Origin of the sequence: Micromonospora sp. B9E7, from assembly GCF_039871815.1 — a bacterium.
Lineage (GTDB): Bacteria > Actinomycetota > Actinomycetes > Mycobacteriales > Micromonosporaceae > Micromonospora.
This window is the reverse complement of record NZ_JBDPLX010000017.1, coordinates 57,672-113,876: the sequence shown is the minus strand read 5'-3', so window position 1 is coordinate 113,876 and position 56,205 is coordinate 57,672. Positions and strand designations below refer to the sequence as shown.

The following is a 56,205-nucleotide window of genomic DNA, read 5'->3' as shown; positions in this document are numbered from 1 at the left end:
GCGCCGAGTGTCAGCTGGCTGAGCAGTTGGGCGGCGCGCTGGCCCGGGCCGGCTACGCGGTGATCACCGGTGGTGGGCCCGGTGTGATGGAGGCCGCCAACCGTGGTGCCAGCGAGGCGGGCGGGCTCTCCGTCGGGCTCGGCATCGAGCTTCCGTTCGAGCAGGGCATCAATGAGTGGGTCGATCTGGCCATCGACTTCCGCTACTTCTTCGCCCGCAAGACGATGTTCGTCAAGTACGCCCAGGCGTTCGTGGTGCTGCCCGGCGGCTTCGGCACCATGGACGAGCTGTTCGAGGCGCTCACCCTGGTGCAGACCGGCAAGGTCACCCGGTTTCCGGTGGTGCTGATGGGGGCCGCGTACTGGCAGGGGCTGCTGGACTGGCTACGCGACACGATGGCCGCCGACGGCAAGATCGGCCCGGTCGACCTGGAGCTGATCTGTCTCACCGATGACGTCAACGCGGCGGTCCGGCACATCGTCGAGGCGGAGGCCGCACTGTCCGTCGAGCAGGAGGCGGTCCGCGACGAGGTCGTCGCCCGTACCGGCGCGGACCAGCAGGCCGCCGCCGAGCAGGCCGCCGAGCAGCCGCGGGACAACTGATGGCGGCGATCTGCGTCTTCTGCGCCTCGTCCCGCACCCTGGACCAGCGCTGGTTGGACCTGGCCGCCGAGACCGGTGCCGAGCTGGCCCGGCGCGGGCACACGCTGGTCAGCGGCGGTGGCTGCGTCGGCATGATGGGAGCCCTGGCGGACGGCGCGCGATCGGCCGGCGGGCGCACCCTCGGGGTGATCCCACAGTCGCTCGTCGATCTGGAGGTCGCCGACCTGGCCTCGGACGAGCTGCTGGTCACCGATTCGATGGCCAGCCGCAAGACCCTGATGATCGAGAAGTCGGACGCCTTCCTCACCCTGCCCGGCGGGCTGGGCACCCTGGACGAGCTGTTCGAGGTCTGGACCACCGCGACCCTCGCCCTGCACGCCAAGCCGATGGTGCTGATCGACACCGACGGGTTCTTCCGCCCTCTGCTGGACTGGCTCGACAGCCTGGCCGACCAGAACTTCCTGAAGACCGCCGGCCGCGACCTGCTGACGGTGACCACCACCGTCCCCGAAGCCCTGGACGCCCTGGAGTCCCACCTAACCTGACCCCGGACCCCGGCCGCCCGGGCCTCCTTCTGTTGATCATGAAGTTAGCGGTTTCGCCGTCGGCGTGTCGCGCCGCTAACTTCATGATCGACGGAGGTGGATGGGGTGGGGTTGGGGGGTGGGGTGGGTGTCGTACGGGTCTGATGGGATGAGCTGATGCAGGCGTACCGGTTGGTGCGACGGTCCGGAGGGCCGGCGCGGGGGGACGGGGCAGCGCCTTCCGGCGCTTCCGTGCCCGCCGGCAGCAGCGTGCCCACGGGTGGTGTCGGCGAGTCGGGTGGGCCCGGGCGCGGGGCGCCGCCTGAGCCGGTCGCCGGGCCGGGAGGCGTGGCCGGGGCCGCAGGTGTGGCTGGGCCTGAGTCGGCGGCCGGGCGGGAGGTGACGGGCGGCAACGGTTGGCGGGTCGACCCCGCGCAGGCCGAGGTCGTCGGGCACACCGACGGGCCGATGCTCGTGCTCGGCGGTCCGGGCACCGGCAAGACCAGCACCCTGGTCGAGGCCGTCGCCGCCCGGGTGGCCGAGGGGGTCGACCCCGAACGGATCCTGGTGCTGACCTTCGGCCGTCGAGGCGCCACCGCGCTGCGCCAGCGCATCGAGGCCCGGATCGCGCAGGACGGCCACCGGGTGTTGCGCGAGCCGCTGGTGCGCACCTTCCCGGCGTACGCCTTCGGGTTGCTCCGCCGGGCCGCCGCCGAACGGGGTGAGCCTTCGCCCCGGCTGCTCACCGGCCCCGAGCAGGATCTGATCATCCGCGAGCTGCTGGACGTGGTGGGCGAGGAGCCCGAGGACGACCCCGTCGGCTGGCCGACCGACCTGCGCCCCGCCCTGCGTACCCGGGCGTTCGCCGGTCAGCTGCGCGACCTGCTCATGCGTGCCGCCGAGCGGGGCGTGGGCCCGGTCGACCTGGCCCGGCTGGGCGAGAAGCTCGGCCGCGAGGACTGGCCGGCCGCCGCCCGCTTCCTCCGGGAGTACGTGGCCGTGCTCGCGCTGCGGGACGTCAGCAACCGGGGCTCCATCGCGTACGACCCGGCCGAGCTGGTCCGGGCGGCCACCGGGCTGCTGCGCGACGACGAGGAGCTGCTGGCCGCCGAGCGACGCAGGCTCGCCCACGTGTACCTCGACGAGCTGGCCGACACCGACCCCGCCCAGATGGAGCTGCTCTCGGTCATCGCCGGTGGTGGCACGTCACTAGTCGCGTTCGCCGACCCCGATTCCTCCACGTACGCCTTCCGGGGCGCCGACCCGGCCGGGGTGACCACGTTCCCGCACCGCTTCCGGACCGCCTCCGGTGCGCCGGCCGCGCAGGTGCTGCTGACCACGTCGTACCGGGCCGGGCCGGAGCTGCTCTCGGCTGTCGCTCGGCTGGGCCGCCGGCTGCGTGGCCCGGCGGCGCACCGCCGGCTGCACCCGCTGCCGGACGCGCCGCCCGGGACGGTCGAGGTGCACACGTTCCGCTCCGCGACCAGCGAGGCCGCCTGGCTGGCCCACTCGCTGCGCTCCGCCCACCTGCTCGACGGCGTGCCCTGGTCGCGGATGGCGGTGCTGGTGCGGTCCACCGCGTTGCAGCTACCCACCCTGCGGCGGGCGCTGCACGCGGCCGGCGTACCCACCGTGGTGCACGGCGAGGACCTGCCCCTGCACCTGCAACCGGCGGTCGCGCCACTGCTCCTCCTGCTGCGCTGCGCGCTCGAACCGGACCGCCTGGACGAGGAAGCGGCCGTCGCGCTGCTGCACTCGCCGCTGGGCGGCGCCGACCCGTTGGCCGAGCGGCGGCTGCGGCAGGGCCTCCGCGCGCTCGCGCTGGCCGGCGGTGACCGACGCCCGTCCGGGGAGCTGATCGTCGAGGCGCTGCGCGATCCGGCGGAACTGGCCGACATCGACCGGCGCTGGGCCGAGCCGGCGCAGGCGGTGGCCGGGCTGCTGGCCTGCGCACGGGACGCCGCCGCCCGACCCGGGTCGACCGCCGAGGACGTGCTCTGGGCGGTCTGGCACGCCAGCAACCTCGCCGAGCGCTGGGCGGGCGCGATCATCCAGGGTCGGCCCGCTGCCGGTGAGGGTGACCTGGCCCGGCGGCGGCGGGCCGAGGCGGCAGACCGCGACCTGGACGCCGTGCTGGTGCTCTTCGACGCGGCGGCCCGGTTCACCGACCGCCTACCCGGTGCCCGCACCGAGGTCTTCCTCGACCATGTGCTCGCCCAGGACCTGCCGGCCGACACCATCGCGCCGACCGCCGACCGGGGTGCGGCGGTACGCCTGCTCACCGCGCACGCCGCGAAGGGCCTGGAGTGGGACCTGGTCGCGGTGGCCGGCGTGCAGGAGGGCATCTGGCCGGACCTGCGGCTGCGCGGGAGCCTGCTCGGTTCCGAGCGGCTGGTCGACGTGTTGGCCGGGCGGTCCGTCGACGGGGCGACCGCGGCCAACGTGGTGGGTCAGACCTCCGCGTTGCTGGACGAGGAACGCCGGCTCTTCCACGTCGCCATCAGCCGGGCCCGGCACCGGTTGCTGGTCAGCGCCGTCGCCTCGGCCGCCGTCGGCGGCGACGACCACGAGGAACAGCCGAGCCGGTTCCTGCACGAGCTGGTCCCCACCACGCCGCCCCGACCGCCGGACGATGCTGGTCCGGCCGGGCCTACCGGGCCGCCCGGCCCGCGCAGGACCGATGGCGACGGCGGCGGTGGCGTGAATGACGGCGACGGGGGCGAGCCGGACCGTCCCGGTGCGCTGCCGGTGACCCGTCCACCTCGGGCGCTCACCCTGCCGGCTCTGGTCGCGGAGCTGCGTACCGCCATCACCGACCCGGCCGCTCCGGCGGGCCGGCGGCGCGCCGCGGCGGCCGAACTGGCCCGGCTCGCCGCCGCCGGGGTGCCGGGTGCGCATCCCGACGACTGGTGGGGGTTGCGCGCGCTCTCCGACGACCGGCCGCTGGTCGACGAGGGTAGGCCGGTGCGGGTCACCCCGTCGGCGATGGAGAGCGCACTGCGGTGCAGCCTGCGGTGGTTGCTGGAACGGCACGGCGGTAGCGGCCCGACCAGCACGGCGCAGGGGGTGGGCAACCTGGTCCACGCCGCCGCGATGCTCGCCGAGGACGCCAGCGCCGACCGGGGCGCTCTGCTCGACTACGTGGCTGCCCGGTTCGACGCGATCGAGCTGGCGGCCCGGTGGATGGCCGGGCCGGAGCGCGAGCGCGCCGAGGCGATGGTCGACAAGCTGCTGCGGTGGTTGGCCACCAACCCGCGGCGGCTGCTCGCCATCGAGCACGAGTTCGCCGTCCGCCTGGACGACCCGAACCGGCCCGTCGACCTGGCCGGTCGGGTCGACCGGTTGGAGGTCGACGAGGCCGGCCGGCTCGTGGTGATCGACCTGAAGACCGGCAAGTCCACCGCCGTCACCGGCGCCGAACTGGCCGAACACCCGCAGCTCGGTGCCTACCAGGCGGCGGTGGAGGCGGGGGCGTTCGCCGAGTTCGGGGACGAGTCGGGGGGCGCCGCGCTGGTGCAGCTCGGCACCTCCGCCAAGGACGCCCGGGAGCAGAACCAGCCGGCGGCAGGCGAGGGACCGGCGGCCGGCTGGGCGACGGCACTGGTCCGGCGCACCGCCGATACGATGGCAGCCGCCACGTTCGCCGCGGTGGCCAACTCGAAGTGCCGGGTCTGCCCGGTGCGGACCAGTTGCCCGGTCTCCGGGCAGGGACGCCAGGTGGTCGAGCCGCCGACCGTCCGTCCTTCGGAGAATCCGTGAGGGCGAGGAGTGAGCCGGTGTTGCGAGTCCCGCAGTCCCGAACTGAGATGACACAGTGACCCAGCCCACCCTGTTCGGCGCGGGCCCCGCGCCGACGCCCCGGTTGGCGGACTCCGGCCCCCGGTACACCCCGACGGAGCTGGCCAAGCTGCTGCGGTTGCCGGCGCCCACCCGGGAGCAGGCCGCGATCATCGCCGCCCCGGTGGAGCCGCTGCTGGTGGTCGCGGGCGCCGGGTCGGGCAAGACCGAGACGATGGCCGCGCGGGTGGTCTGGTTGGTGGCCAACTCGTACGTGCGTCCGGAGCAGATCCTCGGGCTGACCTTCACCCGGAAGGCGGCCGGCGAACTGGCCCACCGGGTCCGTACCCGCCTCGACCAACTGATCCGCCGAGTCGGTCGGCAGGGCCGGGACCCGCTGGACGATCCGCTCGCCGGCGAGCCCACGGTCTCCACGTACCACTCGTACGCGGGGCGGATCCTCACCGAGCACGGGCTACGGGCCGGTTACGAGCCGTCCACCCGGCTGCTCACCGAGGCCTCCCGTTGGCAGCTGGTCGACCTGCTGGTGCGCAACTACGACGGCGACATGTCCGAGGTGGACCGGATGCCGAGCACCATCACCGACGCGGTGCTGGCGCTCGCCGGTGAGCTGGACGAGCACCTGGTGGCACCGGATCAGCTGGCAGCCTGGACGGGTCGGTTCTTCGCCGAGGTGCAGTCCCGGCCGGGCCGGGTGTACGCCGACGTGCGCAAGGCGCTCACCCTGCAACAGACCCGCCTGCGCCTGCTGCCGCTGGTGCGTGCGTACGCCCGGCGCAAGGAGGACTTCGAGGCGATGGACTTCGCCGACCAGCTCGCCCGGGCGGCGCGGGTTGCCCGGGACCACCCGGCGGTCGGTCAGATCGAGCGGGACCGTTTCCGGGTGGTGCTGCTCGACGAGTACCAGGACACCAGCCATGCCCAGGTGGTGCTGCTCAACGCGCTGTTCGGCGGCGGGCACCCGGTGACCGCGGTCGGCGACCCGTGCCAGTCCATCTACGGCTGGCGGGGAGCCAGCGCCGGCACCCTGGACCGGTTCCCCGCCGAGTTCGCCCGCGCCGACGGTCGACCCGCCCAGGCGCTCGGCCTCACCACGAGTTGGCGCAACCGCCCGGAGATCCTCCGGGTGGCGAACGCGCTGTCCACTCCACTGCGCGCGGCGGGCGCCCAGGTGCCGGAGCTGCGCTCCGCGTTGACCGTGCGGGAGCCGATCCCGCACCGCAGCCCCGGCGGTGCGGCCGGCGGTACGGTGCACTGCGCGATGCTGTCGACGTACGCCGACGAGGCGGACTGGATCGCGGACAGCGTGCTCGCCGCGTGGCGTGGGGCCGCCCGGATGCCGGGCGCGGCTCCCGAGCACATCCCGGTGGCGCAGCGCCCGACGACGGCCGTGCTGGTCCGGGTACGCAGCCAGATCCCGGCGATCGAGTCGGCGCTGCGCGAGCGTGGTCTCCCGGTGGAGGTGGTCGGGCTGGGCGGCCTGCTGGACACTCCAGAGGTTCGCGACGTGGTCTGCACGCTGCGGGTGCTGGCCGATCCGACCGACGGTGCCGCGCTGCTGCGGTTGCTCACCGGCGCCCGTTGGCGGATCGGGCCACGCGACCTGGTGGCGCTGCACCGGCGGGCTCGGGCCATCGCCCACTCCCGCCGGCAGGTTGCCGCCGACGACACCTCCGACATCAGCCCCGACCTGCTGGACGAGGCGACTCTGGTGGAGGCGCTGGCCGATCTCGGCCCGGCGCAGGCGTACTCGGCGGAGGGTTTCGCGCGGCTGCGCGCGTACGGTCTGGAGTTGGCCCTGCTGCGCTACCGGCTGGACCAGGCACTGCCGGACCTGATCGCGGACATCGAGCGGACCATCGGCCTGGACGTGGAGGTCGCGGTGCGGGCCGGCCGGGATGGCGCTGGTGACGCGGGCCTGGCTCGGGGCCACCTGGACGCGCTGGGGGACGTGGCAGCCCGCTTCAGCGGGGAGACCCCGGGCGCGACGCTCTCCGGCTTCCTGTCCTACCTGGCCGCTGCCGAGGACGAGGAGCGTGGTCTGGCGCCGGGCGAGGTCGAGGTGGTGGAGGGCGCGGTGCAGGTGGTCACCGCACACGCCGCCAAGGGCCTGGAGTGGGACGTGGTGGCGGTGGCCGGGCTGAGCCGTGGGCTGTGGCCGGGCCCGGTCCGCAACTCCGACCACTGGCTGGGTGGGCTGGGCGTGCTGCCGTTCCCGCTGCGCGGCGACGCGGACGGGCTGCCCGAGCTGGCGCTCGACGAGGCGGCCGACCAGCGGGCGGTCGCTCGGGCGGTGAACGACTTCACCGACGCGTGGCGGGCCCACGACGAGCGGGAGGAGCGCCGGCTGACGTACGTGGCGGTCACCCGGCCGCGCCGGCTGCTGCTCTGCTCCGGCTACTGGTGGGGGGAGGGCACCAAGCGACCGCGAGGTCCGTCGGTCTTCCTCCGCGAGGTGTACGACGCGTGCCTCGACGGCGGGCCGGGGCACCTGATCGACACGTGGGCGCCGGAGCCGACGCCGGATGCGACGAACCCCACTGCCGAGGTGGTGCTCCGCGCGGAGTGGCCGGCCGACCCGCTGGGTGGCCGCCGGCCGGCACTGGCGGAGGCGGCGGGGCTGGTGCGCCGCCTGATGACCGACGGCCCGAGCGCGGCGGTTGCCGGGCCGGTCGGGGCGGTGCTGGCCGGGCCGGTCGGGGCGGTGCTCGCCGGGCCATTGGCGTCGATCGAGCAGGAGGCAGAGCCGGAGGTGGACCCGGAGGTGGCGCGTTGGCAGCGCGAGGCGGATCTGCTGCTGGCCGAACGGGCCGAGCTGACCAGACTCTCCGGTGCCGTCGAGGTGGCTCTGCCCGGGCAGTTGAGCGTCACCCAGTTGGTGGCGTTGCGGCGTGACCCGGCGGGGCTGGCCCGTACGCTGCGCCGTCCGGTGCCGACCGAGCCCAACCCGTACGCCCGTCGAGGCACCGCCTTCCACGCCTGGTTGGAGCAGCGCTTCGGTGCCGACCGCCTGCTGGATCTGGACGAGTTGCCCGGTGCGGCCGACGCGGATGCCGCGCCCGACGAGGCACTGGTCGAGCTGCAGGAGCGGTTCCTGGCCAGTGAGTGGGCCGATCGGTCGCCGGTGGAGGTGGAGGTGCCGTTCGCCACGGTGATCGCCGGGGTCGTGGTGCGGGGGCGGATGGACGCGGTGTTCGCCCGGCCGGGTGGACGGTTCGACGTGGTCGACTGGAAGACCGGCGCGCAGCCGACGGGGCCGGCGGCGGAGGTGGCCGCCGTGCAGCTGGCCGTGTACAGGCTGGCCTGGGCGGAGTTGGCCGGTGTGCCGGTGGACCAGGTGGGTGCCGCCTTCCACTACGTCCGGCACGGGGTGACGGTCCGGCCCGCCGATCTGCTGGATGTGGCGGGGCTCACCGCCATGATCACTCAGTTGCCCGAAGATTCCGCCCAACATTGACCATGGCGGGGAAATCCGTGGTAGGTTGACCGGGTTGCAGTTTTGGTTACCAGAGACTCTGTGTGCGCCTGGCGGGATTGTGGCCCCAGGCGCTCTTTGTTGTGTCCGGAGTTCTCCGGGCGGGGCGACCAGAAGCGACAGGCGATTCGCGCATCCCCGCGCGGAGCGCTCCTCTTCGGGCACGCAACAAGTGCGAGTCCGACGTTCCGTCAAGGAGACGAAACACATGGCTATTGGCACCGTGAAGTGGTTCAACGCTGACAAGGGCTTCGGCTTCATCACCCCGGACGGCGGCGGCGCTGACGTCTTCGCCCACTTCTCGGCGATCCAGTCCTCCGGCTACCGGAGCCTGGACGAGAACCAGCGGGTCGAGTTCGAGGTGACCCAGGGCCAGAAGGGCCCGCAGGCGGAGAACATCCGCCCGCTCTGATCTTCGGATCGGTCAGCATTACCTGTCGCGCCCTCCGGGCGTGACGGTGACGGGACCGGCCCGCCTCGCCGCCGCCTGCCAACGCAGGCGGCGGCCCGGTGGCGGGCCGGCCCGTACTCCAATCGGTTCGTGCTTGTGAGTCCTGGCTGCCTTCCTGCCGCCGGTGACAGCGCCGACTTCGGCGCCCTCCCTCGACACGTGCCGCGTCGAGGAAGGCTTCCGCATGACCACAGTTATTCCCTCTTTCGCACATACCGGGCTGGCTCCGGCGCTGCTCACCGCGTTGACCGCGCAGGGCATCACCGAGCCGTTCCCGATCCAGTCGGCGACGCTGCCCGACTCGCTCGCCGGCCGGGACGTGCTGGGCCGGGGTCGTACCGGCTCCGGTAAGACCCTCGCCTTCGGGCTTCCGCTGCTGTCCCGCACCGCCGGCCGGAAGGCCCGTCCGGGTCGCCCGCTCGCCCTGGTGCTGGTGCCGACCCGCGAACTGGCCCAGCAGGTCACCACCGCGCTCGCCCCGTACGCCCGCGCCGTCGGGCTGCGCTGCGCCACCGTCGTCGGCGGGCTGTCGTTGCAGCGGCAGGCGGACGCCCTGCGCGCCGGTGCCGAGGTGGTCGTCGCCACCCCCGGCCGGCTGCACGACCTGATCAACCGCGGCGACGCCCGGCTCGACCAGGTCGAGATCACCGTGCTGGACGAGGCCGACCAGATGGCCGACATGGGCTTCCTGCCGCAGGTCACCAAGCTGTTGGAGCAGGTCGCGCCGAAGGGGCAGCGGATGCTCTTCTCGGCCACCCTGGACGGCGGCGTGGACCGGCTGGTCCGCCGCTTCCTGAGCAACCCGGTCACCCACTCGGTCGACCCGGGCACCGCCACCGTGACCGCGATGACCCACCACGTGCTGCACGTCGACGCGCTGGACAAGCCCGACGCGCTGACCCGGATCGCCGCCCGCGAGGGCCGCACCATCCTGTTCATGGGCACCAAGCACCGCGCCGACCGCCTCGCCCGGCAGTTGCTGTCCAAGGGGGTACGCGCGGCCGCGCTGCACGGCGGCAAGTCCCAGCCGCAGCGCACCCGGATCCTGGAGCAGTTCCGCAACGGCCAGGTGACCGCACTCGTCGCCACCGACGTGGCGGCCCGGGGCATCCATGTGGACGGCCTGGACATGGTGGTCAACGTGGACCCGCCGACCGAGGCGAAGGACTACCTGCACCGGGGCGGTCGGACCGCCCGGGCCGGCGAGTCCGGCACCGTGGTCACCCTGGTCCTGCCCGAGCAGCGCCGGGACGTGTCCCGGTTGATGGCCACCGCCGGCATCCGGCCGGAGTCGGTCCAGGTGCGCGCCGATGGTGAGGCGTTGGCCCGGGTGACCGGTGCCCGCGAGCCGTCCGGCGTGCCGGTGACCATCGTCGCCCCGCCGGCGCCCGCCGCCCGGGGACGCGGTGCCGGTGGCCCGGCCACCGATGGCGCGCCCCGTCCGGCGCACCGAGCGTCGGGCCGGTCCCGCCGCCCGCGCCGCCCTCGTACCGTCTGATCTCCCGCGCCTCGACCGACCCGCTCCGCTTCGGCTGGGCGGGTCGGTTGCGTTTGTGGAGACGGCCGCAGCGGCCGACCGCTGGGGCGGGACAAGGTCGTCGCCGCGAGCCGCGGCTCGGGTGTGCGGGGCGATGCGGTGGCCGGTTGGCCGCGCTGCCCGAGCGCTCCTCTGAGTCGGGAATCAGCCTCGGCTCGGTCGGCTGGCCGACTGCGCCCCGGCTGACCGTGGTCGAGGCTGACCACCGGGGGATGCCGGGCGGGGGGCCCGGCACGGGAGGGGTGACCATGGCGGGCGGAGCCGGCTCGGGTGCACTGCGGGAACTGATCCTGGTGGTCGCGGTCGCGCTCGCCGGGTTGCTGCTCGCCATGGTTGCGGCCTTCGCGCCCTGGCATGCCACCCCGGCGGGTAACGCTCCCGCGGGTCTGGTGGAGCTGCGCGGCCCCGGCGACCAGGGCACCGGTCCGGCGGTCGCACACGTGGGTTGACCAGCGACCGGCCGACCGGCGCCAGCGGAGGGGCAGGCCCGGTCAGGATCGGTACGTGATGTGGTCGGGTCGGCGGGGCACCGACCCGACCACATCACCTCGTCGCCCTTTGTCGTGTCCGAGGACGACGCCGCCGCGCGAGATGCCGTTCGGAGCGGCGCAAGATCACGCTCGAGCCAGGAAGTAGGCCCCTCCCAACCCGGACGAGGCCACTACATCAGTGATCGAGCACGATCATGCGGGTGGGAGCGTCGGGGCTCAGGAGGTCGTGGGGGCGTGGGTGAGCAGGTCCGCCAGGCTGGTGCTGTCGACGACCGTGGCGATCGCCCCGTGCACCGCCAGCCAGACGTCGGTCAGACCGGCGGCCACCCCGTGGTAGCCGGCGCGCTCGGCCGGCAGCCCGCGCACCGTGGTGAGCGAACCGCCGACCGCCCGTAACACGTCCCCGACGGTGATCTCGTCGGTTGGACGGGTCAACGCGTACCCGCCGTCGGCGCCGCGATGACTGTGCAGCAGACCGGCCCGGCGCAGGTCGAGCAGGATGCCCTGGAGGAAGCTGAGCGGAATGTCCTGCACCTCGGCCAGGCTGGCGGCCTTCACCAACTCACCGCTCTCGCCGCCGCCACCGCTGGCGGCGACGGCGAGCATCGCCCGGAGCGCGTAGTCGCTGCGCGCGGAGACGTACACGGGTCAGTTGCCCGCCTGGTCGAGCACGCCCCAGCGTCGCCGGATCGCCTTGTCGGCCGCGCCGAAGGCGGCGTCCACGCCGAGGCCGAGCACCAGGATCACGATCATGGTGGAGAGCAGCCAGGGCGCGTCGGACAATTCGCGGGAGTAGGTCAGCTGTGCGCCGAGCGACGTCTGCGAGATGCCGACCACGATCAGTTCACCGGCCATCAGGCTGCGCCAGGAGAACGCCCACCCCTGCTTGAGCCCGGCGACGATCGCCGGTAGGGCGGCCGGCGCGATGACGTACCGGTAGAGGTTGAGCCCTCGCGCGCCGAGGTTGCGACCGGCTCGCAGCAGCAGCGGCGGCACGTAGTCCACACCGGAGATCACCCCGTTGGCGATGGACGGCGCGGCGCCGAGCACCACCACGAAGAAGATCGCCTTCTCGCTCAGCTCGAAGAGCAGGATTGCCAGCGGGAACCAGGCGATCGACGGCATGGTCTGCAACGCGGTGATCATCGAGCCGATGGCGGCCCGGAGCACCCTCGACCGGGCCACCGCCAGGCCCAGCAGCAGGCCGACCGCGACCGAGAAGACATAGCCGACGGCGGCCCGCCGCAGGGTGGTGAGCAGGCCCTCCCAGAGCTGCGGGCCGCGGGCCTGGTTGACCAGCTCGCGGCCGACCTCCAGCGGCCCGGGCAGGGAGTACGGCGGCTTCCAGCCCGACCAGACCACCAACTGCCAGGCCGCGATGGCGATGGCCAGCGCCGCCAGTTTCGGCCAGGTGGCCGCCCAGATCCGGGCACCTCGGGAGACCTCCGTGTCCCGTCCGGCGATCTCCAGCGCGTCCAGGCCGGAGATCTGCGCGTCGGTACGCGCGGCGCTGGTCAGGGTGTCACTGGCCATGGCGGCCCACCTCCGTACGGAGCCGCTCGGTGACCTCGGCGGCGATGGCGGCGACCTCGGGGGAGTCGATCCGTCGGGGGCGCGGGATGTCCACCTCGGTGGAGTAGATGATCCGGCCCGGGCGGCTGGAGAGCAGGATGATCCGGTCGGCCAGTCGCGCGGCCTCGCGGACGTTGTGTGTCACGAAGAGCACCGAGAGCGTGCGCTCGGACCAGATGCGTTCCAACTCGTCGTGCAGGATGTCCCGGGTCATCGCGTCCAACGCGCCGAACGGCTCGTCCATCAGCAGCACCGGGGTGTCCAGGGCCAGCGTGCGGGCCAGCGCGACGCGTTGCCGCATTCCGCCGGAGAGCTCGTGGGGGCGCTTGCGGCCGAATTCGGCCAGGTGCACCGTACGCAGCAGCTCGGCGACCCGCTCGCGCCGCTCGGCCCGGGGCAACCGGCGCAGCTTCAGTGGCACCTCCACGTTGCCGTCGACGGTCAGCCAGGGAAACAGCGCCGGCTCCTGGAACATCAGCCCCGGGTTGGTGTCACCGTCCAGCGTGATCTGCCCACCGCTGGGCCGGTCCAGCCCGGCGACCAGGTTCAGCAGCGTGCTCTTGCCGCAGCCGGAGGCACCGACCAGGCAGACGAACTCGCCGGGTGCGACGTCCAGCGACACACCGTCGAGGGCCAGGACGGCGTTCGCCCCGCGCCCGTACACCTTGGTCACGCCGGAGAGCGCGACCGCGGTGGTCGCGCTCTGCGGCGTCGTCGTGGTCGACGTCATGGCTGGACGACCTCGGGCTTGCCGGCGGCCTTGAGCGCGTTGTTGAGGTACTTCAGGTCGTACAGGCCGTCGAGGTCGACCGGCTCGGTCAGCTTGACCTCGACGGCGTGGTCGAGGCCGGCCTTGAGCGAGGTCGCGATCGGGTCGTTGGTGAACTCCAACGTCGGCCACGCCTGCTTGATGAGCTTCAGGTCCAGCGGCTTTCCGGTGATCTTCCCGATCGCGTCGGAGATGGCCTGCTGGGCCTCCTCGGGCTCGCTGTTGACGAACTCGTTCGCGGCCACCTGGCCGTCGACCAGCTTCTGCACGACGTCCGGGTGCGCCTTGAGGAACTTCGTGCTGACCAGCAGGTTGGTGATGACGAACTTCTTGTCCGGCCACAGGTCGCGCTCGTCGACGAGGACCTTGCCGCCGGCGTTGACCAGACGGGAGACGAACGGCTCGGGCACCCAGGCGCCGTCGATCGCTCCGCTGTTGAACGTCTCGACCGTCTGGGCGTTCTCCTGCGGCACGATCTTGACGTCGCCGCCACCCTCCTTCGTGGTGGTCAGCCCCTGCTGCTTGAGCCAGTAACGGATCGCCACATCCTGGGTGTTGCCCAGCTGCGGGGTGGCGATCTTCTTGCCCTTCAGGTCCTGCACGCCCGTGACGGCGGGCTTGACGACCAGCGCCACGCCGCCGGAGGCCGCGCCGGAGATGACCCGGACGGCCTCACCCTTGGACTTGGAGAAGGCGTTCACGGTCGGGTTCGGACCGATGTAGGTGGCGTCCAGCGCGCCGGAGAAGACGGCCTCGATGGCGGCCGGGCCGGCGTTGAAGGTCTTCGGGTCCAGCTTGACGTTCGCACCGAGCTTCTCGGCGAAGATTCCCTTCTCCACGCCGACGACCGCCGGCGCGTGGGTGATGTTGGGGAAGTAGCCGAGGCGCAGCGTCACCGGGCCGGAGCTCTCGCTGGCGCCCTTGCTGTCGTCGCCGCACGCGGCGGTGCTGCCCAGGGTCGCCGCGCCGACCACGGCGAGGCTGGCCAGAGTGACCATCCGGCGCAGGGGGAACCGTTTCATCGTCCATCCAATCCGCAGTATTCCTACTTAGTTGGTAGGAAGACTGGGTCAGCCTGCGGCCAGCGTCAAGACCCATCCACATGGCGGGATTGCGCGTCTCGGTCATGTCGGTATTTCCTACCAGGTTGCTAGGGCGACCGGCGCTCGGAGATCGACCAGAGAGGCAACTTCACGATGACCCTCCACTGGTTCCTGCCCACCTCCGGCGACAGCGGTCAGGTCGGAGCCGCCGCCGTCGCCTACCTGGCCGAGGGCGGCCGGGCCGCCGCACCGCGAGGAGGCCGTGCGGGTCGGTGCCGAGGTCCTGCCTCTGGTCACCGCCCCGGTCGCGGCGGCTCCGGGAAGGTCGCAGGTGGTGGGGGTGTCGACGCGCTAGGGTCGATCCCGTGGCGCGGAGATCAAGAATTCCAGCGACGAAGTATCCGGTCGAGCGGTTCACCCTCGACAACGGCCTGCGGGTGGTGCTCACCCCCGATCGCAGTGCCCCGGTGATCGGGGTGGCGGTGGTCTACGACGTCGGCATCCGCTCCGAGCCGGAGGGGCGCACCGGCTTCGCCCACCTCTTCGAGCACCTGATGTTCCAGGGCTCGGAGAACCTGGAGAAGCTGGCCCACTTCCGGCACGTGCAGGGAGCGGGCGGCACCTTCAACGGCTCCACCCATCTGGACTACACCGACTACTTCGAGACGCTGCCGAGCAACGCGCTGGAACGCGCGCTGTTCCTGGAGGCGGACCGGATGCGTGGCCCCCGGCTGACCGAGGAGAACCTGCGCAACCAGGTCGACGTGGTCAAGGAGGAGATCCGGGTCAACGTCCTCAACCGGCCGTACGGCGGCTTCCCCTGGCTGACCCTGCCGCCGGTCATGTTCGACACGTTCCCGAACGCGCACGACGGCTACGGCTCCTTCGACGACCTGGAGTCGGCGACCGTCGCCGACGCCGCGGACTTCTTCCGCCGCTACTACGCCAGCGGCAACGCGGTCCTGGCCGTCAGCGGTGACATCGACGTGGCCGAGGCGACCGAGCTGGTCACCCGGCACTTCGGGGACGTGCCGGCCCGGCTGGCGCCGCAACGGCCCGACTTCACCGAGCCCGACCTGACCGCCGAGCGGCGCACCTCGTACACCGATGCCCTGGCCCCGCTGCCGGCGGTGGCCGGCGCCTGGCGCGTGCCCGACCCGATCACCGACTTCGCCGGCTACCTGCCGTACGTGGTGCTCGCCGAGGTGCTCACCGACGGCGACGCCTCGCGGCTTGTCGAACGGCTGGTGCAGCGCGACCGCATGGTGACCAGCCTCGGCGGATACCTCGGTTTCATGGGTGACCCGTTCGACGTCCGTGACCCCACCGCGCTGCTGTTGCAGGCGCACCTACCGCCCGGGGGCGACGTGGACAAGGTGCTGCGCACCATCGACGAGGAGCTGGACCGGCTGGCCACCGACGGGCTGACCGACGGTGAGCTGGACCGCACCCAGGCCCGCATGGCGACCCACCTGTTACGCGACACCGACGCGGTGCTCGGCCGCGCGCTGCGGATGGCCGTGCTGGAGCAGCAGCGCGGCGAACCGGGCCTGCTCAACGAGTTGCCCCGACTCGTCGGCGAGGTCACCGAGGAGCAGGTCCGGGCCGCAGCGGCCACCCTGCGGCCGGAGCGCCGGGCCGCCATCGAGGTCATCGCCGGAGGTGCCCGATGAGCGTCACCACTGCTCCCGCTGGACCGCGTACGCTGCCGCCGCTGGGGCCGACCCGCAAGCTCAAGGTGCCCAAGCAGGCCGAGCGCACGCTGCGCAACGGCCTCACCGTGATCGCCGTACGCCGGCCCGCCGTGCCCCTGGTCGAGCTGCGGCTCTGGGTGCCGTTCGGCCGGGTCCACCTGGCCCGGGGCGCGATGCTCTCGCAGACGATGCTCTCCGGCACCGAGTCGATGACCAGTGTGCAGCTCGCCGCCGAGTTGCAGAAGGTGGGCGGCGGGCTGTCCGCGGGCGTCGACCCGGACCGGCTGATGCTCTCCGGCGCCGGGCTGGTCACCGGTCTGGACCGGATGCTGGAGTTGCTGGCCGAGGTGCTGACCAGCGCCAACTACCCGAGCGACGAGGTCGCCACCGAACGGGACCGACTGGTCGACCGGATCCAGGTGGCGCAGAGCCAGCCGGCGCACCTGGCCCGGGAGGCGCTGCTGAAGCGGATCTACGGCCGTCACCCGTACGCGACGCAGACCCCGGAGCCGGGCCAGATCAGAGCCGTCCGACCGGCGGCGCTGCGTACCCTGCACGCGGAGCGGGTCCACCCGGCCGGCGCGCAGTTGGTGCTGGTCGGCGACGTGCAGCCGGAAAAGGCGCTGGACGCGGCCGAGCGGGCGCTCGGCGGCTGGGCCGGCGCTGGGAAAATCGCCGAACTGCCGGTCACCCCGCCGTTGGAGCCGGGGCCGCTGCTGCTGGTCGACCGGCCCGGCTCGGTGCAGTCCTCGCTGCGGATCGCGCTCCCGGCGGTGTCCCGCACCGACCCCGACCACGCCCCGCTGCAACTGGCCAACCTGATCTTCGGTGGCTACTTCTCCTCCCGGTGGGTGGAGAACATCCGCGAGGACAAGGGATACACGTACGGCCCGCACTCGGGGATCGAGCACTCCGTCGCCGGGTCGGTGCTGGTCGCCTCCGCCGAGGTGGCCACCGAGGTCACCGGTCCGGCCCTGCTGGAGACGACGTACGAGTTGGGTCGGCTGGCGTCGCTGCCACCGAAGCCCGAGGAGTTGGAGCAGGCCCGTCAGTACGCCCTGGGCACCCTCCAGCTCGGCATGTCCACCCAGGCCGGGTTGGCGGCGTTGACCAGCGCGTACGCGGGCAACGGGCTGCGCCTGGACTTCCTCGCCGAGTACGCGGCGAGGTTGGCGAAGGCGAGCATCGACGACGTCGCGCGGGCCGGTGCCCGGTATCTGGCGCCGGCTCGGGCGGCGGTCGTGGTGCTCGGTGACGCGGAGCGGGTGACCCCGGCTCTGGCCGCGCTGACCACGGTCCACACCGAGCCACCAGCGTGAGTGGGGAGGCGGCGCCGCCGTTGGCGCGGTCGACGTTGGATCGGGCGGCACACCGGCGGGGTGACTCGGCGTGGCTGACCGAGGCGTGGCTGCGTGGCCGGGTGTTGCTGCTCGACTCGACCGACGACGGTCGGACGTTGGCCCGTACCGACACCTCGCCTCCGGCGCTGGTGTTGTTCGGTGCGGCCGACGTACCGGCCGGGTCCGAGTCGGTGGCGATGTTCCTCGGTGTCGAGCCGGACGGGGTGGCGGTCTTCGCGGTCGACGCGCCGCTGCCGGCGATACCGGGGACCCGGGCGGTCAACCTGCGCGAGGTGGGTCACCTGCTGGCCGACCGCGAGGCGGGCATCTTCACCACCGCGTTGGCGCTGCTCAACTGGCACACCCGGCACGGCTACTCGACGAGCACCGGGGCACCGACCGCGATGGACGAGGCCGGTTGGTCCCGGGTGGACCGTAACGGTGGGCGGATCTGGCCGCGTACCGACCCGGCGATGATCGTCCTGGTGCACGACGGCGTGGACGGCCCGGACGGGCGTTGTCTGCTCGGCAACAACGCCAGTTGGCCGGGCACCCCCGGCGGCCGGCGCTACTCCTGCCTGGCCGGTTATGTCGAGCCGGGCGAGTCGGCGGAGGCCGCCGTGCTGCGCGAGGTCCGCGAGGAGGTCGGCGTCGAGGTCGAGCGCATCGGGTACGTGGGCAGCCAGGCGTGGCCGTTTCCCGGTTCGCTGATGCTGGGTTTCCTGGCCACCGCCGACCCGGCTGATCCGCTGCAGGTCGACCCGTCCGAGATCGCGTACGCCAGGTGGTTCTCGCGCCGGGAGATCGGCGCTGCGCTGGCCGGGCAGACGGTGGACGTGGGTGACGGCGCGCGGTTGGTCCTGCCCCCACCGTCGTCGATCGCGCTGTTCCTCATCCACCGGTGGCTGGACGGTTGGGTGGACGCCGACCGTTGAGGCACGGTCCCGACCCGTGGCCGCCGTTGCCGCGGCGGTCACGGGCCGGGAACACGGGCCGTCGTGGTCGGGGGTGCGATGAACGCGGCGGGGGAGCCGGTCCGACCACGACGGACGTCTTGTCGAATCAGGTGCCGGTGGGCCCTGGTCTGTGTCGGAAGACGGATCGGGGTTCGGCCAGCGGCAGAACCTTGACCCGTTGCCTGCCGGCGCGGACCGCGCCGACCGTGGCGAGGGCGCGGGCCAGCAGGAGCGCGGCGTCCCGGTCCTCGGCGTGCACGATCTGCCGTCGCGGCTCGGGCGTGGTCGTCTCGTCGCGAAGTCGGTGGCCGTCTGCCCAGGCAGCGGCGATGTCCCCGTCGGCGACGGCGCGGATGTCGGTGCGAACGATCAGGAACCGCATGAGGGTCTCCGGATGAACCGCGACGAATGAGCTTGTGTGGAAGTTCCACGTACCCGAGGGCCATGTTACGCCCCGTGTTCGTCCCAGCAACTGAAACGCGCCTATCGGTTCCGAGCGTCGTCCGATCAGCGGATGCTGCTCAACGGGGTCGGTGGGCCCGTACGACGACGGGGCCGCCGGCAACGCGCCGACGGCCCCGTACCAGTCACCGGATCAGTTCAAGTCGAACTGTCCCTTCTTCGCGCCGCTGATGAAACCGAGCCATCCCGCGCGGTTGAACAGCAGCACCGGACCGCCTCGGTCCTTGCTGTCCCGCAGGGCGACGGCCGACGGGCCGGTGCCGAGCGGGGCGACCTCCACGCAGTTGGAGGTCTGGCTGCGTGTGCTGGTACGCCACGGGGCATCCGCCAACGAGTGGGCGGAGACGGACGGCGTGTTGTGGATGTCGTTCATGGTTCTGCTCCTGATGTGAAGCGATCCGATGGGACGAGTGGTGCCGCACGCCCCGACGGAGGGTCCCCCGTGGATCACCGATCCGTCAGCCGCCCCGAGTCCCGGCGGCGTTGGGTCGGCGCCGTTGCCGGCCCGAACGCCACTGTGGATGGGGGCACCGCCTCGGTCAGCCGTCCCGTCGCCTCGATCAGCCAGGAGAGGGTGTCCGAGGCGTTTAGTGCCGCCGTGCATAGCCACTCGAACACCACTTTATAGCGATTTAGCGCGATTGCCTCGGTCGACATGACATCGGTGAAGCCACCTTCGATCGCGAGCGTCTCCGGATCGAGGGGATCGGCGAACCGGTAGACGGAGAACGCCGTCGGCGGGAGGTACCAGTTGCCGATCTGGGTGTCCCGCAGCAGCACGTGCAGCGTGACGTTGGGCAGCAGGGCCAGCTCGCAGAGCTGGAGCAACTGCTCGTGCAGCACCTCGGGTGGCCCGGCGCGGCGGCCGAGAGCGGCCTCCTCCAGCACTGCGGTGTAACGGGGCGCGTACGGCTCACGGGTCAGCAGCGACTGACGGGCCAGCCGCGCCTGCACCTCGGTCTCCGGCTCGTCGTCGGGCTCCGGTTCGCCCGCGCCCTCGCCCACCTGCCGGGCCGAGACGATCCGGACCTGGGCATAGCCCGGGGTCTGCAACAGGCCGGGCACCAGCGTCGGGTTGTACTCGGAGATCTCCGCGCAGCCCGCCTCCAACTCGGCCCAGCTGCGCTGCTGCTGGGTCATCACCGGGAAGTTCTTCAACCAGCCGCGCATGTCGCCGGCCTCGCTGGTGATGCCGAGCAACTCGTCGTGCACCGCCTGGTCGGCGCCGTAGAGATTCAGCAGGTCGCCGACGTCCTGCGGGTCCGGTCGGCTGCGGCCATTCTCCAGTCGCGACAGTTTGGACGCGGAGGCCCAACCGATACGCTCGATTACCTGGTCACCGGTGAGACCCGCGGCCTCCCGCAGGCGGCGCAACTCGACGCCCAACCGGCGACGACGCAGGATCGGGCTGGGTGCGGCAGGAGGCACAGTGTCCTCTTTCCCGTCGACCGCCGCGGACGCGACGGTAACTGTATGAAATTCGCCCCCCACGGTCAGTATGGACGGCGCGGCCGACGTCGGAGGTTCCCGGCGGGGGCGTGTCTTACGAAAATCGGACCACGGGGATGCCAGACGACGACGGACCCGCGGTCGCGACCCGTCGACCTCGCCCACCTGGGCACGCCATCCCGCCGGAGGGACCCCATGCGCACCGTCCTGCGCCGACCCGACTTCCGCCTGCTCTTCGGCGGCCTGCTGGCCAGCATGACCGCCGAGTCGATCCTGCTGCTCGCGCTCGCCATCTGGGTCAAGGATCTGACTGGTTCGGACGGGCTGGCCGGCGCGACCATCTTCGCCGTCATCGCGCCGATGATGCTGGCACCGCTTGTCGGCTGGTTCGTCGACAGATATCCGCGCCGTCCGTTCTTCGTGGCCGCGAACGTGGTCACCGCCGCCGTGCTCATCCCGCTTTTCACCGTCCGGGACGCGGGCGACGTCTGGGTCGTCTACCTGGTGGCCGCCCTGTACGGACTGTCGTCCATCACGCTCGGCGCGGCGCTCAGCGGGCTCATCCGGGAGTTGGTGCCGGTCGAGCTGCTGGCCGAGGCGAACGGCCTGCTGCAGACCGTACGCCAGGGGATGCGGTTGATCGGCCCGCTGGCCGGCGCGGCGCTCTACGCGGCGCTCGGCGGATGGTCGTTGGCCGGAATCGGGATCGTCGGATTTCTGACCGCCGCGGCGGTGGTCACCGCCCTGCCCGCCCCACAGCAGGTGCCATCGACCGTGCGGCTGCGCTGGCCGGCCGAGCTGGGTGCCGGTCTGCGGCACCTGGCCGGCGAGCCGGCCCTGCGTCGGGCCCTGCTCGGCTACGGGCTGGGATCACTGGTGATGGGTTTCAGCGAGTCGCTCATCTTCGCCTACGTCGACCAGGGGCTGAACCGGGATGCCGCGTTCGTGGGCGTGCTGGTCACCGTGCAGGGCGTCGGCGGGCTGCTCGGCGGGCTCTGCTCACCGGCGCTGATCCGCCGGCTCGGGGAGGTCGGCACCCTGGCCGCCGGGGTCGCCTTCTTCTCCCCGGCCGCGCTGGCGCTCGCGTACCCCGATATCCGGCTCGGGTTCGCGGCCGTGCTGCTGGCCGGCGTCTCGATCCCGCTGACGATGGTCGGGCTGCACACGCTGATCCAGCGTCGGACCCCGCCCACGCTGGTCGGCCGGGTCGCCGCGGCCACCCAGGCGGTGGTCAGCGGGCCGCAGGCGTTCTCCATCGGGGCGGGCGCCCTGCTGGTCGGGTTCCTGGACTACCGGGTGCTGTTCGCGCTGGTGGGGCTGGCCACCCTGGTCGCCGGCAGCTATCTCTGGCGGGGTCGGCACCTGAGCGCCCCGACCGGCACCCGCTCACCGACGCCGACCCGCCCGGTGCTCCCGGCGCCCCGGCGACCGGCCGAGGACGCCGCCGGCCGACCCGTGGCGACCGGCACCCACCGGCCGCCACCACGCTGACCGGTCCCGAGACACGACGAGCGGCCGCCCCGAGTGGGGCGGCCGCTCGTCGACGGTCAGCTGGCCGGTCAGGCGGTGAGGGTCTCCAGGTGCTGCTTGACCTGGTTGATCGAGGGATTCGTCAGGGCGCTGCCGTCGTCGAAGCGCAGGGTCGGCACCGTCTGGTTGCCACCGTTCACGCTCATCACGAACTCCGCGGCCTTCGGGTCCTGCTCGATGTCGACCACCTCGTAACCGATGCCCTCCCGGTCGAGCTGCGACTTCAGCCGGTGGCAGTAGCCGCACCAGGGGGTGGAATACATCGTCAACACGGTCGGATCCTCCAACTCCTCCGGCCGCGGCTTGCCGATCAAGCCGAGGCTGTTCGCTGCAACGCTGCGGGTAGCTGAGATGATTCCTGGTTGTGGTGGTTCACTCAGCGTCGGAACAGGTGCTCGCCGGGCTGGACCCGGAGCAGCGCTCCGCCGTGACCGCCCCCGCCGGCCCGGTCTGCATCCTGGCCGGCGCGGGCACCGGCAAGACCCGGGCGATCACCTCCCGGATCGCCCACCGGGCACTCTCCGGTGAGATATCACCCCGGCACGTCCTCGCGGTCACCTTCACCGCCCGCGCCGCCGCCGAGATGCGGAGCCGGCTCACCGTCCTCGGGGTGGGCGGCGTGCAGGCGCGTACGTTCCACGCCGCCGCGTTGCGGCAGGTGCGGTACTTCGCGCCCCGGCTACTGGCCGGCCGCGCCATGCCCGAGTTGCTGGACAGCAAGGTGCGACTCGTCACCCTCGCCGCGGCCCGGGTCGGCCTGCGCGCCGACCGCGCCGCCGCCCGCGACCTGGCCGGCGAGATCGAGTGGGCGAAGTCGTCGCTGGTCGAGCCGACGGACTACGTGGTGTCCGCTGCCCGGGCGTTGCGCGACACCCCGCACGAGCCGGCGAAGGTGGCCGACGTGTTCACCGCGTACGAACAGCTCAAACGATCGAACGGCGTGATCGACTTCGAGGACATGCTGCGTGCCGCGGTATGGGGCATCGAGGAGCACCCGGACGTCGGCGAGCAGGTCCGCGGCCAGTACCGGCATTTCGTGGTCGACGAGTACCAGGACGTCAACCCTCTCCAGCAGCGGTTGCTCGACGCCTGGCTGGGCGGCCGCAACGACCTGACCGTGGTCGGCGACGCCAGCCAGACGATCTACTCGTTCACCGGGGCGACGTCGGCGTACCTGGTCGACTTCCCCCGCCGGCACCGCAACGCCACAGTGGTCCGGCTGGTCCGCGACTACCGCTCCACCCCGCAGGTGGTCGGGCTGGCCAACGCGGTGATCTCCCAGGCCCGGGGCACCGAGGCGCGCCTGCGCCTGGAGCTGAGCGGCCAGCGCCCACCCGGCCCCGAGCCGGACCTGCGGATCTTCACCGACGAGCCGGCCGAGGCGAACGCGGTGGCTGCCCGCTGCCGGGCGCTGATCGACGCGGGCACACCGGCGAAGGAGATCGCCGTGCTGTTCCGGGTCAACGCGCAGTCCGAGGCGTACGAGAAGGCGCTCACCGAGGCCTCGGTGCCGTACGTCGTGCAGGGCGCGGAGCGGTTCTTCGAGCGGGCCGAGGTGCGCCAGGCGATGGTCGCGTTGCGTGCCGCCACCCGGTCCATCCCGGGGGAGACGCCGCTGCCGACCGCCGTCGTCGAGGCGCTCACCGCGGTCGGCTGGGCCCCGGACGCGCCCCCGGCCGGCGGTGCCGCCCGGGAACGCTGGGAGGCGCTGTCCGCGCTGGTCCAGCTCTCCGAGGAGTACGCGGCCAGCCCCGAGGTGGTGCCGATCGGCGAGGCCGCCTCGGTGGAACGCCCCGTCACCCTCTCCGACTTCACCGAGGAACTGGCCCGCCGCGCCGCCCAGCAGCACGTACCGACGGTGGACGGGGTGACCCTCGCCTCGCTGCACTCGGCCAAGGGGCTGGAGTGGGACGCCGTCTTCCTGGTCGGCCTCGCCGAGGGCACCATGCCCACCACGTACGCGAAGACCGTGGAACAGGTCGAGGAGGAGCGTCGGCTGCTCTACGTCGGGATCACCCGGGCGCGGGAGTGGCTCTGGCTGTCGTACGCCGCCGCACGCTCGCCGGGCGGGCGGGCCCGGCGGCCGTCGCGTTTCCTGCCCCAGCTGGACGGCTCCGGCGGCACCGAGCGGGCGGCCGGCGGCACCGGTCCGGCCCGCCGCGCCGAGCGGCGTCGGACCCAGATCGTCTCCTGCCGGATCTGTGGCGCCACCCTGCTCGCCGGCCCGGACCGCAAGCTCGGGCGCTGCCCCACCTGCCCGTCGGACATCGACGAGGAGCTGCACGAACGGCTGCGCGAGTGGCGGCAGCGGGTGGCCGCGGCGCAGAAGGTCCCCGCCTACGTGGTCTTCACCGACGCGACGCTGATCGCGCTGGCGGAGCGGCGGCCCGGACGGTCCGAGGAGCTGATCGCCATCGCCGGTATCGGCCCCCGCAAGCTGGGCCTTTACGGGGAGTCGGTGCTGGCGCTGGTGGGCGGCGCGGGGGTGGACGACGTCTGCCCGGAGAAAACTTTCGAAATCTCGTCGTAAATTCGTTTGCCCTCGCCCCGGCGCGAGGAATAGCCTCAGGACACACCACGCGAGCGGCGCCATTCCGGCTGCTCACCGGGGTTGGTCCAGTCGAGTCGAGGAACGTGAGGGAGGTGGCACCGTGAAGATCTTCACCTATGAGCGTCTGGCGGCGATGCCGTCTGTCCACGCTCCGCTGTCGGCTGTCCGGGTGGCCCTCACGGCCACCGCACGACCGTCGGTTCCGCAGGTGCACCAGGTTCAGGCCGAGCTGACCCTGACCGTCGCGCCCGTCGGAGTCGAGGGGACCAGTGGCTTCACGGGCAATGGCATCCAGGTCGCCAAGAAGCGCATGGATGTCCGCGGCGTTCCACCTCGAGGTAAACCGGTCTGACCATCAGACACCGGCTCACCTCGAGGCCGCGGAACCCGTAACCGGGATCCGCGGCCTCAATTTTTTGCCCGCCGTAAGTACGTCGGAATGCGATCCACGAGATCGAAGTGAGAGAGAGGTGACCGGGAGATGAGTCTGGCGTTGGCCCCCCTCGACATGAGCGTCGAGATGGAGGCGAACCTGCCCTGCCGGAAGTTCGACCCCGACCTGTGGTTCTCCGACTCGCCCACCGAGCTCGAGCTGGCCAAGTCGCTCTGCGGGGACTGCCCGCTTCGCGTCGAGTGCCTGGCTGGAGCCGTTGAGCGAGCGGAGCCGTGGGGCGTCTGGGGCGGCGAGATCTTCGAGCGTGGCGCGGTCGTCCCGCGCAAGCGGCCCCGTGGCCGTCCGCGTAAGGAGGACGTCGCCCGTGACGCCGAGCTTCGGGTCGAGGCCGAGGCGCGCCTGGCGGCCAGTGGGCTGTCCGAGGTGCGTGGCGCGGTCCGGCTGGCAGCCTGACATGTTCCCGATTCGTACCAACTACGCCGGTGTCACGCCGGCAGTGAGCGAGAAGACGATGTTCAACGTCCCGAGTGGAGCCTTCGAGATGCAACTACTCCACGAAGCGTTGTCCCGGGCTCGAATGCGCCGGCCTCAGGCCGGTCGTACCACCACGAGCACTGAGGCAACCCGATCCGCCCGTACCGTCGCCATGAACAGCCGCCACCAGACGGCGCGCGACCTGGGCGCTCTCTAGTACCACCCCACGCAGAAGGGCGGGTGCCGGCCGGCACCCGCCCTTCGTCACATCCTCAGGCGACCGGGGCGAAGCCGGGCAGCCAGCGCTCCAGGATGCTGCGGTACGGAGCCTTCGCCTCCAACTGGCACAGCACCCCGATCGACCCGAGCGTCACCCGGTGGATGAGCAGGTACGACGGTGGCAGGTTGAGTTGCCTGCTCAGCTGGTACGTGGGGGAGCGAGGGCTGGCCAGTCGGCCCGCCTCAGCCCGCAGCCAGGCCCGGGTGAACCGGAACCCGTCCGCCGCGATGGGCTCCAGCATCGGGCGGATGAAGTCGAGCACGCCCTCGGCGTCGATCTCCTCGGCGGAGCCGATGAAGCCCTCCGAGCGCAGCCCTGCCACCACCTCGTCGGCATCGCCGCGCAGGGCCGTCGCGGCGATGCGACCGATCGGCTCCGGCGTGCCCTCCGGCATCCGGGCCACCGCGCCGAAGTCGATCACCCCGAGTCGGCCGTCGGGCAGCAGTCGGAAGTTGCCCGGGTGCGGGTCGGCGTGCAGCAGCCCGGCCCGCTGCGGCGCGGAGAGGTGAAGGGTGGCCATCAACCGCCCCGCCTCGTCCCGCTCCTGCTCGGTGCCCTCACGGATGATGTCGGCCAGCGGGGTGCCCGTCACCCACTCGGTGACCAGCACCCGGGGTGCGGCGTTGACCACCTTCGGGATGTAGATCTCCGGGTCGTCGGCGTACGCGGCCGCGAAGGCGCGCTGCGACTCGGCCTCCAGCTCGTAGTCCAGCTCCTCGGTGATCCGCTCGCGCAGCTCGACCAGGAGCGGCTTGACGTCCAGACCGGGCTGGATGGCCCGGAACATCCCGCCCAGGCGGGAGAGCTGCTTGAGGTCGCTGAGCAGTGCCTCGCCGGCACCCGGATATTGGATCTTGACCGCGACGTCGCGGCTGTTCGGCGCACCCGACTCGTCGAACCCCGGCTCCCGCCACCGTGCCCGGTGCACCTGGCCGATGCTGGCGGCGGCGGCCGGGGTGTCGTTGAACTCCACGAACAGGTCCCGCCAGTCGGGGCCGAGCTGCTCGGCCAGCACCTTGTGCACGCTGGCCGCCGGCAGCGGTGGTGCCGCCTCCTGGAGTTTCGTGAGCGCCTGACGGTAGGGCGCGGCGATCTCCTCCGGCAGCGCCGCCTCGAAGACCGACAGCGCCTGACCGAACTTCATCGCCCCGCCCTTGAGCTGGCCCAACACGCTGAACAGCTGCTCGGCGGTGCGCTGCTGGATCTCCGCGGAGATCACGTCGGAGGCGAGCCCGGTAACGCGCTTTCCCATGCCGAGGACCGTCCGGCCGGCGAAGCCGAGTGGTAGGGCGGCGAGCTTGGCGGTGCGGGACACGGCGCGGCGCGGGATGTCGGTCACCCGGTCATTGTTACCGACCGGAGGGCTCCGCTGCTGGTCTGCGGCCGGGCTGGTGCGGACACTCGGCCCCGGGAACATCCACAGGCCGGGTGTGGCGGCCATCCCCGACGACGGAAACGACCGGCGCCGGTGATCTCCATGGCGCCGCCCAGCGTCTCGGGCTGACCTCCGTCGAGCTGGGTCAGCGCCTCGGCCAGCGCGTACCCGATGGCGGCGAGCAGCGTGCTGGTCGCCCCGGTGGCGACCGGATCGGTGGCCGCGAGCTGAGCGGCGAGCCGGGGCCAGTCCGGGTCGCGGTCGGCCCGGTGCAGCTCGACGCAGTGCAGGCAGGGTCCGGCGGGTGGGCGGACCATCGGCCCGATGACCGGTACGCCCTCGCGGAGGGTGACCAGCAGGTGTGGCTGCCGCCGCTGGGCGAGGCCTGCGGCGAGCAGAGCGGGTGGCCGGTCCGTGCCGAGTTGGATCACCAGGTCCGCCCGGCCACCCCTGGCCGCCCTGGTGCCGGTGCCCGGGGCGACGCGGTTGACCGCAGCGCGCACCGCCGGTGCCAACGGCTGGCCCAGCTCGGTGGCGGGGATGCCGGTGCCGACCAGGTCGACGGGGCGTACCGGGCCGGTGAGCTGGGGGACCACCTGCCCGACGCCGGACTGGGCCAACGCCACCGTCAACGATCCACCGAGCGCCCCGGTGCCGGTGAGCGCCACCCGGGCGGTCCGCCGCCGGCGTAGGACCTGTGCGGGGGTGCCGGGCAGTCGGGCAGCGGTCAGGGCCAGAGCGCCGGCCTCCGCCGCCAGTCGGGCACGGACCGGGCCGGCGAGGTCACGCGGGAGCAGGCTGTGCGCGGGCACCAGCAGACCGGCCGTACGCAGGGCGTCGAGCAGTGTGCGCGCCTCGTCGGCGGTGACCCGGACGGTGGCCGCCTGCGCCAGCACGGCGCGCTCGCTGCGCGTGCCGTCGATCAGGTCGAGCAGGTAGGCGGCCCGAGGGTTGGCCAGTTCCAGCAGCACGGCGGGGCCCGGCCCGACGCCGAGCTGGAGGGTGTGCCGGTCCCGCCAGAGCCGGTTGAGGCCGGGCAGCAGTGTGGGGCGGGGCAGTGGGATGCGGCTCATGGTCGCTGATCGTGACCGCATCTTCGCGTTCGGTCGATCGTTGTCCACAGGCGCTCAGGCCTCTGTCCAGCGTTGTCCACAGGGTTGGCCGGGTTTTCCACAGCCCGCCGGGGCAGCTGTCGGTCACCTGACACATCTGTGGACGACCCTGGACGGCAACGGGGCGGGGTGGCCATCGGCCGCCCCGCCCCCGTCAGCCGTACGGGTCAGACCTTGGCCTTGCCCAGGATGCGGTTCACTGTTGTTCCGCATACCGGACACTTGCCCTTGGCCATGTTCATTCCGGTCTTCGAGACCTCGACGTGTCCCTCGAAGTCCCGCTTCTCCTTGCACTTCACGCAGTAACCGTTGTAGGTCGTCTGGGCCTGGTCGGCCACGGTGCCCTCCTCGTCTCGTCCGCCGGTCGATGCCGTCCCGGCGGGGGTGCCCGGCGGCGGGCCACACGGGGCGCCGGCGCTGGGTCTCACTCCGCGGCCACCTTCGTGACCGCTGGTCCGCGGACCCTACCCAGGTCTGGGCAGTTCCATGTCAGCTGTGCATCGACACTGTGAGCAAGTCGACGTCGAGAGTGTGCACGGCGAAATAGGTCGGATAAGTCAGTTTGGCGGGGACACGCCGACCAAACCCTCACAGCCACCCGTGCGGGTGCCCCTGCGGCCGCATTCGGGACTGTGATCACCTACGGTGAGAGGGCGTCGCGTAACACCGCCATCGGCATGCACCAAGGGTGACGAGATGGCCTGGCGCCGTCGCTGTCAAGAAATTTTCCGGACGCCTGGCGACCAATCACCACTTTCTGGGCGCGTGTCGCGCGGTTGACTCTTGCGGACCCCTGGTCAGTACGCATTAGCTTTCCTTCGTGACACGTAGCCGAGGCTGCGCGGGCCAGTGATGGCGGGGACGCGCAAGCCGGTCGTCGAAGTGCGGCGCAGCCAGCGCCGACGACGCACGGTGTCTGCGTACCGTGACGGTGAGCGGGTCGTCGTCCTCATCCCGGACCAGTTCTCCCGCGCCGAGGAGAGCGAGTGGGTCGACCGGATGCTCGCCCGGCTCGCCGCCCGGGAGGGGCGCCTGGCCCGCTCCGACGCCGAGCTGCTGGCCCGGGCCACGCGGCTCATCGACCTCCACCTCGCCGAGTACGCCTCGAAGGCGGTGCCGGCCAGCGTCCGCTGGGTCACCAACCAGAACGGCCGGTGGGGCTCCTGCACACCCGCCGACCGCAGCATCCGGATCTCGCACCGTGTCCAGGAGATGCCCGACTGGGTGATCGACTACGTGCTGCTGCACGAGTTGGCGCACCTCATCGTGCCCAGTCACAACGCCCGGTTCTGGGCGCTGGTCGGCCGCTACCCCAGGGCGGAGCGCGCTCGGGGCTACCTCGAAGGCGTGGCCGCCGCCTCCTGCGCACCACTCCCCACCTGATCCACAAACCCCTCGTCCCGGGGCTGCCGTGCGCCGTGGGCCGTGGGCCGTGGGCTGGGGCGCGACCGGCCTAGATCCACTCGCCTTCCTGAAAACCGCGCTATCGATGCCCTCCGGACACCGCGATTTCAATGAATCCGAGTCGATCATGCCGGCGCGTGCCGTGTGCGCGAGCGGGTGGTCGAGGCGGCCGGGGTGGGCGCTAGGGTCGGGGGGTGGCACGACGGGTGGTAGTGGCGTTGCTCGGGCCGGTTTCCTGGTCGCCGCCGGGTGTCGACCGGGGCGAATGGCGAGCGGCTCTCGCGGAAGACGTCATCGACCTGCTCGCCACGCTCAACGAGGTGGAGATCGCCGTCGCGGTCACCCCCGCCGACCGGGCCCTCGCCGACGCGCTGGTCTGGCCCGGCACGGCGGTGTACGAGGTGGCCGAGCCGACGCCGAACGCCGTGTTCGCCGCGCTGGAGGGCTACGACCAGGCGGCGGTGCTGGTCGGGGACGTGCCTGACCTGCCCGCACTGACTGTCGGCAAGCTGCTGCGACCGCTCACCACCCGAACCGTCGCGGTGGCTCCGGTCGACGGCGGCGGTCCGGGCCTGCTCGGGGTGGCTGTGCGGCTGCCCGTGCCGGGTTGGCTACCCCCGCTGAACCTCGACACGGCAACGCCGACGGACGTGCGTTCCGGTGCCCCTCGACCGGGGGACGTGGCGGTCACCGCCGGCTGGCGACGGCTGCGCGGCCCGGCCGACCTGGCCACGCTGGACCCGGCCTTCGAGGGTTGGGAGGCGACCCGCGCCCTGCTCTCCGGCTCGGGCCGACCCGCCTGACCAACACGCCGCCCGACCCCGAGGGCCCGTCACCTGCTTCCCAGCCAACGCCACCTGCCCGCCGGGGTGCCTGCCGTGCGAGCAATGCGGGCACCCGGTCTCAAGCGTCACGGCCGTCCAGGCGTCGCGGGCCCAGGCGTCACGGCCCCAGGCGTCGCGGGCCCGGGCGTCGCGGGCCCAGGCGTCACGGCCCCAGGCGTCGCGGGCCCGGGCGTCACGGCCCCAGGCGTCACGGCCCCAGGGGTCACGGCCCCCAGGCGTCGCGGCCCCAGGGCCGACGGCCCCCAGGCCTCATGGCCCCAGGGCCTACGGCCCCAGGGCCACGGTCCGAGGCATCGCGGCCCCGGGGCATCACAGGCTCAGGCGTCACGACCCAGGTTTCAGGACTTGCTGTCGTCCTCGCCGTCGGCTTCGTCGGGCTTGCCGGGGGCCTTCTCCTCGGCCCCACCGGGTGCGGTGAAGTCGAAGCTGTCCAGCTCGCTCAGGTCCATGTCGTTCATGGCGAAGGCGACCGGGTCGGCGAAGTCGTCGTCCGAGGGGAGCAGGTCCGGGTGGCCCCAGACGGCGTCGCGGCCTTCGATGCCGCGGTGCTGGGTGAGCGCGGCCCAGAGTGCCGCGGCCTCGCGGAGTCGGCGCGGGCGTAGTTCCAGGCCGACGAGCGCCGCGAAGGTCTGCTCGGCGGGGCCGCCGGCAGCCCGACGACGGCGGAAGGCCTCGCCCAGCCGGACGACATTGGGCAGCCGGTCGCTGGCGGCGCTGTCCACGACGTGGCACACCCAGCCCTCGACCAGGGCGAGCGCGGTCTCCAGCCGGGCCAGCGAGGCCTTCTGCGCCGGGGTGTCCTCCGGGGTGAAGATCCCTTCCAGGGCGATCGCCTGCATCGACTCCGGGTCGGTCGGGTCGACCCGACCCATCGCCTCCTCGATCGCCTCCCGGTTGACCCGGATGCCCGAGGCGTACATCTCGACTGCGCTGAGCACGTGCCCGCGCAGCCACGGGACGTGCTGGAAGAGCCGCTGGTGGGCGGCCTCACGCAACGCCACGTAGAGGCGGACCTCGTCCTCGGGAAGCTCCAGGCCCTCGCCGTACGCCCGGATGTTGGCCGGGATCAGCGCGGCCGTGCCGGCCGGGCCGAGCGGCAGCCCGATGTCGCCGGCGGAGAGCACCTCCGCGGCGAGCGAACCGAGGGCCTGGCCCAGCTGGCCGCCGAAGAGCGCGCCACCGAGGGTGGCGACCATCGACTGCATCGGACCGAGCTGGGCGCGGGCCTCCGGCGGCACCAGGTCGCCCATCGCGCCGACCATGCGGCTGGCGACCGGGTCGCAGAGCTTGCGCCACACGTCCAGCGTCTTGAAGATCCACTCATTGCGGTTCCAGGCGACCGGTGACTGGATGCCCGACGGCCACGCCGAGGCCGGCTCCAACCACAGGTCGGCCAGGCGCAGCGCCTCCTCGACCGCGTTGCGCTCGTAGGGTGACACCGCCGGGTCGCCGGCGGCCGCGAGCTGGCTGGCTGCTACCTGCCGGGCCAGGTCCCAGTTGACCGGCCCGCTGCCCGGCGCGGAGAGCAGGTGCTGCAACTGCGACATGAACTGCTGCATCTGCGCGGGATCGTTGGGGTCTGGTGGTTGCCCACCCGGGAGCGCGAAACCGAACGGAATATCAGGCACGACGTCTACGGTACGCGGGCCGCGCCCCAGGTCGCCGCCGCTGGCGTTGCGCTGAGGGCGAAGTCGTGTGGCGCATCCGGCGGGCGGCACCCGGCCGGTCGGTACGCTCTGCGGCATGAGACGTCGTGGCCTGACGGTCCTGCTCGGTGCCCTGTTCACCGCCCTGCTGAGCATCGGGGTGCTCCGGGTTCCGATCCCGTACGTGGTGCTCGGACCCGGCCCGACGGTCAACACCCTCGGTACGGCCGACGGCAAGGAGGTCATCCAGATCTCCGGGCGGGAGACCTCGACCTCCGCCGGCCAGCTGCGGCTGACCACGGTGGGTGTGCAGCCCACGGTTCGGCTGCGGGGAGCGATCGCGGGTTGGTTCTCCGACGACGAGGCGGTGGTGCCACGGGAGCTGGTCTACCCACCGGGGGAGTCGACGGAGCAGGTCGAGCAGCGCAACGCCGAGGACTTCAAGGCGTCGCAGACCAGCGCGGAGACCGCCGCGCTGCGGGAGTTGGGCTTCCCGGTGCAGGTGGTCGTCAAGACGGTGTCCGGGGACGGTCCGGCAGCCGGGGCGCTCAAGGCCGGCGACGTGATCACCTCTGTCGACGGTCAGCCGGTGCCGGTGGCTTCGAAGGTCACCGAGCTGGTCCGGGCCAAGCCCGTCGGCACGGCGTTGACCATCGGTTACACCAGGGACGGCGTGCCGGCCACCGTCGCGGTGACGAGTCGGGAGCAGGACGGCCGACCGCGGATCGGTGTCGAGATCGACCAGCAGCAGCCGCACCCGTTCACGCTCGGCATCGACCTGGGGGACATCGGCGGGCCGAGCGCCGGTCTGATGTTCGCCCTGGGGATCGTGGACAAGCTGACCCCGGCGGATCTCACCGGCGGTCAGGTCATCGCCGGCACCGGCACCATCGACGACGAGGGCGCGGTCGGCCCGATCGGCGGGATCGCGCAGAAGTTGGTCGGCGCGAAGCGTGCCGGGGCGAAGGTGTTCCTGGTGCCGGCGGACAACTGCGCCGAAGCGGTCCGCAATCCACAGCCGGATCTGCCGCTGTTGCGGGTGGGTTCGTTGGACGAGGCACTGACCGCTCTGGAGACGTTGCGCGGGGGCGGCCAGCCGACCCGTTGCTGACCGATGTGACCGTGCCCCGACACGTTCAGGATCACCCCGTACTCTGGGTGCCTGGTCGGAGCCGATCACATCGAGCGTGCGGAGCCAACAGTGGTCATGCGTAGCAGCAGCCCCCTTCCGAGGATGAGCCGGCGCGGGCGCGTCACCATCGCTGTCCTGGTCGGGGTGTTCGTGCTCTTCACCCTGCTCGGGTGGGGTGTCCAGGCCTGGACCGACTGGCTCTGGTTCGACGAGGTCCGCTACACCGAGGTGTTCACCGGAGTCCTGCTCACCCGGCTGGCGCTGTTCCTCGCCGTCGGGCTCGGCATGGCGGTGTTCGTCGGTGGCAACCTGTGGCTGGCACACCGGTTGCGTCCGCGGCTGCGTCCGCACTCGGTGGAGCAGGCGACCCTGGAGCGCTACCGGATGGTGCTCAGCCCGCGACTCGGCACCTGGATCGCGCTGACCGCCGCGGTGGTCGGGCTCTTCGCCGGCCTCTCCGCGCAGAACCGGTGGAACCAGTGGATGCTCTTCCGCAACGGCGGTGACTTCGGGATCAAGGACCCGGAGTTCGGGGTGGACATCGGCTTCTACGTCTTCCAGTTGCCGTTCTGGCGCTACCTGCTCGGGGTCGCCTTCACCGCGGTGGTGCTGGCGGTGATCGGCGCGCTGGCCGTGCACTACCTGTTCGGCGGGGTTCGCCTGCAGGGCGTCGGGGACCGGATGAGCAACGCGGCCCGCGCGCACCTGAGCAGCCTGGTCGCCGTCTTCGTGTTGTTGAAGGCCATCGCGTACGTGCTGGACCGGCGGGCGATGCTGCTGGAGTACAACGAGGGCGTCAAGCTGTACGGCGCCGGCTACGCGGACGTCAACGCGCTGCTGCCGGCGAAGGAGATCCTGGCCTACATCTCGATCGTGGTGGCGATCGCGATCATCGTCTTCTCCAACGCCTGGATGCGGAACCTGGTCTGGCCGGGCATCTCGCTGGCGCTGCTCGGCGTCTCCGCGGTGGCCATCGGTGGCATCTACCCCTGGGCGGTGCAGACCTTCGAGGTGAAGCCGAGCGCGAAGGACAAGGAAGCGCCGTACATCCAGCGCAGCATCGACGCGACGCGGGCGGCGTTCGGGCTGGGGGTCACCGAGACGACCCCGTACGCGGCGAACAACCTCACCCCGCCGGCGAGCCTGGCCACCGACACGTCGGTGGTGCCGAACGTGCGCCTGCTCGACCCGCAGTTGGTCAGCGAGACGTACACCCAGCTCCAGCAGGTGCGTGGCTTCTACGACTTCGGCCCCAAGCTGGACATCGACCGGTACGGGGTGAACGGCAAGGTCTCCGACTACGTGGTCGGCGTCCGGGAGATCAACTACGGCGAGCTGACCGATCAGCAGAACACCTGGATCAACCGGCACACCGTCTACACCCACGGGTACGGGCTGGTGGCCGCCCCGGCGAACCAGGTGGTCTGCGGCGGGCAGCCGTTCTTCGTCTCCGGCTTCCTCGGCGAGAAGACCCAGGAGGCGTGCTCCTCGCAGACCGAGCAGATCACGGCCAAGCAGCCGCGGATCTACTACGGCGAGCGGATGGCGGCGGACGACTACGCGATCGTCGGGCAGTCCGACCCGAACAAGAAGGCCGAGTTCGACCGGCCGGTCGGTGAGGGTGGCGGCGAGTCCTACACCTACACCGGCGAGGGCGGCGTCGAGATCGGCTCCTTCGCCCGGCGCCTGCTGTACGCCATCAAGGAGCAGGAGTCGAACTTCCTGCTCGCCGAGGCGATCAACAAGGACTCCAAGCTGCTCTACGTGCGCAACCCCCGGGACCGGGTGGAGAAGGTCGCGCCGTTCCTCACCCTGGACGGTGACCCGTACCCGGCGGTGGTGGACGGTCGGGTGCAGTGGATCGTCGACGGTTACACCACGGCGGCCAGCTACCCGTACGCCGAGCGGGTCAACCTGCAGACCGAGACGACCGACGAGCTGACCAACCGGGGCACGTTCCAGCTGGCCCGGGAGAACGTGAACTACATGCGTAACTCGGTGAAGGCGACCGTCGACGCGTACGACGGCACCGTCAAGCTCTACGAGTACGACGACACCGACCCGGTGCTCAAGGCATGGAACAAGGCGTTCGGCGGTGACCTGATCCAGCCGAAGGCTGACATCCCGGTGGAGCTGAACGAGCATTTCCGCTACCCGGCGGACATGTTCAAGGTGCAGCGCAACCTGCTCACCAAGTTCCACGTGACCAACCCGGGCGACTTCTACTCGGCACAGGACTTCTGGCAGGTGCCGAACGTGCCGGACGCTCCGGACAGCGGCCAGAAGCAGCCGCCCTACTACCTGTTCACCCAGTTCCCGGGGCAGGAGAGCCCCCGGTTCCAGCTCACCTCCGCGGTCACCCCGAACGGCCGGCAGAACCTCGCCGCGCTGATCTCCGGGTCGTACGTCGACGGGAAGCCGCGGCTGGAGGTGCTGGAGTTGCCGGACCAGACCCGGGTCTCCGGCCCGGTGCAGGTGCACCAGCAGATGACCAACAACGCCAACATCCGTCAGCAGCTCAACCTGCTGTCCAGCAACCAGGCGCAGGTGCAGTACGGCAACCTGCTCTCGCTGCCCTTCGCCGACGGCATGCTCTACGTCGAGCCGGTCTACGTGAAGAGCAACCAGCAGGACGCGTACCCGCTGTTGCAGAAGGTGCTGCTCTCCTACGGTGACGGTGGCTCCTTCGTGGCGCTCGCCGACAACATCAACGACGGCATCAAGCAGTTGGTCGAGCAGGGTAAGAAGGCCGGGCAGGGCACGTCGCCGCCCCCGAACACCGGGGGCAACCCCACGACGCCGACACCGACGCCCACGCCCACCGGGACCGGCTCGCCGACGCCGACGCCGAGCGCCAGCACCCCGCCTCCGGCCGGTGACCTGGCTGCCGCTGCGGACCGGGTGCAGACCGCGATCACCGAGGTCCGGGCCGCGCAGACGTCCGGCGACTTCGAGCGGTACGGGCGTGCGCTGAAGGCCCTGGACGAGGCGCTCACCGCGTTCCAGCAGGCGCAGCAGGCCGCCGGCACTGCCAGTGGTGGCGCGTCGCCGAGCCCCGGCGGCTGATCCACCACCGCGGGGAGCACGTCTCGGAGCCCTCGTCGTCGGACCGCACCGGTCCGGACGGCGGGGGCTCCGCCGCGTCCGGTGGTGTGCCCGTCTGTCACCTCACCGACAGGTTCGGTCGGACCGCAACCTGCGGCACCGGTCCGCCGTCCTCATTGCAACGGGGTGGGATGAAGGGGAGCAGTCGTGAGGGACGCGCAGAGCTTTGATGACTTCTACCGCAGCACAGCGCGGCGAATGGTGCGGTACGGCTATGCGGTCACCAGCGACCACAACGAGGCGCAGGACCTGGTGCAGGAGGCGTACGCCCGGGCCTGGCGGCAGTGGGGGAGCCTGTCGGCGCATCCGGCGCCGGAGGCGTGGCTGCGGCTGGTGGTGTCCCGCCTGGCGACCGACCGCTGGCGGCGGCTGGGCGGCCTGCGTGGCGCGCTGCGGCTTGCCGGGCCTCCACCGCCGGTCCCGCCGCCCAACGAGGACAGCGTGCTGCTGGTCCAGGCACTGCGTCAGGTGCCAGCAACCCACCGGCGGGTGTTGGCGCTGCACTACCTCTTCGACATGCCAGTCGAGGAGATCGCCCGAGAGGTCGACGTGCCGGTTGGCACGGTGAAGTCGTGGCTTTCCCGCGGCCGGGCCCGACTCGCCGCGTTGCTGCCCGATCTGGCCGTCGTGGAACTGGAGGCCACCGATGTCCCCGCGTGAACTGTCTGAGATGTACCGGTCCCTCGCCGCCGACGCCGACGCTCGCGATCTGGGCGTCCCCGACGTGCTGCGACACCAGGCGGACCGGCGGGCCCGGCTGCGTGCCGCCGGGAGCACCCTTGCCGTGGCCCTGGTGGTGGTGGGCGTGGCTGTCGGGACCCAGGTGGTCGCTCCGCAGTCGGCGCCCGTACCCTCGCCGGCCGGCACGCTCACGCCGACGGCGTCGCCATCCGTGTCGCCGTCGCCGAGCGTGACCGGCGGTTCGCCATCACCGCCCGCCTCGCCGACAACGCCCGGACGCTCCTCCGGCACGACGGCGACGCCTCCCGGCGTCACCGGTACGCCGCCGCCCAGGACGCCGACCAGCATCCCGGATCGGGCGTTCTTCAAGCTCGCGGCGGCCAACCAGATCGGCATCGCGCCGGAATTCCGGGACCTGGACGTCCTGCCCGGACTGTGTGGGGCCGACTACCCGAGTGAGGCGGCGATCGTGCAGGGTCGGACCAGAAAGGTTGTCTACAAGCTGCCGCAGAACCCGGGCGAGGGGTACGTCCCGGACGGCACCTACACGCACTCCATCACCATCTACCGGGCCGGGCGCGCCGACGACCTGCTGGACGAGCTTCGGCGGGCGGTGCGCGACTGCCCGCAGCAGGAACGGTCGGGCGGCAACGCACAGGTGTTGAGCAGGCAGCGGCTGTTTGCCGACAGCGGGTACGGCGACGAGTCGGTGCTGTTCGAGATGCGTAGCCCGGGTCAGGACATCAACGGCGACCCGACCGGTGTGGAGGACGTGCGGCTGGTCCGGGCGATCCGGGTCGGCGACGTGGTGACCATTCTCTGGGAGCAGGGCTGGGAGAACACCTCCAGCCAGCGGGCGCAGGTCGACGGGGACAGCCGGCGCGCGGTCGCCGCCATCCGGGCCTGGCTTGGTTGACCACGGTGTGCCGGACCGCGATCCGGCGGATTCGGATGTCGTTTTGCGGGGCCCGGGGGTGGTGCGCTACGGTTAGCGAGCCGACGCGGGGTGGAGCAGCTCGGTAGCTCGCTGGGCTCATAACCCAGAGGTCGCAGGTTCAAATCCTGTCCCCGCTACGAACGAAAGCCCGTCTCCGGTTTGCCGGAGGCGGGCTTTCAACGTTCCGGGCATCGCCCCGGCAGCGGTCGGTGACCCCGCTGATCATCGCCGGGACGGCATGGGTTAGTCTTAACCAGTCGACGCGGGGTGGAGCAGCTCGGTAGCTCGCTGGGCTCATAACCCAGAGGTCGCAGGTTCAAATCCTGTCCCCGCTACAAATGGAAATGATATGAGCCCGGCCCCCACAGCGTGGGGGCCGGGCTTGTTTGGTGCCTCTGCCAGAAGCGAGATCCCGACAGGGCCGGCGCCTGGCAGGCGCCGGCCCTTCGCGGGTGCTACCTCAGGCCGAAGGCCCGCGTGACGGTCTGCGTGACGCCGCCACCGTTGCGCTGCTCGGCGGTGACCCGGATCGACACGAAGTCGGCCCGGTGGGGCGCGTTCAGGGAGACCCGCCAGGTGCCCTTCTTCTCCCTCAGGTCCTGCCGCTGCCAGGTCCTCCCGTCGTCGTAGGAGACCTCCAGCCGGAGCGAGGACACCGCGTCCCGGGCGGCGGTGCTGCCCACCACCACGGGCGTGATGGAGAAGTCGCTCCCGCGCTTCGCGCGACCGGCGGCGTCCACGTCCGTTCCGTAGTCCAGCTGGACCAGCGGGATGGCCTGCACCTCCGCGCCGCCGCCGGAGATGAAGCGCCACTCGGTGTGCGTGGCGGTCGAGTACGGGCTGAACTCCGGCTTGCCCTTGGTCTCGACGACCAGCCGGTACGGCAGTTTCTCCGGCGACAGGTCACCCGCGCCGACCTCCGGCCAGCCGTCGAACCGGGTCAGTTGCTTGTCGCCCTGGTAGAACGTGGCGATCTGCGACATGCTGGCCCCGCCGCTGTGCGCGGCCCCCGCATCGCCGAACCCCTGGATGTAGGCGCTCATGGCGGTCTCACCACGGAACGGGATCTCGGTGCTGAGCAGGCGTGGCCGGGTGATGGGCCCGAACCAGCGGTCCTTCTGCACACTGCCCGGCCGGTAGGCGATCGCCTCCGTGTTGGACCGCGCCCAGTCGGCGACGTCGGCGTACTGCATCCACCTGACGCCGTCGCCTGCGGAGACCCAGTCGGTACGCGGCCCCGGCACGACCGGCTGGAACGGGAACGGACGTCCCGCCGCGTACTCGTACGGCGGGTAGTCCGTCCGGGTCTCGCTGGACTGCTTGCCCGGCGGAGGGGAGAAGGTGAGATCGATCCGTGCGAGGTTGCCGGGACCGGTCTTGGCGGAGGGGTCCGCGGGCACGCCTCCACGGTGGTAGTCGACGAGGTCGTACAGGTACTTCGCCGCCGGGTGCGCCACGACGGTCAGCCGTACCGGTTTGTGGCCGGCGGTGGTGATCTTCTGGATCAACGCCTCGCCCTGGTCCATGGTCACCGAGGCGACCGGGACCTGCCCGGGCGTGACCCCGTCGGGGTTGCCGTACCAGTCGCTCCTGCGACCGTCGCGGTCGTTGACCACGAGGAGCATCGCCGCGCCGGCGGTGTGCGCCGCCGTCGCCTGGTCCGTCGGGGTCACCGAGTCGCTGCCTCGTACGACCACGGCCCGGCCCCGGGCGGACACACCGGCGTAGTCGGTCTTCGCGCCCAACCCCGCGAAGACGGCGTCCAGGCGAGTCGTGCCATCGGGCAGTGCCGACGAGCCCGGCTGCACGAGGGGGTCGCCGAGGCGACCGCCGTCATAGCTGATCGCCAGTGGCGTCTGCGCGGCGCGGATCCGGGTGGTGAGGACGAAGCTGCCCTTCTTCACCTTGCCCTTGGTCGGGAGCGCCCACAGGCTGTCGTAGGTGGCACCGGGCCAGAAGGTCTCCTTCAGGGCACTCCAGTCGGTGGGCGTCGGTTCGGCGGACGTGAAGGAGCGGTAGACGTCGATCCTGCTGTTGACGACGGCGGTCGGCTGCGGTGTCTCCACCTTCACCTGGCGGGCCCGTGCGGCGTCGAGTTCTACGACCCGGTCGGTCGTCAGGTCGACCTCGGGGGCGGTCAGCATCGCGAGGCCGAGGGACCGGGGGCCGTTCAGACCCTCCACGTCCGCCGCGGCGACGACGGTGTACGAGCCGGGGGCCAGGCGGCTGGTGAGCTTTCCGTCCCTGACCCACATGAACGTGGAGCCCGTCTCGGCGCTGACGACCTCCACCTCGCCGCTCATGGGTCGACCGGCGCGGTCCTTCAGACGGATGGTGAGGTCGTACTTCTTGGACTCGACGGCGATCCCGACGGCCGTGTGTACCTCGCCGGCCGGGAAGCGGGCCGTGACCTGGGCGGAGTACCGGCCCGAGGGGAGGCCCTCCGGGTCCACCACGACGTCGACGGTCGAGGTGCCGTGGGCCGGCACCGTGACGCTGTCGGCGGCCACCGTGAACGTCCCCGCGGAGGAGGCGCCGTGCTCGACGGCGAGAGCCAGGGTGACCGGGTTGGCGGTGGTGTTGGTGTAGGTGATCTTCCGGGTGATCGGCTGAGGTGAGGTGCCGGGAGCCCACCGGACGAGGCCGGCGTCCACCGAGCCGGTCGCGACGACCTGGTCCTGGTGGTAGGCGGCGGCCACGTTCAGTCGACCACTGCCGGCCTGGTACGCGGTGTAGTCCGGGGTACGGACGCTGGTGCTCATCAGCGCGTCCTTGATCTGCCGCGCACTCCAGGTCGGGTGCTTCTGCACCAGCAGGGCAGCCGCCCCGGCGACGTGGGGTGCGGCCATCGAGGTGCCACTGTCCACGCGGTAGTAGCCCTCGCCCCAGGGGATGTGCTGCGAGCGCGCTGCCAGCACGTCCACGCCGGGGGCGGTCATGTCGGGCTTGAGGGCCTCGTCGTTGGTGCGTGGCCCGACGCTGGAGAAGTCGGCCAGGTGGTCGGAGGTGTCCACCGCGCCGATGGTGAGCGCGGCGTCGGCGGTGCCCGGCGCGCCGAGGGTGTACGGATCGGGACCGCTGTTGCCGGCGGAGACGACGAAGAGCGCGCCCGTCTCGGCGGTCAGCTGGTTCACGGCCTGGCTCAGCGGGTCGTCCTGCGTGTGCCACGCGCTGACGCCCAGGCTCATGTTGATCACCCTGGCGTGCTCGGTCCGCGCCGCCCACTCCATGCCCGCGATGATCCCCGAGATCGAGCCGCTCCCGTTCTCGTCGAGGACCTTGCCCACCACCAGGTCGGCATCGGGAGCGACACCCCGCTCCTTGCCGTCCGAGGCGGCGCCCGTCCCGGCGACGGTGGACGCGGTGTGGGTGCCGTGCCCGTTGCGGTCGATCACGTCCTGGCCGGGGATGAAACTCCGGGACGCCACCACCTGGTCCACGAGGTCGGGGTGGGTGGTGTCCACGCCGCTGTCCAGGACGGCGACCCGCACGCCGCTGCCGGTGCCTCCGGCCGCCCAGGCCGCCGGTGCGCCGACCTGCGCGGTGGTGTCGGCGAGAGCGGCCTTCGCCTTACCGTCGAGCCACACCTTGTCGACGCCCGCGGTGAAGGACGGGGCCGAGGTGGCGGCGCGGAGGCCGGCCGGTGACTGTCCACCACCGGTGAGAGCGGACCAGAAGTCCGCCGCCTGCGACCGGCGGGCGCGCATCGCCTCGCCACGGACCGAGGGAAGCTCCAGCGTGGTCTGCGCGCCCGGCAGCGTGGTGCCGGTCCGGCGCGTCGCCGAGTCCGTGGCGCGGGTGACGATCAGGGGGAGTTCGCTGGCCCGTGCGTCGTCGAAGCCCTGCGCGATCAGCTGGGTGACGTCGAAGAGTTGCTTGTCGAGTCGACCGGTCGCGAGGTAGGGCATCGCCTCGTCGGGATACACATAGGTGTCCCCGCCCTCGGTGGAGACCCGTACGGCGCCGGTGGCGCCCGGCGCGCGTGTGACGTCCACCGAGGGCGTTGCGCCGTTGACGCCCGGGGTCACCGTCACCCGGTCGCCGGTGATCAGGGTGACCGTGACGGGTGCGCGGTGTGCGTTGCCGGTGGCGGCGGGTGTCGCCGGAGGCGGTGGGGCGCCGTGCGCCGCCGTCGGGGTGAGGAGAGCGGCGACGAGGGTGACGCCTACCGCTGCCGCCGCAGATCTTCGGGTGCGAGAGATCCGCGCACTGCCTACAGAGTTGACCATGGATTGAATCCGATCACCTCCGGAGATTCATGTAAAGATCATCACCGTTGCCGGGGCGTTGCGGAAACGTTGCCCACGATCTCGGCTCCGTGATTCGGCGTGGACCGACGTGCCGAGGTTGCGCCCTTCGGCGAGGATGGGCGCATGTCTTCCTTCGGTAAGTGGTGGGGCCGGCTCAGCGCGGTCCTCGGTGGGGCCGTGCTGGCGGTCTTCGTGCCCGTCGCGGCCTGGGCGTCCACGGGCACTGGCGAGCTGGTGGTGGAGGCCGCCCGGCGGCGAGGCCGCGGCGGTTTCGGGATCCTCCCGCTGCTCTGCTGCCTGGTGGTGGTCGCGATCGTCGTGTTCCTCGTGCTGCGTCTGATGCGCAACCGGCGAGGCGGTCCGCCCCGCTGACCGACGCCGAGGCGACGCCGGGTCTCGGGCAGCCGGCCCGGGGGCCGGCCGCCGGTGCTCACACCGCGAGGGCCGCGATGGCCTGGGACAGGAAACGCGCGGTGGCCTCCCGGGTGCCGTCCCGCTTGACGCGGATGCGCTCGGCGGCAGTGACCAGCAGGGTACGCACCTTGGCATGCCCCTGGGGTGGTGGCGCCGGCGCCGGCCCGAGCAGGTCGGCGATGCTGGCGCCGAACGCGGCGGCCCGTCGCTGGGCCGGGTCGGTGATGCTGCCCTCGGCGTAGCTGCGGACAGCGAGGCTGGCGTTCAGCCCGCGCTCGTGGCCCAGGACCGTGCCGGCCTCGCCGTTCGTGGTCAGGAAATTGATCACGTCGACGACGGTGTTCGGATGGCGGGTGCCGCGGAATGCGGCCCAGTACATCGATGCCCGCGCCCACTGCGCGCCGGGCGCCCCCGGCAGGCCGGTCAGGCCCAGCTCGGCATCGGTGAGTCGCTGAAGCTCCGGCAGCTGATGGGACCAGGCGAAGGACGCGGCGGTCAACCCGGTGACCACCGGTTGCCGGCCCGGCTCCCCGCTGTCCGCCTGCTCGACCAGCGCCCCGCCCGGTGTGGCCCGTTCGGCGCGGGCCTGCTGCCACAATTCGAACCACGCGATCAGCTCGTCCGCGCCGAAACCGATCTGGTTGCCCCGGTAGAACTCACCGCCCTGCGACCGCAGCCAGAGCCAGAGCGCCCGGTAGTCGCCGGACGCGTCCATGGTGCCGGCCACCTGGCCGTCACTGGCGTCGGTGACCTGCCCCGCCCAGGAGATGTACTCGGCCCAGGTCATCCCACCACGTGGCTCCGGCACCCGCAGCTCCCGCAGCAGGTCCCGGTTGAAGACCACGCTCACGTGGGTCTGCCCGCTGGCCACCGCCATCGTCCGCCCCTCGACCGTGCCGTAACGGACCAGCCCTTCCGGCAGGCCCCGCAGGTCCAGATGGTGGTCGGCGACCCGGTCGCTGAGGTCGAGGATGATCTGGCGTTGGGCATACTCGGTCAGCATCGCGTCGTCGATCTGGATCAGGTCCGGGACGTTCCCACCCGCCGCCTGGGTGGCCAGGCGGTCGTAGTAGCCCTCGGCACCCTGCCAGGTGACCCGGAAGGTGACCCGCGGGTTGCGATCCGAGTAGAGGCGCAGCACCTTCTCGGTGATCTCGGCCCGCTTGGCGTTGCCCCACCAGAAGACCGACAGCTCGACCGGCCCGTCCTGGGCCGACGTGGTGGCGCCGTCGCTGCATCCGGCCAGCCCACCTGACGCGAGCAGCGGAGCGCCGAGCAGCGCGCCGAGCAGTCGGCGTCGGCCCGGGTCGGCGCCGAGGCGGTCGAACGGGGGTCGTACAACGGGCACGGGGGTCTCCTGGACCTGCGGGGGCAGCGGTCGGACCATTCACGCAGGCAGCGCACGAGGGTGTCAACGTCCGTCCGGTCACCCCCTCGCGCAGGTGGTCGAATCGGGCTGACCGACACCGCATGGTGTACTAGGGCGCGTGGAACTTCTGCACTCTGGCAAGGCTCGGGACATCTACGCCGACGGCGAGGACCTGATCCTGGTCGCCTCGGACCGCATCTCGATCTACGACGTTGCGCTTCCGACGCCGATCCCGGACAAGGGCCGCCTGCTCACCGCACTCTCGCTGTGGTGGTTCGAGCAGCTCGCCGACCTGGTGCCGAACCACGTCATCTCCGCCGCCGACGTGCCCGCCGAGTTCGCCGGGCGGGCCATCCGGTGCCAGCGGCTGGACATGCTCCCGGTCGAGTGCGTCGCTCGCGGCTACCTCACCGGCGGCGGCCTGCGGGAGTACGAGCGGACCGGCGCCGTCTCCGGCGTACCACTGCCGCGCGGGCTGGGCGAGGCGTCGATCCTGCCCGAGCCGATCTTCACACCGTCGAGCAAGGCGCCGATGGGCGAGCACGACGAACCCATCACGTACGACGACGTGGTGGACAAGGTGGGCGAGGCGACCGCCGAGCGACTGCGACAGATCACCCTCGACGTCTACCGGCGCGGCGCCGAGCTGGCCGCCGACCGGGGCATCCTGGTCGCCGACACCAAGCTCGAGCTGGGCTGGGCGCCGGACGGCACGCTGGTCCTCGCCGACGAGCTGCTCACCTCCGACTCGTCGCGGTTCTGGCCGGCCGAGTCGTACCAGCCGGGCCGGGTGCAGTTCTCCTACGACAAGCAGTACGTGCGGGACTGGGCCACCGGGAGCGGCTGGGACAAGCAGGGCCCGGCCCCGGACCTGCCGGCCGAGGTGGTCGAGGCGACCCGGGCGCGCTACATCGACGTCTACGAGAAGCTCACGGGCAACCGCTGGGAGTGACCGGGACACCGCCCTTTCGCCGCACCTGCTGGACCTAACCCTCATCACCATCGAGGATGGACCCGTCACCCTTCGTGGAGTCTGGGGCGGTCGGATGAACGGCGACATGTGGATCAGGGCGCTCAAGGCGGCCCGGGCCGGTGCGAGCGTCTCGCAGGAGGCCCTCGCGGAGCTGATCAGGTGGAGTCCGTCCACCATCGCGGCGATCGAGACCGGGCGGCGCCGGCCCACCCCGCAGTTCGCCGAGGCGGCGGACGCGGCGCTGGACACCGGCGGGCTGCTGACCGAGTTGCTGGCGGTGGCGGCCCGGCAGGAGCCGCCGGCCTGGTTCTCGCCGTGGCGAGCGATCGAGGCCGAGGCGGTCACCCTCCGCACCGTTCAACCGTCGCTGGTGCCGGGCCTGCTCCAGACCGAGGCGTACGCGCACGCGGTGCTCAGCGCCCAGGGCACCCACACCCCGGAGCAGGTCGACCAGCTGGTCGCCGGCCGGCTCGCCCGCCAGGAGCTGCTGACCGGCCCGGCCCCGAAGCGGTTCACCGCGGTCGTCGACGAGGCCGCGCTGCGCCGAGTGGTCGGCGATCGGGACGTCCAACTCGCCCAGTTGGAACGGCTGGCCGAGCTGGCCACCCTGCCCCACGTCAGGCTCTACGTGATCCCCGCCGGGGTGGGCGCGCACGCCGGGCTGGCCGGCGGCTTCGTGCTGGCCGCGCTGCCCGGCGGCGACGAGGTGGCCTACGTCGACGGCGTCTTCGGCCAGATCGTCGACCGGCCCGACACCGTGGATACCATCAGGACGATGTGGGACACCCTGTTGGGCGAGGCCCTGCCGGCGAGCGTGTCCGTCGAGCTGATCGGAAAGCTGGTGAACGAGCTGTGAACTCCGCCCCCACCCCTCGGTGGCGCGTGTCGACCCGGTCCGGCAACGGCGGCGACACCTGCGTCGAGGTGGCCGACAATCTCCCGGACCAGGTGCTGGTCCGGGACTCCACCGACCGCGCCGGCGCCGTCCTCACCTTCGCGCCGGCGGCCTGGCGCGCGTTCGTGGCGCGGGTCCGCACCGGCCGCTGAGGTCAGTCCACCCAGTCCAGGGTGCGCTGGACGGCCTTGCGCCACTGGCGTAGCTCCCGGTCACGCAACTCCAGCGCCATGGTCGACTCCCACTGGGCGTCGGAGTGCCACTGCGCCCGCAGGGTGGCCAGGTCGGGCCAGAAGCCGACCGCCGGCCCGGCCGCGTACGCGGCGCCCAGGCAGGTGGTCTCGGTGATCCGGACCGGACCACCGGCACTTCGAGGACGTCGGCGAGGAACTGCATGAGCAGCCCGTTGGCGGTCATCCCACCGTCCACCCCTGGTGCCCTGGCCGATGGCGGTGACGTACTGGGGGGTCACCGTGGACCGACGGCGTGGTGCGAGCTGTGTCACGGTCGGTTCCGGCCCGCCGCCGCCCGCCGCCGTCCGCGTCGCCTACGATGTGCGAACGTGCGCGACATCGCCGTTTTCAGTGGAACTGCCCATCCCGACCTGGCTGCCGAGATCTGCGCCCACCTGGGGGTGCCGCTGCATCCGGTGCGGGTCTCCCGGTTCGCGAACGACTGCCTGGAAGTGCAGTTGCAGGCCAACTGCCGGGAGCGGGACGTCTTCCTGATCCAGCCGCTGGTGCCGCCGGTGCAGGAGAACCTGGTCGAGTTGTTGCTGATGATCGACGCGGCGCGGGGTGCCTCCGCGGGCCGGATCACGGTGGTGCTGCCGCACTACGCGTACGCCCGATCGGACAAGAAGGACGCGCCACGGATCTCGATCGGCGCCCGACTGGTCGCCGATCTGCTCACGTCGGCCGGGGCGGACCGGGTGCTCGCGATGACCCTGCACTCGCCGCAGGTGCACGGCTTCTTCAGCGTCCCCGTGGATCACCTGCACGCGCTGCGTGAGCTGGCCACCCACTTCCAGCGCTACGACCTGAGCAACACCGTGGTGGTCTCACCCGACCTGGGTAACGCCAAGGAGGCGGCGGCCTTCGCCCGGCTGCTCGGTACGCCGGTCGCGGCCGGGGCGAAGCAGCGGTTCAGCGACGACCTGGTCAAGATCAGTGCGGTGATCGGCGAGGTGACCGACCGGGACGTCATCGTGCTGGACGACGAGATCGCCAAGGGCAGCACGGTGGTCGAGTTGATGGAGCATCTGCGTGGGCTGAAGGTCCGGTCGATCCGGCTCGCCTGCACGCACGGCCTCTTCTCCGACGACGCCCTGCGGCGGCTCAGCCAGCAGGACGGCGTCCTGGAGATCGTCTGCACCAACACGGTGCCCATTCCGGCCGCCAAGCGGGTGCCTGAGCTGCAGGTCCTGTCGGTGGCGCCGGCCCTGGCCGAGGCCATGCGTCGGATCCACAACGGCGAGTCCGTCTCCGCGCTCTTCGGCTGAGCCACGCGATCACGCGGCTCGGTCGCGGGGATCAGTACGTGGTGCGGTCGTGGCTGACGAGACCGGTGGTGACGCGGACGGTGGTGCCGGCGGTGCTGGTGACGACCTCCATGGCATCGGTCAGCTCGCGGGCCAGCCAGAGGCCCCAGCCGCCGGCGGTGTCCGGGGCCGGCCGGCTGCGGTCGCCCAGCCGTTGTGGGCTGATCCCGTGCCCGTGGTCGGCCACCTCGCAGATCAGCGCGTCCGCCTCGTGCCAGAGCCGCAGCCATCCGCGCCCGCCACCGTGCCGGACCGCGTTGGTGATCAGCTCGTTGATCGCGAGCACGAAGTCGTCCAGCCGCTGCCCGGTGAGCCCGCAGGCATGCGCGCACGAGGTGACCGAGTGTCGAATCTCGGTCACCTGGGCCTGGTCGAAGGCGTCGGCGATCAGGAGGGCAGGTTCGATGGGCACAACCGTACGCGGTGCGTGCGGATCTGCGTTGGTCATGGGCCCGTCCCGGCGGCGGATCTCGGAGTACTTCGCGGCTTTTCCACCGTACGTCAGGGTTTCCCGAACCGCACTCGCTGCCCGCCATGCGGCTGGCCCGGTTGTGGCATCCTGACCGCCATGCCGTCGCCGCCGGGTGGATTCGAGGTGCCGCTGTGGCGTGCGCTCACGGTGTTCCGGGTGGCGTCCCTGGCGTACGTCTGCGTGCTCGCGGTGCGCGACGTCGACCGGTACGCCCACCCGTACGCCGTCGGTGCCCTGATCCTGGTGATGTCGGCGTGGACCGGGGCGACCGCGATCGGGTACGCCCGGCCGGCCTGGCGGCGCTGGCCACTGCTGCTGGCCGACCTCGGCGTGGTGCTGGCCGTCGTACTGGCCACCCCGTGGGTGGTCGGTCGGGCGGCGCTCGGCAGCGGCGTACCCACCATGGGGGTTGCCTGGATGGCCGGCCCGGTGCTGGCCTGGGCCGTCTCCGGCGGCCGGCGGCGGGGCACGATCGCCGCGCTGCTGGTGGCCGGCGCGGACCTGGCCACCCGGGAGCGGATCGGCCAGTCCTCGTTCACCGGCGTGATCCTGATGTTGCTCGCCGGAGTGGTGGTGGGGCACGTGGCCCGGCTCGCGGTGGGCGCCGAGGAGCGGCTGCAACGCGCGGTGCAGCTGGAGGCAGCCACCCGGGAGCGGGAGAGGCTGGCCCGGGGCATCCACGACTCGGTGCTCCAGGTGCTGGCGCTGGTGCAGCGGCGGGGCGCCGACCTGCCCGGCGAGGCCGGCGAGCTGGCCCGGTTGGCGGGCGAGCAGGAGGCCGCGTTGCGGGCGCTGATCGCCGGCACCGACCCGGCCGCCGCCGCGCTCCCGGCCGGCGCCGAGGCGGCGGCGGTGGACCTGCGGACCCTGCTCAACCGGTACGCCTCGACGGCGGTGGCGCTCTCCGCACCGGCCACTCCGGTGCCGCTGCCTCGGCGGGTGGCCGGTGAGCTGGCCGCCGCGACCGGCGCGGCCCTGGACAACGTGGGGCGGCACGCCGGCGGGCGGGCCTGGGTGTTGATCGAGGACGAGGGGGCGACGGTGACCGTGTCGATCCGCGACGAGGGGCCGGGCATCCCGGCCGGCCGGCTGGCCGAGGCTGCCGCGCAGGGCCGGCTCGGCGTGACCCAGTCCATCCGGGGTCGGGTGGCCGACGTGGGCGGGACGGTACGGATCGTGTCCGCCCCCGACGCTGGCACCGAGATCGAGTTGACCGTGCCGAGGGCGCAGCGGTGACCCCGACCCGGGTGATGGTGGTCGACGACCATCCGATGTGGCGGGAAGGCGTCGCCCGCGACCTCACCGAGGCGGGCTTCCTGGTGGTGGCGACCAGCGGCGAGGGGCGACAGGCCGTCCGGGTGGCGGCCGCCGCCCGGCCCGACGTGGTCGTCCTCGACCTGCAACTACCGGACATCTCCGGGGTCGAGGTGATCCTGGGCCTGCGTGCGGCCCTGCCCGACGTGCGGGTGCTGATGCTCAGCGCCAGCGGCGAACAGCAGAGCGTGCTGGATGCCGTCAAGGCGGGAGCCGCCGGTTACCTCGTGAAGTCGACCGCGCCCGCCGAGTTCCTCGACGCGGTCCGCCGTACCGCCGCCGGGGGCACGGTCTTCACCCCCGGCCTGGCCGGGCTCGTCCTCGGCGAGTACCGCCGGCTGGCCGCCGGCCCGGGTCAGGCCGATCCGGGCGGCGGCGCGGAGCCCGCCACGCCCCGGCTCACCGACCGGGAGACCGAGGTGCTGCGGTTGGTGGCGAAGGGGCTGTCGTACAAGCAGATAGCGCAGCGGCTCGGGTTGTCGCACCGCACGGTCCAGAACCACGTGCAGAACACCCTGGGGAAACTGCAACTGCACAACCGGGTCGAGTTGACCCGTTACGCCATCGAACGTGGCCTGGACGACTGAGCCGGGATCAGGACGTCACCGGGAACGGCGGCGAACATGCCGGTCAGACCGAGCGGGGCGGCTCCGTCTCGTGGATGGCCAACTCCTCGGCGGTCGCCCCGCCGCCGGCCGAACCCGCGTCGTACGCCACCGAGTCGGTCTCCTGGTCGGTGTGCGACCCCTCGTCCGGCTCGACCAGCCGGCCGACCGTGGCGTCGGCGACCGTGCCGAGCTGACCGTGGTCGTAGAGGGACACCGGTGAGTTCGGGTCCGAGGTCGGCCCGGGGTCCATCACGTCGGCGTCCAACTGGGCCTCCGCGGCGGCCTCCAGGTTGTCCGCCTCGAAGGCGATCTTCGGGTCGATCGTCCCCGCCAGCGGGTCGTCCGCCGGCCGCTCGTAGACCTCTCGTTCGAGTTTGTAGTCCAACGACTCCCCGTCGAGCTGCTCCTCGGCGGTCGTCCCGAACCGGTCCACCGCGACCGGCGTCCGGTCGCCGGGCAGCTGGGCCGGGTCCGGGCCGTCCGCCTCGCGCCCGGTGAGCACGTCGTCGTTGGCGGTCGAGTCGTCATCGGCGGTGTCGGGCAGGCCTTGCGCCTCGGTGTCGGACACGGGGGTCGGGTACTCGTTGTCGCGCATGTCTGACCACTACCCGCTGCCCTCCCGCCATAACCGGAGCACCGTAGGCCGTGCGGTGGCGAAACCGGCACCGGGGACGGAACATCCCGTCAGTCGAGGTGGGCCACCTCGTCGTCCGGGTGCAGAACACACCAGACGACCTTGCCGTCCCCTATGGCGCTGCTGCCCCAGCGACGGGCCATCGTGTCGATCAGCAGCAGACCACGACCGCCGGCTCGATCCGGCGGGGAGAGGCCGGCGAACGTCGGCAGGTGCGGCGAGTGGTCGCGAACGGCCAGGTGCAGGGTGCTGTCCTGAGGGGCGAGCCGGACCGTCATCGGGGTCCGGGCGTGCGCCACCACGTTGTTGACCATTTCGGTGATCGCGATGCACGCCGGGTCGATCAACGTCGCCACGCCCCAGCGTCGGCAACCGGTGCTGACCAGCTCACGGGCCTGCCGGGCGGCTACCACCGTCGGGGCCAGGTCGACGGTGAGCACCGCCGCCAGTGGCGTCGCCGCGACCGCGGCCAGCGCGCCGTCCACCGTAGGCCAGGCCGGCACCCCGGCCACCGTCGTCGGTTCGCCCGGTTCCCCGGCCACCGTGGTCGAGGCGGCCGACCGCTCGGTGTCCGTGTGGTCGGGCCGGTCGACCGCCGGGTCACACAGCAGCAGATCCGCCGCCGGCCAGTCGGCGACCTCCCGGCGAACCTCGGCGAAGACGCTCCGCCCGGTCGGGTCGACCACCCGCAGCCCGGTCACGTCCGCGACCACCGGACCGGGCCGGTCGGCGAGTCGGGCGAGCAGTGCGAGGCGTACCCCCTCGGCTCCGGCGGCGTCGAGCACACCCGTCAACCGGACCACCGCCGACGACTCGTCGACCTCCACGAGACAGTTCGCCGCGATCGCCTCGTCCTGCGCGCCGGTCACGGCTCGCGCGTTCGGGCGCTCGGTGGCGGTCATCAGCGGACCGACCGGGACCGGCGGTTGATCGCCGCCATGGTGCCGACCGCCGTGCCGGCCGCGGCCAGGCCGAACGCCGCGGTCATTCGCACCAACTGACGCCGTCGGCCGTGCCAGCCGCCGTCCCGGCGGGCGTCGGCGTCGGTGTGGAACACGTTGCCGGTGCTGTCCACCCGAGCCCCTGGACCGAACTGGGTGCGGTGGGCGTACCAGCCGAGGGTGCGCTCGACCAGCGCGGGCGCCAGCCGCCACTGGAGACCGAGCAGCCGGGCCGCGCCACCGGCGTACGCCTCCCGGCGCGGCCGACGCAGCAGCCGGACGATGGTCTCGGCGACCACCTCCGGCGGGTAGATCGGGGGTGGTGGCACCAGTTCGCGGCCGGTGTGGTTCGCCGCGTGCCGGAAGAACGGGGTGTCGATGGTGGCCGGCAGCACGGTGCAGACCGAGATCTGACCGCGACCGGTGACCCGCAGCTCCTGCCGGACCGTGTCGGCCAACCCCCGGATGCCGTGCTTGGTGGCGTTGTACGCCGACTGGTACGGCATCGCCACCTCGGCCAGCACCGAGGCGTTGTTGACCAGCACGCCGCCGCCGGCCGCCTCCAGGTAGGGCAGCGCGGCCTTGATGCCGTGCACCGTCCCGAGCAGGTTGACCTCCAGCGCGCGGCGGAACTCGGCGACCGGGATCTCGTCGAACAGGCCCACCGCACCCACCGCGGCGTTGTTCACCCAGGCGTCGATCCGGCCGAACTCAGCCGCCGCCCGATCGGCCAACCGTCGCACCGCCTCCAGATCGGTCACATCGGTCGGTACGACCAGTGCCCGGCCGCCCAACTCCCAGCATTGGTGCGCGACCTGTCGCAGGGCCGGCTCGCTGCGGGCGGCCAGCACGACGGCGGCGCCCCGGCGGGCCAACGCGTACGCGGTCGCCGTGCCGATCCCGCTGGACGCGCCGGTGATCACAACGGTCGAATCGTCGAGGGTGCGGGTCAGCGGCATTCCTGGGCGGTACCCCCGCCCGGGCCTGCTCATACCACCAGCCGGTTGTCGATCATCATCGAACTGTCGCCTGTTGTGCCGTTTGTGCTTGCTGTGGCGCAAGTGTCGGCGGCACTCAGGGGGACTCTTCCTGATCTGCCAGGTTTCGGCTCCGGGTCCGGGGGTTAATGGGACGCTCTGACCGGGAGGACCACTGCCGAGGAAAGATCGCAGGGAGGTGACCCATGCGCGTCGGCCTCGTCTGCGCGCACGCCAGTTCGTACCGCCACGCCGACGGCCCGCCGGTCGGCACCCGCCAGCACATCGCGCGGGTCGCCGCCGAGTTGGCCGAACGGGGCCACGACGTACGGCTCTACGACCGCAGGGACGACCCAGGACTGCCGGCGACGGTCGACGTCGACGGCTACCAGGTGCACCGGGTGCCCGCCGGCCCGCCCACTCCGCTCTCCACCGCCGAGCTGATTCCGTACGTGACGGAGTTCGGCCGCTGGTTGACCGACGAGTGGTCCGGCGCCTGGCGACCCGAGGTGGTGCACGGGCACTACTGGGTCGGTGGTCTGGCCGCCGCGCACGCCGTTCGGGAGACCGACATCCCGGTGGTGCAGACGTTCCACTCGCTCGGCGTCGAGCAGCTACGGCACCTGGGCGGCCACTACGACGGGCCGGGGGAGCGGATCACGCTGGAACGGGCGCTGACCCGGGCGGTCGACATCGCCGTCGCCCAGTCGAACGACGAGGTCGACGAGCTGACCCGGATGGGTCTGCAACGCAGCTCCGTCGCGCTGGTGCCGGCCGGTGTCGACATCGAGCAGTTCCACCCCGACGGCGAGGCGGCACCCCGCGAACAGCGGGCCCGCATCCTCTCGGTGGGCTCGCTCTCGGCAGGGCACGGACAGGAGGACCTGATCCGGGCGATGCGGCTGGTCGGCGACGCCGAACTGGTGATCGCCGGTGGGCCGCCGACCGACCAACTCGCCAACCACGCCGAGGCGCGGCGGCTTCGCGAGCTCGCCGAGCAGATCGGCGTCGCCGACCAGGTACGGCTCGTCGGGGCGGTTCCGCACGACCAGATGGCCACCTGGTACCGGTCGGCGGACGTGGTCGCCTGCACACCGCACTACTCCTCGGCCGGTCGGGTCTCGCTGGAGGCGATGGCCTGCGGCGTACCGGTCATCGGCTACGCCATGGGCGGCCTGGCGGACGCCGTCGTCGACGAGGTCACCGGCCGACTGGTTCCTCCCGGGGACGTGCGGGCACTCGGAGTCTCGCTGCGTCGGCTGCTCGCGGACAACGCTGGCCGGTTCGCGTACGGGCACGCCGCGGTGGACCGGGTCCGCAGCAGCTACACGTGGGAGCGGACCGCGGGCGCGTTGGAGCGCCTCTACGAGCGGGTGGTGAGCCGCCGCAAGCCGGTCGAGGCCTAGTCAGCCGGAACGGGTCACGGCGACCATTGCGCGGTCCCGGCCACGCGGCGCCGAGCGCTGCTGCTGCGGCTCCGCGTACCGGGTCAGCCCGATCACCGCGGTCAGGGTCACCAGGAAGCCGACGGCCGCCAGCCACTCCCGGCCCGGCCAGATCTTGTCGTTGAGCAGCAGCAGGCCGACGATCGCGGCCGGCACCGCGCCGGCGGCGTCCATCGCGGCGACCGCCGCGGTCGTCGAGCCCCGCTGCATGGCCAGGCCGAGCAGCAGTTGACCGACGATCGAGTGGGCGATCAGCAGGTAGAACAGCGGGTCGGTGAGGAACGCCTCGGCCGACGACGCGGATGCCAGCGGCCGGGCGGCGACCGCGGCCGAGCTGAACGCCAACCCGGCGAGCGAGCCGAGCGCCACCGAACCCGGTGCCCCGTGCAGTCGGACGGCGAAGACACCGAGCACCGCGATGACGCCGAGAGCCACCAGCAGGGCGATCGAGCCAGCCGTGCCGAGCTGCCGCGACGGTGCCGGGCGGGCGGACAGCACCAACGCGGTGATCCCGGCGAAGAGCAACGCCAGCAACACCACCTCCGCCGCCGGTAGTCGCCACTTCAGCACCAGCACGCCGAGGATCGCGGTCACCCCGAGCCCGGCCGCCACGCTGGCCTGCACGAGGAACAGCGGAAGGTCCCGCCGGGCCAGGAAGGCGAACACGAAGCCGCCGATCTGGCAGCCCAGACCGATCAGGTACGTCCGGTGCCCGGCGAGGCGCAGCAGCAGGCCCGGATCGAAGGTGTGGTGAACCGTGGTGCGGGCCGCGGCCACCGACTGGAGAAGGTTGGCGAAGCCGTACGCGACGATCATCGTCGCGAGAAAACACCAGCCGGAGGAGACCACCTGGCGAGGATAGAGGTTGCCGGGGGTCAGCGCTCGGCTGGGCGATCGAGCCTGGTGAGGATGTCGCGGTGCAGCACACCGTTGGTGGCCACCAGACTGCTGTCGGTGCCCGGCGCCCCGGCCGGGGCCCGTCGACCGGCCAGATCCGTGACCGTGCCACCCGCCTCAGTGATGATCGGCACCAACGCCGCCACGTCCCACAGCGACAGCTCCGGCTCGACCATCACGTCCAGTGCCCCCTCGGCCAGCAGCATGTAGCCGTAGAAGTCGCCGTACGCCCGGCTGCGCCAGCTGGCCCGCATCAGATCGAGCATCGCGTCGAGCCGACCGGCGCGCTCCCACCCGTCGAGTGACGAGTAGCAGAAGCTGGCGTCGTCGATTCCGCGCACCGACGACACCCCGATCGGCTCGCCGGCGGCCGGACCGGGACCGGCGTACGCGCCCGCGCCCGCGCTCGCCCACCAACGTCGCCCCAGCGCCGGCGCGGACACCACGCCGACGGCCGGCCGGTCGCCGTCGTAGAGCGCGATCAGGGTGGCCCAGACCGGCACGCCGCGGACGAAGTTCTTGGTGCCGTCGATCGGGTCGATGATCCATCGGCGGCCGTCCGGGTCGGTGGACGGCTCGGCGCCGTACTCCTCACCCAGCAGCCCGTCCGTCGGTCGGTGCTCGGCCAGCAGGGCGCGGATCTCGCGTTCCACGGCGGTGTCCGCGTCGGAGACGGGAGTCAGGTCGGGCTTCGCCTCGACGTGCAGGTCGAGCGCGCGGAACCGGGCCGTGGAGATGGCGTCGGCCCGGTCGGCGAGCAGGTGGGCGAGGGCGAGGTCGTCGGCGTACCCGGTCATCCCGGCAACCTAGCCGACGCCCGCCGGCTCACTCGTCGGGCCCGCGCCGGTCGCCCTCGCCCGGCCCGCGCTGGTCGCTCTCACCGCGCGCGTCACCCTCGCCGGCACGCGAGGCGAGCAGCCGGCGGTACGACGCCAGCCGGCGCGGATCGGCCTTGCCGGCGGCCACCCAGGCGTCGAGCGCGCAGTCGGTCTCGTCCGTCGTGTGCTGGCAGTTGGGCGGGCAGTCGACGGTGCCCTCGACCAGGTCCGGGAAGCCGTGCAGCAGGCTGTCGGCGGACACGTGGGCCAACCCGAAGCTGCGGATGCCCGGGGTGTCGATGATCCAGCCCGGGTCGGTGTCCACCCCGGGCACCGGTGGCAGTCGAAGCGCCACCGCGCTGGTGGAGGTGTGCCGACCACGGCCGATCGCACTCACCACACCGACCGCGCGCAGCGCGTCCGGGACGAGTCGGTTGACCAGCGTCGACTTACCCACCCCGGAGTGCCCGACCAGCACCGACACCCGGCCGCTGAGCAGCGCGCGCAGCGCGCCCAGGTCGGAGTCCGGGCGGTTCAGCACGTACGGCAGCTCCAGCTCGGTGTAGTAGCCGAGCACCTCCTCCGGCCCGGCCAGGTCGGCCTTGGTGAGGCAGAGCAGCGGCTCGACGTCCGCGTCGTACGCGGCCACCAGGCAGCGGTCGATGAACCCGGTACGCGGTGGCGGGTCGGCCAACGCGCTGACGATCACCAACTGGTGGGCGTTGGCCACCACCACCCGTTCCAGCCGGCCCTCGGCGGTGGTCTCGTCGTCGTCGGCGGTGCGGCGCAGCACCGAGCGACGGTCGGCGATCCGGACGATGCGGGCCAGGGCGCCCTCCGCGCCGGACGTGTCCCCGACCAGGCTCACCCGGTCGCCCACCACCACCGACTTGCGGCCCAGCTCGCGGGCGCGCATCGCGGTGACCGTGGGCAGCTCGGCCCCGACCACGCCGCGCTCGGCTCCGGACAGCACGCAGGTGTAGCGCCCCCGGTCGACGGCGATGACGAAGCCGTCCACGGCGTCGGCGT

General features: G+C 72.2%; 49 protein-coding genes, 2 tRNA genes and 1 pseudogene (1 of these 52 cut by a window edge). 30 read left to right on the top strand and 22 right to left on the bottom strand.

Annotation, left to right across the window (positions count from 1 at the left end; genetic code table 11):
• The 7 genes from ABGB10_RS24375 to ABGB10_RS24345 form a co-directional block, all read left to right on the top strand.
• Window positions 1-602, top strand: the 3' portion of a protein-coding gene (locus tag ABGB10_RS24375) for a TIGR00730 family Rossman fold protein (protein ID WP_347663271.1). 262 nt of this gene lie to the left of the window's left edge; 602 of the gene's 864 nt are visible here — the last part of the coding sequence; the start codon falls outside the window, past its left edge; the stop codon is at window positions 600-602.
• On the top strand, window positions 602-1,147 hold the full coding sequence (locus ABGB10_RS24370; RefSeq protein ID WP_347663270.1) for a TIGR00730 family Rossman fold protein: 546 nt from the start codon (window positions 602-604) through the stop codon (window positions 1,145-1,147). The genes ABGB10_RS24375 and ABGB10_RS24370 overlap by 1 nt, the downstream gene beginning before the upstream one ends.
• Window positions 1,148-1,303: 156 nt before the next feature.
• Window positions 1,304-4,885: an ATP-dependent DNA helicase gene (locus ABGB10_RS24365; protein WP_347663269.1), complete on the top strand. Its 3,582-nt coding sequence runs from the start codon at window positions 1,304-1,306 to the stop codon at window positions 4,883-4,885.
• 55 nt (window positions 4,886-4,940) lie between these two features.
• Window positions 4,941-8,381, top strand: a complete 3,441-nt coding sequence (locus tag ABGB10_RS24360; protein WP_347663268.1) for a UvrD-helicase domain-containing protein — start codon at window positions 4,941-4,943, stop codon at window positions 8,379-8,381.
• Window positions 8,382-8,607: 226 nt separating this feature from the next.
• The gene (locus tag ABGB10_RS24355; protein ID WP_007464836.1) at window positions 8,608-8,811 is read left to right on the top strand and encodes a cold-shock protein; all 204 of its coding nucleotides are present in this window, start codon (window positions 8,608-8,610) and stop codon (window positions 8,809-8,811) included.
• Window positions 8,812-9,034: 223 nt separating this feature from the next.
• A complete protein-coding gene (locus ABGB10_RS24350) occupies window positions 9,035-10,348 on the top strand; it encodes a DEAD/DEAH box helicase (RefSeq protein WP_347663266.1) in 1,314 nt (437 codons plus the stop codon).
• Window positions 10,349-10,635: 287 nt separating this feature from the next.
• The gene (locus ABGB10_RS24345) at window positions 10,636-10,836 is read left to right on the top strand and encodes a hypothetical protein (protein WP_347663265.1); all 201 of its coding nucleotides are present in this window, start codon (window positions 10,636-10,638) and stop codon (window positions 10,834-10,836) included.
• Window positions 10,837-11,094: 258 nt separating this feature from the next.
• Here ABGB10_RS24345 and ABGB10_RS24340 read toward each other — a convergent pair whose 3' ends face one another.
• The 4 genes from ABGB10_RS24340 to ABGB10_RS24325 are packed head-to-tail and all read right to left on the bottom strand — an operon-like array spanning window position 11,095 to window position 14,241.
• Window positions 11,095-11,523 (bottom strand): Rrf2 family transcriptional regulator, encoded by a 429-nt coding sequence (locus ABGB10_RS24340; protein ID WP_347663264.1) that lies wholly within the window; start codon window positions 11,521-11,523, stop codon window positions 11,095-11,097.
• 3 nt (window positions 11,524-11,526) lie between these two features.
• Window positions 11,527-12,411, bottom strand: a complete 885-nt coding sequence (locus ABGB10_RS24335; protein ID WP_347663263.1) for an ABC transporter permease — start codon at window positions 12,409-12,411, stop codon at window positions 11,527-11,529.
• Window positions 12,401-13,180 carry an ABC transporter ATP-binding protein gene (locus tag ABGB10_RS24330; RefSeq protein WP_347663261.1) on the bottom strand — a complete coding sequence of 260 codons (780 nt, stop codon included), beginning with the start codon at window positions 13,178-13,180 and terminating at the stop codon, window positions 12,401-12,403. Before ABGB10_RS24330 ends, ABGB10_RS24335 begins: the two co-directional genes overlap by 11 nt.
• Window positions 13,177-14,241 carry an ABC transporter substrate-binding protein gene (locus tag ABGB10_RS24325; RefSeq protein WP_347663260.1) on the bottom strand — a complete coding sequence of 355 codons (1,065 nt, stop codon included), beginning with the start codon at window positions 14,239-14,241 and terminating at the stop codon, window positions 13,177-13,179. Before ABGB10_RS24325 ends, ABGB10_RS24330 begins: the two co-directional genes overlap by 4 nt.
• A 386-nt stretch (window positions 14,242-14,627) precedes the next feature.
• Between ABGB10_RS24325 and ABGB10_RS24320 the strand changes: the two genes are divergently transcribed.
• From ABGB10_RS24320 to nudC, 3 genes are read left to right on the top strand one after another with little or no spacing between them, the layout of a single operon-like run.
• Window positions 14,628-15,935 (top strand): pitrilysin family protein, encoded by a 1,308-nt coding sequence (locus tag ABGB10_RS24320; protein WP_347663259.1) that lies wholly within the window; start codon window positions 14,628-14,630, stop codon window positions 15,933-15,935.
• Window positions 15,932-17,275, top strand: a complete 1,344-nt coding sequence (locus tag ABGB10_RS24315; RefSeq protein WP_347663257.1) for a pitrilysin family protein — start codon at window positions 15,932-15,934, stop codon at window positions 17,273-17,275. Before ABGB10_RS24320 ends, ABGB10_RS24315 begins: the two co-directional genes overlap by 4 nt.
• Entirely contained in the window at window positions 17,272-18,231 is a 960-nt protein-coding gene (gene nudC / locus ABGB10_RS24310) for an NAD(+) diphosphatase (protein WP_347663256.1), read from the top strand. Before ABGB10_RS24315 ends, nudC begins: the two co-directional genes overlap by 4 nt.
• Before the next feature lie 127 nt (window positions 18,232-18,358).
• Here the strand turns inward: nudC and ABGB10_RS24305 are convergent, their stop codons facing one another.
• The 3 genes from ABGB10_RS24305 to ABGB10_RS24295 all read right to left on the bottom strand — a co-directional run bounded on the left by ABGB10_RS24305 (window position 18,359) and on the right by ABGB10_RS24295 (window position 20,142).
• The gene (locus ABGB10_RS24305; RefSeq protein WP_347663255.1) at window positions 18,359-18,634 is read right to left on the bottom strand and encodes a hypothetical protein; all 276 of its coding nucleotides are present in this window, start codon (window positions 18,632-18,634) and stop codon (window positions 18,359-18,361) included.
• A 213-nt stretch (window positions 18,635-18,847) separates the two neighbouring features.
• The gene (locus tag ABGB10_RS24300) at window positions 18,848-19,087 is read right to left on the bottom strand and encodes a DUF397 domain-containing protein (RefSeq protein WP_088987752.1); all 240 of its coding nucleotides are present in this window, start codon (window positions 19,085-19,087) and stop codon (window positions 18,848-18,850) included.
• Between the two features lie 74 nt (window positions 19,088-19,161).
• Entirely contained in the window at window positions 19,162-20,142 is a 981-nt protein-coding gene (locus ABGB10_RS24295; protein WP_347663254.1) for a helix-turn-helix transcriptional regulator, read from the bottom strand.
• Between the two features lie 216 nt (window positions 20,143-20,358).
• Between ABGB10_RS24295 and ABGB10_RS24290 the strand changes: the two genes are divergently transcribed.
• A complete protein-coding gene (locus ABGB10_RS24290; protein ID WP_347663253.1) occupies window positions 20,359-21,654 on the top strand; it encodes an MFS transporter in 1,296 nt (431 codons plus the stop codon).
• Between the two features lie 68 nt (window positions 21,655-21,722).
• Here the strand turns inward: ABGB10_RS24290 and ABGB10_RS24285 are convergent, their stop codons facing one another.
• Window positions 21,723-21,965, bottom strand: coding sequence for a mycoredoxin (locus ABGB10_RS24285; protein ID WP_278141536.1), 243 nt, complete (start codon window positions 21,963-21,965; stop codon window positions 21,723-21,725).
• Window positions 21,966-22,057: 92 nt separating this feature from the next.
• On the opposite strand from ABGB10_RS24285, the gene ABGB10_RS24280 reads away from it, so the two are divergent.
• The 3 genes from ABGB10_RS24280 (at window position 22,058) to ABGB10_RS24270 (ending at window position 25,091) form a co-directional block, all read left to right on the top strand.
• A complete protein-coding gene (locus tag ABGB10_RS24280) occupies window positions 22,058-24,223 on the top strand; it encodes an ATP-dependent DNA helicase UvrD2 (protein WP_347663252.1) in 2,166 nt (721 codons plus the stop codon).
• A 121-nt stretch (window positions 24,224-24,344) separates the two neighbouring features.
• Window positions 24,345-24,596, top strand: coding sequence for a hypothetical protein (locus ABGB10_RS24275; protein ID WP_347663251.1), 252 nt, complete (start codon window positions 24,345-24,347; stop codon window positions 24,594-24,596).
• A gap of 129 nt (window positions 24,597-24,725) precedes the next feature.
• Entirely contained in the window at window positions 24,726-25,091 is a 366-nt protein-coding gene (locus ABGB10_RS24270; protein ID WP_030490434.1) for a WhiB family transcriptional regulator, read from the top strand.
• Between the two features lie 293 nt (window positions 25,092-25,384).
• Here ABGB10_RS24270 and ABGB10_RS24265 read toward each other — a convergent pair whose 3' ends face one another.
• The 3 genes from ABGB10_RS24265 to ABGB10_RS24255 all read right to left on the bottom strand — a co-directional run bounded on the left by ABGB10_RS24265 (window position 25,385) and on the right by ABGB10_RS24255 (window position 28,217).
• Complete coding sequence (locus tag ABGB10_RS24265) at window positions 25,385-26,731, bottom strand: AarF/ABC1/UbiB kinase family protein (RefSeq protein WP_347663250.1); 1,347 nt, start codon at window positions 26,729-26,731, stop codon at window positions 25,385-25,387.
• Window positions 26,728-27,840, bottom strand: a complete 1,113-nt coding sequence (locus tag ABGB10_RS24260) for a TOMM precursor leader peptide-binding protein (RefSeq protein WP_347663249.1) — start codon at window positions 27,838-27,840, stop codon at window positions 26,728-26,730. The genes ABGB10_RS24265 and ABGB10_RS24260 overlap by 4 nt, the downstream gene beginning before the upstream one ends.
• A 206-nt stretch (window positions 27,841-28,046) precedes the next feature.
• A complete protein-coding gene (locus tag ABGB10_RS24255) occupies window positions 28,047-28,217 on the bottom strand; it encodes a DUF5679 domain-containing protein (protein ID WP_167457767.1) in 171 nt (56 codons plus the stop codon).
• Window positions 28,218-28,731: 514 nt separating this feature from the next.
• Between ABGB10_RS24255 and ABGB10_RS24250 the strand changes: the two genes are divergently transcribed.
• A complete protein-coding gene (locus tag ABGB10_RS24250) occupies window positions 28,732-29,262 on the top strand; it encodes a M48 family metallopeptidase (RefSeq protein WP_347663248.1) in 531 nt (176 codons plus the stop codon).
• A 215-nt stretch (window positions 29,263-29,477) separates the two neighbouring features.
• Window positions 29,478-30,086, top strand: coding sequence for a hypothetical protein (locus ABGB10_RS24245; RefSeq protein ID WP_347663247.1), 609 nt, complete (start codon window positions 29,478-29,480; stop codon window positions 30,084-30,086).
• Between the two features lie 380 nt (window positions 30,087-30,466).
• On the opposite strand, the gene ABGB10_RS24240 is transcribed toward ABGB10_RS24245, so the two are convergent.
• Entirely contained in the window at window positions 30,467-31,756 is a 1,290-nt protein-coding gene (locus ABGB10_RS24240; protein WP_347663246.1) for a zinc-dependent metalloprotease, read from the bottom strand.
• Window positions 31,757-31,871: 115 nt separating this feature from the next.
• On the opposite strand from ABGB10_RS24240, the gene ABGB10_RS24235 reads away from it, so the two are divergent.
• The 6 genes from ABGB10_RS24235 to ABGB10_RS24210 all read left to right on the top strand — a co-directional run bounded on the left by ABGB10_RS24235 (window position 31,872) and on the right by ABGB10_RS24210 (window position 37,964).
• Entirely contained in the window at window positions 31,872-32,885 is a 1,014-nt protein-coding gene (locus ABGB10_RS24235) for a PDZ domain-containing protein (RefSeq protein WP_347663245.1), read from the top strand.
• A 96-nt stretch (window positions 32,886-32,981) separates the two neighbouring features.
• Window positions 32,982-35,972, top strand: a complete 2,991-nt coding sequence (locus ABGB10_RS24230; RefSeq protein WP_347663244.1) for a UPF0182 family protein — start codon at window positions 32,982-32,984, stop codon at window positions 35,970-35,972.
• A gap of 186 nt (window positions 35,973-36,158) precedes the next feature.
• Window positions 36,159-36,671, top strand: coding sequence for a SigE family RNA polymerase sigma factor (locus ABGB10_RS24225; protein WP_347663243.1), 513 nt, complete (start codon window positions 36,159-36,161; stop codon window positions 36,669-36,671).
• Between the two features lie 10 nt (window positions 36,672-36,681).
• Window positions 36,682-37,608, top strand: a complete 927-nt coding sequence (locus ABGB10_RS24220) for a hypothetical protein (protein ID WP_347663242.1) — start codon at window positions 36,682-36,684, stop codon at window positions 37,606-37,608.
• Between the two features lie 84 nt (window positions 37,609-37,692).
• Window positions 37,693-37,766 (top strand) — tRNA-Met (locus ABGB10_RS24215).
• Between the two features lie 124 nt (window positions 37,767-37,890).
• Window positions 37,891-37,964: transfer RNA gene (locus tag ABGB10_RS24210), tRNA-Met, on the top strand.
• A 120-nt stretch (window positions 37,965-38,084) separates the two neighbouring features.
• Here the strand turns inward: ABGB10_RS24210 and ABGB10_RS24205 are convergent.
• Window positions 38,085-41,858, bottom strand: a complete 3,774-nt coding sequence (locus ABGB10_RS24205) for a S8 family serine peptidase (RefSeq protein ID WP_347663241.1) — start codon at window positions 41,856-41,858, stop codon at window positions 38,085-38,087.
• Between the two features lie 144 nt (window positions 41,859-42,002).
• On the opposite strand from ABGB10_RS24205, the gene ABGB10_RS24200 reads away from it, so the two are divergent.
• Window positions 42,003-42,251 (top strand): hypothetical protein, encoded by a 249-nt coding sequence (locus tag ABGB10_RS24200; protein WP_328848880.1) that lies wholly within the window; start codon window positions 42,003-42,005, stop codon window positions 42,249-42,251.
• Between the two features lie 58 nt (window positions 42,252-42,309).
• Here the strand turns inward: ABGB10_RS24200 and ABGB10_RS24195 are convergent, their stop codons facing one another.
• Complete coding sequence (locus ABGB10_RS24195; RefSeq protein WP_347663240.1) at window positions 42,310-43,641, bottom strand: extracellular solute-binding protein; 1,332 nt, start codon at window positions 43,639-43,641, stop codon at window positions 42,310-42,312.
• A 139-nt stretch (window positions 43,642-43,780) separates the two neighbouring features.
• On the opposite strand from ABGB10_RS24195, the gene ABGB10_RS24190 reads away from it, so the two are divergent.
• The 3 genes from ABGB10_RS24190 to ABGB10_RS24180 all read left to right on the top strand — a co-directional run bounded on the left by ABGB10_RS24190 (window position 43,781) and on the right by ABGB10_RS24180 (window position 45,682).
• On the top strand, window positions 43,781-44,614 hold the full coding sequence (locus tag ABGB10_RS24190) for a phosphoribosylaminoimidazolesuccinocarboxamide synthase (protein ID WP_347663239.1): 834 nt from the start codon (window positions 43,781-43,783) through the stop codon (window positions 44,612-44,614).
• 94 nt (window positions 44,615-44,708) lie between these two features.
• A complete protein-coding gene (locus tag ABGB10_RS24185) occupies window positions 44,709-45,491 on the top strand; it encodes a helix-turn-helix transcriptional regulator (RefSeq protein ID WP_347663238.1) in 783 nt (260 codons plus the stop codon).
• A 26-nt stretch (window positions 45,492-45,517) separates the two neighbouring features.
• A complete protein-coding gene (locus ABGB10_RS24180; protein WP_347663237.1) occupies window positions 45,518-45,682 on the top strand; it encodes a DUF397 domain-containing protein in 165 nt (54 codons plus the stop codon).
• A 2-nt stretch (window positions 45,683-45,684) separates the two neighbouring features.
• On the opposite strand, the pseudogene ABGB10_RS24175 reads toward ABGB10_RS24180, so the two are convergent.
• Window positions 45,685-45,959: pseudogene (locus ABGB10_RS24175) on the bottom strand (FGGY-family carbohydrate kinase); the annotation flags it as partial.
• A gap of 133 nt (window positions 45,960-46,092) precedes the next feature.
• On the opposite strand from ABGB10_RS24175, the gene ABGB10_RS24170 reads away from it, so the two are divergent.
• Window positions 46,093-47,031: a ribose-phosphate pyrophosphokinase gene (locus ABGB10_RS24170; protein WP_145779099.1), complete on the top strand. Its 939-nt coding sequence runs from the start codon at window positions 46,093-46,095 to the stop codon at window positions 47,029-47,031.
• 31 nt (window positions 47,032-47,062) lie between these two features.
• Here ABGB10_RS24170 and ABGB10_RS24165 read toward each other — a convergent pair whose 3' ends face one another.
• Complete coding sequence (locus tag ABGB10_RS24165; RefSeq protein ID WP_347663236.1) at window positions 47,063-47,518, bottom strand: ATP-binding protein; 456 nt, start codon at window positions 47,516-47,518, stop codon at window positions 47,063-47,065.
• Window positions 47,519-47,638: 120 nt separating this feature from the next.
• Here ABGB10_RS24165 and ABGB10_RS24160 point away from each other — a divergent pair, with 120 nt between their 5' ends.
• Both ABGB10_RS24160 and ABGB10_RS24155 read left to right on the top strand, forming a co-directional pair.
• Window positions 47,639-48,778, top strand: a complete 1,140-nt coding sequence (locus tag ABGB10_RS24160) for a DUF5931 domain-containing protein (protein WP_347663235.1) — start codon at window positions 47,639-47,641, stop codon at window positions 48,776-48,778.
• Between the two features lie 14 nt (window positions 48,779-48,792).
• The gene (locus ABGB10_RS24155; protein WP_347663308.1) at window positions 48,793-49,443 is read left to right on the top strand and encodes a response regulator transcription factor; all 651 of its coding nucleotides are present in this window, start codon (window positions 48,793-48,795) and stop codon (window positions 49,441-49,443) included.
• A 43-nt stretch (window positions 49,444-49,486) separates the two neighbouring features.
• On the opposite strand, the gene ABGB10_RS24150 is transcribed toward ABGB10_RS24155, so the two are convergent.
• From ABGB10_RS24150 to ABGB10_RS24140, 3 genes are all read right to left on the bottom strand, one after another.
• Entirely contained in the window at window positions 49,487-50,059 is a 573-nt protein-coding gene (locus tag ABGB10_RS24150) for a DUF5709 domain-containing protein (protein ID WP_145779102.1), read from the bottom strand.
• Between the two features lie 89 nt (window positions 50,060-50,148).
• On the bottom strand, window positions 50,149-51,000 hold the full coding sequence (locus ABGB10_RS24145) for an ATP-binding protein (protein ID WP_347663234.1): 852 nt from the start codon (window positions 50,998-51,000) through the stop codon (window positions 50,149-50,151).
• Window positions 51,000-51,998 (bottom strand): SDR family oxidoreductase, encoded by a 999-nt coding sequence (locus ABGB10_RS24140; protein WP_347663233.1) that lies wholly within the window; start codon window positions 51,996-51,998, stop codon window positions 51,000-51,002. The genes ABGB10_RS24145 and ABGB10_RS24140 overlap by 1 nt, the downstream gene beginning before the upstream one ends.
• A gap of 224 nt (window positions 51,999-52,222) precedes the next feature.
• On the opposite strand from ABGB10_RS24140, the gene ABGB10_RS24135 reads away from it, so the two are divergent.
• Window positions 52,223-53,422, top strand: coding sequence for a glycosyltransferase (locus ABGB10_RS24135; RefSeq protein ID WP_347663232.1), 1,200 nt, complete (start codon window positions 52,223-52,225; stop codon window positions 53,420-53,422).
• Here ABGB10_RS24135 and ABGB10_RS24130 read toward each other — a convergent pair whose 3' ends face one another.
• Genes ABGB10_RS24130 through rsgA form a run of 3 tightly spaced genes read right to left on the bottom strand, consistent with a single transcriptional unit; the run spans window position 53,423 to window position 56,194 of the window.
• A complete protein-coding gene (locus ABGB10_RS24130; protein WP_347663307.1) occupies window positions 53,423-54,277 on the bottom strand; it encodes a hypothetical protein in 855 nt (284 codons plus the stop codon). It lies immediately after the preceding gene.
• Window positions 54,278-54,336: 59 nt separating this feature from the next.
• Window positions 54,337-55,155, bottom strand: a complete 819-nt coding sequence (gene hisN / locus ABGB10_RS24125) for a histidinol-phosphatase (protein ID WP_347663231.1) — start codon at window positions 55,153-55,155, stop codon at window positions 54,337-54,339.
• A gap of 28 nt (window positions 55,156-55,183) precedes the next feature.
• Entirely contained in the window at window positions 55,184-56,194 is a 1,011-nt protein-coding gene (rsgA, locus tag ABGB10_RS24120; RefSeq protein WP_347663230.1) for a ribosome small subunit-dependent GTPase A, read from the bottom strand.
• Between the last annotated feature and the right edge of the window lie 11 nt (window positions 56,195-56,205).

What these genes read in the sequence shown, in the direction of transcription:
- ABGB10_RS24290 (WP_347663253.1), top strand. Translation starts at nt 20,359, where the DNA reads ATGCGCACCGTCCTGCGCCGACCCGACTTCCGCCTGCTCTTCGGCGGC.
- ABGB10_RS24150 (WP_145779102.1), bottom strand. Translation starts at nt 50,059, where the DNA reads ATGCGCGACAACGAGTACCCGACCCCCGTGTCCGACACCGAGGCGCAA.
- ABGB10_RS24205 (WP_347663241.1), bottom strand. Translation starts at nt 41,858, where the DNA reads ATGGTCAACTCTGTAGGCAGTGCGCGGATCTCTCGCACCCGAAGATCT.
- ABGB10_RS24230 (WP_347663244.1), top strand. Translation starts at nt 32,982, where the DNA reads ATGCGTAGCAGCAGCCCCCTTCCGAGGATGAGCCGGCGCGGGCGCGTC.
- hisN (WP_347663231.1), bottom strand. Translation starts at nt 55,155, where the DNA reads ATGACCGGGTACGCCGACGACCTCGCCCTCGCCCACCTGCTCGCCGAC.
- ABGB10_RS24270 (WP_030490434.1), top strand. Translation starts at nt 24,726, where the DNA reads ATGAGTCTGGCGTTGGCCCCCCTCGACATGAGCGTCGAGATGGAGGCG.
- ABGB10_RS24165 (WP_347663236.1), bottom strand. Translation starts at nt 47,518, where the DNA reads ATGACCAACGCAGATCCGCACGCACCGCGTACGGTTGTGCCCATCGAA.
- ABGB10_RS24200 (WP_328848880.1), top strand. Translation starts at nt 42,003, where the DNA reads ATGTCTTCCTTCGGTAAGTGGTGGGGCCGGCTCAGCGCGGTCCTCGGT.
- ABGB10_RS24335 (WP_347663263.1), bottom strand. Translation starts at nt 12,411, where the DNA reads ATGGCCAGTGACACCCTGACCAGCGCCGCGCGTACCGACGCGCAGATC.
- ABGB10_RS24325 (WP_347663260.1), bottom strand. Translation starts at nt 14,241, where the DNA reads ATGAAACGGTTCCCCCTGCGCCGGATGGTCACTCTGGCCAGCCTCGCC.
- ABGB10_RS24185 (WP_347663238.1), top strand. Translation starts at nt 44,709, where the DNA reads ATGAACGGCGACATGTGGATCAGGGCGCTCAAGGCGGCCCGGGCCGGT.
- ABGB10_RS24305 (WP_347663255.1), bottom strand. Translation starts at nt 18,634, where the DNA reads ATGCGGTTCCTGATCGTTCGCACCGACATCCGCGCCGTCGCCGACGGG.
- ABGB10_RS24260 (WP_347663249.1), bottom strand. Translation starts at nt 27,840, where the DNA reads ATGAGCCGCATCCCACTGCCCCGCCCCACACTGCTGCCCGGCCTCAAC.
- ABGB10_RS24220 (WP_347663242.1), top strand. Translation starts at nt 36,682, where the DNA reads ATGTACCGGTCCCTCGCCGCCGACGCCGACGCTCGCGATCTGGGCGTC.
- ABGB10_RS24370 (WP_347663270.1), top strand. Translation starts at nt 602, where the DNA reads ATGGCGGCGATCTGCGTCTTCTGCGCCTCGTCCCGCACCCTGGACCAG.
- ABGB10_RS24300 (WP_088987752.1), bottom strand. Translation starts at nt 19,087, where the DNA reads ATGAACGACATCCACAACACGCCGTCCGTCTCCGCCCACTCGTTGGCG.
- ABGB10_RS24350 (WP_347663266.1), top strand. Translation starts at nt 9,035, where the DNA reads ATGACCACAGTTATTCCCTCTTTCGCACATACCGGGCTGGCTCCGGCG.
- ABGB10_RS24135 (WP_347663232.1), top strand. Translation starts at nt 52,223, where the DNA reads ATGCGCGTCGGCCTCGTCTGCGCGCACGCCAGTTCGTACCGCCACGCC.
- ABGB10_RS24330 (WP_347663261.1), bottom strand. Translation starts at nt 13,180, where the DNA reads ATGACGTCGACCACGACGACGCCGCAGAGCGCGACCACCGCGGTCGCG.
- ABGB10_RS24130 (WP_347663307.1), bottom strand. Translation starts at nt 54,277, where the DNA reads ATGATCGTCGCGTACGGCTTCGCCAACCTTCTCCAGTCGGTGGCCGCG.
- ABGB10_RS24355 (WP_007464836.1), top strand. Translation starts at nt 8,608, where the DNA reads ATGGCTATTGGCACCGTGAAGTGGTTCAACGCTGACAAGGGCTTCGGC.
- ABGB10_RS24160 (WP_347663235.1), top strand. Translation starts at nt 47,639, where the DNA reads ATGCCGTCGCCGCCGGGTGGATTCGAGGTGCCGCTGTGGCGTGCGCTC.
- ABGB10_RS24250 (WP_347663248.1), top strand. Translation starts at nt 28,732, where the DNA reads ATGGCGGGGACGCGCAAGCCGGTCGTCGAAGTGCGGCGCAGCCAGCGC.
- ABGB10_RS24155 (WP_347663308.1), top strand. Translation starts at nt 48,793, where the DNA reads ATGGTGGTCGACGACCATCCGATGTGGCGGGAAGGCGTCGCCCGCGAC.
- ABGB10_RS24235 (WP_347663245.1), top strand. Translation starts at nt 31,872, where the DNA reads ATGAGACGTCGTGGCCTGACGGTCCTGCTCGGTGCCCTGTTCACCGCC.
- ABGB10_RS24345 (WP_347663265.1), top strand. Translation starts at nt 10,636, where the DNA reads ATGGCGGGCGGAGCCGGCTCGGGTGCACTGCGGGAACTGATCCTGGTG.
- ABGB10_RS24365 (WP_347663269.1), top strand. Translation starts at nt 1,304, where the DNA reads ATGCAGGCGTACCGGTTGGTGCGACGGTCCGGAGGGCCGGCGCGGGGG.
- ABGB10_RS24140 (WP_347663233.1), bottom strand. Translation starts at nt 51,998, where the DNA reads ATGCCGCTGACCCGCACCCTCGACGATTCGACCGTTGTGATCACCGGC.
- ABGB10_RS24315 (WP_347663257.1), top strand. Translation starts at nt 15,932, where the DNA reads ATGAGCGTCACCACTGCTCCCGCTGGACCGCGTACGCTGCCGCCGCTG.
- ABGB10_RS24145 (WP_347663234.1), bottom strand. Translation starts at nt 51,000, where the DNA reads ATGACCGCCACCGAGCGCCCGAACGCGCGAGCCGTGACCGGCGCGCAG.